Consider the following 43,442-nt stretch of genomic DNA (forward strand, 5'->3'; position numbering starts at 1 on the left):
CAGCAAAAAGCTGACAAAAAATGCCCGACCCTCCACACGGGGAGTGCAAGAGCCGGAACCAAAAAATATTTGGCACTGACATTCATCGACACACTATTGAGTTCTCAAAGAACACACGCACACACATTCACCCCGGTATTCACCGGAACTTCAGTGAGGCAACTTTTCCAGCATAGCTCATTCGTTGACCCGATCAAAATCGGGCTCCCTATCGAGCCAGTGTGATCGCCAGGCGCTCCTCGTCCTACCTCGTTTCCCGGTCCATCCGCTCAGCGTCTCCGCTTCGCTTCTCGGCTCCGGGTCGGTGTCCGTGTCGCTCTGACCTGGAATAAGTTACGCGGCGTCGAACGCTTCGTCAAATCGCCTGCGCAACGCACGATTTCGCAGGTCAGAGGCGTGCACTCACCCCGGTTCGACACCGAATGACACAAATGTGATTCAAGCCACCCGAGATCGACTTCGGAAGCTCACCGGGCTGCGCGACCACTCCATGAATCGAGTTCTCCCGTTGCCCACCAGGCGGGCGTGTCGGGCGATCCAGCGATGACGTCATGCGCCGCACCGTAGCGCCGCTTCCGACGGGGGTCTGGCGAATATCGGCTGAGGTGGTCAGCCCGTATTCCTGGCCGCACGGAGTAATTTCGCGCCGAGATCACCGAGCAGAGCTTTCATTTCGGTGGGTTCGACGACCTCGAACTCCAGGTCCAGGTGGGCGATGCGGAGGGCGGTCCACTCCAAGGAATCCGCCGAGGTGCGCAGAAGACAGGTCCGCGCGTCCACCGGTTCGATCTCCTCCGCGCGAACCCGGAACGCTTCGACGAGAGTGTCGGCGCGGGCGTGGACCCGCAGGATCACCTCTCGGACCGGCCTGGTCCGGGCCAACTGGCTGGTCACGAAACTCGCCGCGTCCTCGGCGGGCAGCGCTCGGGGTGCGCAGCGTATTCCGGTGGGCTGCGGCGCGGTCACGCGGTCCACGCGCAAAGTGCGCCAGTCACCGCGACCGACATCCCAGGCCACCAGATACCAGCGACGGCCCGCGGAAACGAGGCTGTGGGGTTCGGCGAGGCGGCTGGTCTCCGCGTCGGCCTTGTCCCGGTAGCGGAAGCGGATTCTTTCGTTGTCGCGTGCGGCGGCGGCCAAGGCGACGAGAACTTCCGGATCGATCCTCGGACCGGCGGCGGGTCCGCCGAGCGACACGGTGGTTGTGTCTATGGCGTCGACCCGGCGGCGCAACCGCGACGGCAGCACTTGCTGCAGTTTCACCAGGGCGCGGGCGGCCGATTCCTCGATACCGACGACCGCGCCTTGTGCCGCGCCGCGCAGTCCGAGGGTGATCGCGACCGCCTCCTCGTCGTCGAGCAGCAGAGGCGGCAGCGCCGCGCCCGCCTCCAGCCGGTATCCACCGATCGCGCCGAGGCTCGCGACCACCGGATATTCCAGCTCACGCAGGCGCTCCACGTCCCGGCGCACCGTCCGCACCGTGACCCCGAGACGCGCCGCCAATTCCGGGCCGCTCCATTCCCGGCGGGTCTGCAGCAGCGACAGCAGCTGGAGCAGTCGCGCGGCGGTCTGGGTCACGCGCTCCAGTATGGCCGCGAATAAGGACAGAAACCGACCTCATCGGCTCCTAGCGTGGCCTTCGTGCATGCTCATCGAGACACCATCGAGATCGTCGGGGCCCGCGAGAACAACCTGCGCGACGTCTCGCTGACGATCCCCAAGGGCAAGATCGTGGTCTTCACCGGCGTCTCCGGTTCGGGTAAGTCGTCGATCGTCTTCGGCACCGTCGCGGTCGAATCGCAGCGACAGCTCAACGAGACGTTCACCTGGTTCATCCGCAACCGGCTGCCGAAATACGAGCGGCCGGAGGCGGACGCTATCGACAACCTGGCCCCCGCCGTGGTTGTCGACCAGAAGCCGATCGGCGGCAATTCCCGTTCCACGGTGGGGACCATGACCGACATCCAGTCGATCATCCGTGTGCTGTTCTCCCGGCACAGCGTGCCGAGCGCCGGCGAGGCCACCCGCTATTCGTTCAACGACCCGCTGGGTATGTGTCCTGCGTGTGGCGGGCTGGGCCAGGTGGTGCGCCCGGATTTGGACAAGCTCATCGATACGGGCAAGTCGCTCAACGAGGGCGCCATCACCTTCGGGCCCTTCGCGGTGGGAACGTTTCAGTGGCAGCTCTATGCCGAGTCGGGACTCTTCGACGCGGACAAGCCACTGCGGGAGTTCACCCCGGAAGAATGGGAATTGTTCCTCCACGGCAAAGGCTTCCGGGTGCCGCGCAAGAATCGGAACGGCTCGGCGGGTAACAACGCCTACGAAGGCCTGCTGGAGCGGTTCGACCGTCTCTATGTCAAGCGTGATCTCACCGCGCTTTCGGACAAGAATCGCGCGGCCGCCCGAGCGGTGGTCACCGAGGAGGTCTGCCCGGAGTGCGGTGGCGCCCGGCTCAACGCCGCCGCGCTGGCGAGCCGCATCGATGGGCTCGGCATCGCCGACTACGGCAGGCTGGAGATCACCGAACTCATCGAGGTGCTCGAAGGCCTGGACGATCCGGTCGCCGCACCGATCGCGCGGGCCGCCGTCGCCCGGTTGCGCCGGATCGAGGAGGTCGGGCTCGGCTATCTGTCGCTCGATCGGGAAACCGCGACCCTGTCCGGCGGGGAGGCGCAGCGCCTGAAAGTCGTCCGGCATCTGGGCTCCAGCCTCACCGGCATGACCTACATCTTCGACGAGCCGAGTGTCGGCATGCATCCCCGAGACGTGGGCCGGCTGAACAACCTGCTGATCCAGCTGCGCGACAAGGGCAACACTGTCCTGGTCGTCGAGCACTCCCCCGACGTCATCGCCGTCGCCGACCATGTAGTCGACATGGGGCCGGGCGCTGGAGGACGCGGCGGACAGGTCGTCTTCCAGGGGACGGTCGATCAACTGCGGGCCGCACGGACGCCGACCGGGGAACGACTGCGCCGGGCGCGGCGGGTCAAGGAAGACGTCCGCGAGCCGGACGGATGGCTCACCGTCACCGGCGCCGACACCTACAACCTGAAGAATCTCACCGCGCGCTTTCCGACGGGCGTGCTCACGGCGGTGACCGGAGTGGCGGGCTCCGGGAAGAGCACACTGGTGTCCGGCGCGTTCGTCGCGGCACATCCGCAGGTCATCGTGGTCGACCAGTCCGCAATCGCCGCCTCCCGCCGCTCGAGCCCCGCCACATATCTCGGCATCATGGATCCGCTGCGTCAGCTTTTCGCCAAGCAGCACGGGGTCCGGCCAGGCCTGTTCAGCTTCAACTCGGATGGCGCCTGCGGCGAATGCGATGGCGCCGGGGTGATCTTCACCGACCTGGCCTACATGGATCCGGTCACCACGGTTTGCCGGTCCTGCCACGGACGCAGATTCCGGCCGGAGGCGCTGGCCTACGAGATTCGCGGCGCGTCCATCGCCGACGTGCTGGAGATGCCCGCCGAACAGGCGCTGGACTTCTGGGCCGAGGAGGGCGACCGGAGGATTCGCACGCCGTTGCGGGCACTGCTCGACGTCGGGCTCGGCTACCTCGCCCTCGGCCGCTCGCTCACGTCGCTGTCCGGCGGGGAGCGCCAGCGCGTCAAGCTGGCCGACCATCTCCAGCGTCGCGACGGAGCCGGCGTCTACGTGCTGGACGAGCCCACCACCGGGCTGCACATGGCCGACGTCGACACCCTGGTGGCGCTGCTGGACCGGCTGGTCGACGCGGGCAACACGGTGATCGTCATCGAACACGACCTGGACGTGGTCGCGCGCGCCGACTGGGTGATCGATCTCGGACCCGACGGCGGAAAGCACGGCGGCGACATAGTTTTCGCCGGGACGCCGGCGGCCTTGCTGCGGGACGATCGGTCCCTCACCGCGGAGTACCTGCGGCGCAGCGTCGCCGCCTGAGCATTTCCGCATGCCGAGGACGCGGACCCGAGAGCTCAGGACGGCACGCGACGACTGCCGCGGCGGCATCATGAACCTATGACGACGCGGCAGGTGGTTCGAGCGGGGGCATTCGCGCGGATCTACGATCCGAGCGTCGGCGAGCCGGAAGCCTGGTACATCAACGACCACACGATGGTTCGCGACGACGCCGGGCGGTGGCATCTGTTCGGAATCACCCACCCGGAGCCCGCGGATCCGTTCGACGAGGTCGAGTTCGCCCATGCCAGCGCCGACCGGCTGCTCGGGCCGTGGACCAAGCACGACGCCGCGCTGCGGATGAATCGGGACTACGGCGAAACGCATCTCTGGGCGCCCTATGTGATCGGCGTCCACGGGCAGTACCACATGTTCTACGCGGCGGGCGGCGCGGACCGCACCCGCGCCGCGATGAACTCGGCGACCTCGCCGGACCTGTTCCGCTGGACCAGGTCGCCGGCGGGTCCGCTGTTCCGCGACGGATACGACGCTCGTGACCCGATGGTGGCACGTGTCGGCGACCAATGGGTGATGTACTACTGCGCGACCAGCGCCCCGGCCGGTGGTCATCACGTCGTCGCCTACCGAACCAGCACCGACCTCGTGCACTGGGGCGAGCGGCATGTCGCTTATACGGACCCGACCAAAGGCACGGAAGCGGGCAATACCGAATCTCCTTACGTCCTGCGGCACGACGGATGGTGGTATCTGTTCATCGGTCCGCGTCCGCATTACGTCGGCACCGACGTGTTCCGCAGTGACAGTCCATTCCGGTTCCGCATCGGGGACAAGGTCGGTCACATTCCGGCGCACGCTGCCGAAGCGGTCCACGACGACGGTCGATGGTGGATCACCAGCGCGGGCTGGGGCCAGGGCGGCGTGCATCTGGCGCCGCTCACCTTCCCGCACTCGCGCGTCGTCAAAACGGTTCCGAGATAAGCGGTCCGAAGCGCCGAGCCGGGCTCGATTTCGGCGAAACGCCAACGGGCTCGGTCGTGACTGGTATCTGTTGATCGAGTCGAACTCTCCGATCACCCACCTACGGGAGGGACCGGCATGGCCCGTATCGGCGTTATCAGCATTTCCGATGGCCGCGACTACGTGCATGCGGGCATCGCCGACTTCATCGCCTCCGCCGAGGATCGGCTGGTGGGCGCGCTCGCCGCGGCGGGACACGACGTCGTCCGCGGCTCGGCCCCGGTCAGCGACAACGCGCTGGCGAGTTCGGTGGCGCGCGCGGTCGCGGGCGCGGGCGTGGACCTGACCGTTCTGCACTATGCGGTCTGGGCGTTCCCGCACTTCACCATGCTCGCGGCGGGCGCAATCCCCGGGCCGCTGCTGTTGCTGTCGAACGTCGACCCGGTGCAACCCGGCATGGTGGGCATGCTCGCCGCAGGCGGCGCACTGGACCAGGTCGGACGCGAGCACAGCAGGCTGTGGGGCGATCCGTCCGATCCCGAACTCATCGAAGCCATCGGTGTGCGCGCGCGTGCCGCCGCGGCCGTCTCCGGCCTGCGGGGTACGACATTCGGGCGCTTCGGCGGGCGACCGATGGGGATGAACACCGCGGTCGCCAACACCGATCAGTGGCAGCGGCAATTCGGCATCGACGTCGAGGAGATCGACCAGTGGGAGATCGTGCGGCGCGCCGAACTCGCCGACGCGGGCGAGGCCAGGGCCGCGCGCGAGTGGCTGGAGCGGCACACCGCGGGCGTGCACTACGACGGCGCCAAACTCACCCCCGAGCTGCTGGAACGCCAGATCCGCTCCTATCTGGCGGTGCGCGAGCTGATCGCTGAATGGCGCTTGGATTTCTCGGGGATCAAGGGACAGCCCGAACTCACCCAGTACTTCGCCACCATGGACGTCACCGAGGCGTTCCTCAACGATCCCTACGACTGGAACGGCCCCAAAGAGCCGCACGTCTGCGCCACCGAGGCGGACATGGACGGCGCGCTGACCATGCAGCTGCTCAAGCGGATCGCCGGCACCCCGGTGCTGTTCGCCGACGTCCGCCACTATCACGCCGACCGCGACATCTGGGATCTCTGCAATTCCGGCCAGCACGCCACCTGGTTCGCCGCGCGCAGCGCCGACCCCGCGGAGAATCTGGCGAAGGTGCACCTGTACCCGGAGGTGTTCTTCTTCCCCGCGGGCGGCGCCTCGGTGCACCACTTGGCCGCGCCGGGCCGGATGACGCTCGCGCGGCTGACCCGCCTCGACGGCCGCTACCGCATGCAACTGATGCTCGGCGAGTTCGAGAACTACGACCAGCGGACCAACGAGGCGCTGATGAAGCAATCGACCTGGGAGTGGCCGCACGCGTTCGCCCGGCTGGACGCGCGCGCCGAGGACTTCTTGAACCGCTTCGGCGCCAACCACATCCACGCGGTGCCCGGTGATCACCGGGCCTCGATCCGCGCGACGTGCGAACTGCTCGACGTCACGCTGGACGAGTTCACGCGGTGACGATGTTCCTCGGCATCGACATCGGAACCTCGAGCTCCAAAGGCGTCCTCACCGATGCCCGCGGCACGATCGTCGCCAGAGCCGAACGAGCGCACGACGTTTCCATGCCGCACCCGGGCTGGGTCGAGCACGACGCGGAAGCGGTGTGGTGGGGCGATTTCGTGGCGCTCGCCCGCGACCTCGTCGACGCGGCGGGCGGCGCCCCGCTCGACGGTCTGGCGGTATCCGGCATCGGCCCGTGCCTCCTGCCCGCCGATGCGCAGGGCACGCCGCTGCGTCCGGCCATCCTCTACGGCGTCGACACCAGGGCGAGCGCCGAGATCACGGAATTGAACGACGAATTCGGCGCGCGGGCCGTGCTCGACCGCGCCGGATCGACGCTGACCAGCCAGGCCGTCGGTCCGAAGGCCCGGTGGCTGGTCCGGCACGAACCGGAGGTCGCCGCACGCACCGAAATGCTGCTGATGGCGAGTTCTTTCCTGGTGTACCGGCTCACCGGCCGGTACGTTCTCGACCACCAATCGGCCAGTCAGTGCGTACCCCTGTACGACTTGCGTGCCCGCGCGTGGGCGACGGATTGGGCCGAGCGGATCGTGCCGGGATGGTCGCTGCCCGAACTGGCCTGGCCCACGCAGATCGTGGGCCGGGTGACCGCGGACGCGGCGGCCGCCACGGGTCTTCCGGCGGGCCTGCCGGTCACCACCGGCACCATCGATGCGTGGGCCGAGGCGGCCAGCGTCGGCGTCCGCGCGCCGGGCGACGCGATGATCATGTACGGCACCACGATGTTCCTGGTGCAGGTGCTCACCGACCCCCGCCCGCATCCCGGCCTGTGGGGCACCTGCGGCACCTGGCCGGACACGTACACGCTCGCCGCGGGCATGGCCACCTCCGGCGCGGTCACCGACTGGCTGCGCAAGCTCGTCGGCGGCGAGTTCGCCGACCTGGTCGCCGCGGCCGCGGACGTGCCGCCCGGCAGCAGAGGGCTGCTCGCGCTGCCCTATTTCGCCGGGGAGCGCACTCCCCTGTTCGACCCGGACGCCCGCGGCATCGTCGCGGGACTGACCCTCGGGCACGGAAAAGCCGAGCTCTACCGCGCGGTCCTGGAAGGCATCGCCTACGGGGTGCGGCACAATCTCGAGGCCATGACCGAAGCCGGTGGGCGGGCCGGGCGTCTGGTCGCGGTGGGCGGTGGCACCAAAGGCGGCCTGTGGACCCGGATCGTCTCCGATGTCACCGGCCTGCCACAGCAGTTGCCCGCCGACACCGTCGGCGCGAGTCTCGGCGACGCGCTGCTCGCGGCCGAAGCCGCCGGCGTCGATACCTCCGCGTGGAATCCCGTCGTAGACACGGTGCGGTCTCATCCCGCGCGCACCGCGAAATACGAAGAGTATTACCGTCATTACCGCGATCTGTACGACCACACGACGAATATCGCGCATTTCCTGGCGGCCGAACAGCATCGTGCCGGTGCGCCTTCATGATCGCGGATATCCATGCGACGATGCAGAGTTGCTTCGCAGAACGATACGAGGATTCCATGCCCACGATCACCTTGACCCAGCACGATTTCGAGTCCGTCGTCGCGTCCCACGCCATCGTGCTCGTGGATTGGTGGGCGGGCTGGTGTGGGCCGTGCCAGCGATTCGCTCCCGTGTACGAGGCGTCGGCGGATCGGCATCCGGAGATCGTGCGCGGCAAGGTCGACACCGAAGCAGAGGTCGCGTTGAGCGCGCGTGCCCAGGTCACCCAGTATCCGACGCTGATGGCGTTCCGGGAGGGTGTGCTGGTCTACTGCGAGGCGGGGGCGTTGGCGGCGGACGCGCTGGAGGACCTCGTGCAGCAGATCCTCTGGCTCGACATGGACCAGGTCCGGCGGGAGCAGGCCGAAGCCCGGCAGCTCGCCACGACCGGCGGGTCCGGCGCCTCCCGCAGAGCCGGACTCGCGCCGACCGCACCCCGATACGGCTGGCCGGGACTGTGACCGCGCCGGGCGGTGACCTGTGGCGGCTGGACGGCACGCGCACGCGGTCGGTCAGCGCCGAGAATCCGACCGGAGCGCCCGGCGCGGGCGCCCGAGCGACCGACGGCACCGGAGCGCGCGCGGCCAGGCTGCTGGGGGCGGGGTGGAAGGTTTCCCCGTCCATCGCGCTCGCCGATGGGGAAAACGCCACGTTGGCCGATGTTTCCGGGCCCGGCGTGTTCCGGCATTTCTGGTTGACCACCGAACGTTCCGTCTTGCGCGGGCTGACGTTGCGGATGTCCTGGGACGACGCGGCGCGGCCCGCGATCGAGCTGCCACTCGGTGACTTCTTCTGCAACGGCTGGGGCGAGCTGGCCTTGCTGAGTTCGGAGATGGTGGTCGTGGCGCCCGCCGGAGGACTCAACAGCTACTGGCCCATGCCGTTCCGGCATCGAGCGCGCATCACGCTCGAGAACGGCTGCGGCCGTGAGGTTCCGGTGTACTACCAAGCGACCTATACCGAAGAGGACGTGCCGGACGGCGCCGGGTATCTGCACACTCGGTGGACGCACACCACCGGAGTGGGCAATCCGGCCGTACACACGATTCTCGACACGACACCGGGACCGGGCCGCTACGTCGGCACCTATCTAGCCATTCGCCCGGGTGCGCCGGGATGGTGGGGCGAAGGTGAAGTCAAGTTCTTCCTCGACGGAGACACCGATCATCCCACTATTTGCGGGACAGGCACCGAGGACTATTTCGGCGGCGCCTGGAATTTCGATCTCGACGGGACCTACCGGACATATTGCACGCCCTATCTCGGGCTGCACCAAGTGCTGCCGCCGGAAGAAATCTATCGACCGGATCAGCGATTCGGGATGTACCGCTGGCATGTGCGCGACCCGATCTGTTTCGAGCGCGAATTGCGCGTCACCGTGCAGGCCCTCGGATGGCGGGACGTGGAGACCTATCTTCCGCTGGAGGACGCCGACGTCGCGACCACCGCATGGTGGTATCAGGCCTGATCAGGGTCGTCCGCGTCCGATGCCGCGAAGTCCGGTGCCAGCAGTTCGTCAGCGCGTGCCAGCGCCGCGTCCAGGTCCGCGGTGACACCGTCCAGGACGGTCAGCCCGTCCAGCAGTCCGGCGAGTTCGTCCTGCACGGCTCGCAGTTCCGCGAACGCCGGGTCGACGGGGAACCACGCGACCGAGTCGTGCCACCACGGATCACCGGAGAGCCAAGCCCACAGCACGTCGCGCACGAGCACCGGGTCGGAGGTGTACATCTGGAAGGTTTCCGTCGCCGACCCGGCCCGGTGCTCCAGTTCGTAGACGCCGTCGGGCAGCAACCTGGCACGGATGTCGTGCAGGTCGGCCCGGCTGAGCTCCAGAATGGCGTGTTCCGGACCTGCGGATTCGTCGAGCAGGTCGCCGAGCGCGTCCTCGGTCAGTTCCGGCAGCGGCGTCCCGTCTCCCGTGCGGATGCGCACGTCGGTGGGGTCGATGCTCATCGCGCCAGTCTGCCCGATACGGCGGTCGGACACGTGAAAGGGGCCGGTGCGGGGCGGTCGGGGTGCAAGGTGGTCGGTATGCGTGTGCTCGAGACGATCGAAAGGTTGGTGGTGCGGCAGGCGCGTGACGCGTCGTACCGTTCCAGCGGCCGCGCTACGCCCGGGTTCGGTCAGCGGTGGGCAGCAGGGGGTCCGGGCAAGGCCGTCCGCCTCGGATCACGCGGCGGATTCGTCCTCGGGATTCGACCGGATTCGTCCGGGGTCGTGCCGATCGCCCCGCGCCGGGGATGCCGCGTCGGCGGCGCGAACGGAATTCGATGGGGGTGGGCAGGATGACGACGGTCGCGGGAATCGACAGCTCTACCCAGTCGTGCAAAGTCGTCGTCTGTGACGCCGACAGCGGTGAAATCCTCGGTCGAGGTCAGGCGCCCCACCCCGAGGGGACGGAGGTCGCACCGGCCGCGTGGTGGGACGCACTGTGTACGGCGGGCGCGGGATTGCTCGAGCACGTCGACGCGATCGCCGTCGCGGGACAGCAGCACGGCCTGGTCGCTCTGGACGCGGCAGGTCGTCCGGTGCGGGACGCGCTGTTGTGGAACGACCTGCGCTCCGCGGACGCGGCCGAGGAATTGATCGCCGACCTCGGCGGAGCGCGGGCGTGGGCCGATGCGGTGGGCAGCGTGCCGGTGGCGGCCTTCACCGTCGCCAAGTTGCGCTGGTTGGCCGACCACGAGCCCGAACTCGCCGACCGCACCGCGCACGTCCTGCTGCCCCACGACTACGTGACCTGGCGACTCCGGGACGGTGGCGCCGGCCATATGCCCGAGCCGACCACCGACCGGGGCGACGCGTCCGGCACCGGTTACTGGTCGCCCGCCGATGGCGGCTATCGCGAAGACCTGCTGGCCATGGCCTTTCGCGGACGTAGGCCATTCCTGCCTCGCGTCCTTCGCCCGGACGAGCCCGCAGGCCGGACGCCGTCGGGTGTACTCGTCGCCGCGGGAACGGGCGACAACGCCGGGGCCGCGCTCGGTTTGGGCATCACGGAAGGCGACGTGGTGGTCTCCCTGGGCACCAGCGGGACGGTCTTCGCTCGTTCCGGTCGCCCCGGCGCCGACCCGAGCGGCGCGGTGGCCGGATTCGCCGACGCCACCGGCGCGTTCCTGCCGCTGGTCTGCACGCTCAACGCCGCGCGCGTCCTGACCTCGACCGCCGACCTGCTCGGCGTGGATCTGCCCACGCTGGAATCGCTGGCCGCGCCGGAACCGCCGGGCGCCGATGGCGTGGTCCTGTTGCCCTACCTCGCCGGTGAACGCACACCCAACCTTCCGCACGCGACGGGCAGTCTGCACGGTCTGCGGCCGGGCGCCATGCGTCCCGGCACCGTGGCCCGTGCCGCCTTCGAAGGCTTGCTGTGCCATCTCGCCGACGCGCTCGACCACCTCACCGGTTCCGGGGTGACGCCCCGGCGCGTCCTGCTCATCGGCGGCGCGGCACGCTCGCGGCTGGTCGCGGAGGTGGCCGCGCAGATCTTCGGCGTCACGGTGACGGTGCCGGAACCCGCCGAGTACGTCGCGCTCGGCGCCGCTCGCCAGGCAGCCTGGGCACTGAGCGGTGCGTCCCGGCCGCCGGCCTGGCCCGCGCGCACGGTCGCGGAGATTCCCGCGCCTACCGATGCCGCTGCCGGGCGACGGATCCGCGCCGAGTACGAGCGGGCACGCCGGGCGCTGCACGGCTGACCACGACCTTCGCGTGCCCTGCCAGGCCGGGTCCGCCGGTGCCGGGACCCGAAGCCGCGCGTGCACCGCTGTTCCGGTCGCCGATTTCCATCGCTGGGGTGGCGTCTCGACGGCCGGAGGGGTTTGATCACCCTCGTCGAAGAGAGGTGGACGAATGACCGATACCCAGGTGCGAAGGGCGGTGACGGCGGAACGGACGGAACTCGCCGAACTGTTGGCCGGGCTGGATGCCGCGAGCTGGGACGCGCCGACGCTGTGCGCGGGCTGGCGGGTACGCGAAGTGGTCGCGCACATCACCATGCCGTATCGGCTGTCGAGTGCCCGCTTCGCGCTGGGGATGCTGGCGGCGTTCGGCAACTTCAATCGCATGGCCGACCGCACCGCCCGGGTGGACGCCGCCACGCTCAGCGCGTCGGATCTGCTGAAATCGCTGTGGGACAACGTCGATCACCCCTGGCGGCCACCGGGCGGCGGACTGTCCAACGCGTTGAGTCACGACGTGATCCACGGCCTGGACATCACCGTCGCGCTCGGCCTGGACCGCCGGGTGCCGGATGATCGGATGCGCTTGGTCCTGGACACGATCGATCCGAAGACCGTCAAGCTGTTCGGAGCTGAACTCGGCGGTGTCGAACTGCGCGCCGACGACCTGGACTTCAGCTACGGCTCCGGCACGGTGCTGTCGGGTTCGGCTCAGGATCTGCTGCTCGTACTCTGCGGCCGCAAGCTGCCCGCCGGACATCTGCGCGGCTCGACCGCGCCGCGATTCACCGCGCCGGGATGACCCGACTGTGCGCTACCGGGCGGCGTCGGCAAGCCCGCGCAGATAGGCGGCTGTTTCGTCGTCGGCAGGGAAGTACGCTTCGACCGCGACCTCGTCGAGCGTGATGTCGAAAGCCGCGCCGAAGGTGGTGATCGTGCTGAAGAACGAGAGTTCGGCGTCGCGGTGGCGCAGCCGGATCGGCAACATGATGTCCGCGGGGTCGCTGTCGGCACTCCCCGGGGCGCCGTAGCCCCACAGTTCCTCCTGCAGAGCCGCGAGTTCGGCATCTCCGGTCGCCGTGACCTGGCGCGCCAGGCGGGGCAGCAGGAAGGCCCGGACCTGTTCGAGATTGCGCAGCCGGGAGGCGAATCCCCGTGGGTGCAGACCGAGCCGCATCATGTTGACCGGAGGTTCGAGCAGATCCGGATCGACGTCGCCGAAGAAGACACCGACGCAGTCGTTGGCCTGTACGAGATTCCAGCGCTGGTCCACGGCCAGCGCTGGAAAGGGTTCGTGCAGATGCAGGACTCGCTGTACGGCGGAACGGGCGCGCCGTAGCGCGGGATCGGTCCAATCGCGGCGCTGGAACTCGGGAGCGTGTCCGGCGGCGAGCAGCACTCGGTTGCGTTCGCGCAGCGGGATGTCGAGCTGTTCGGCCAGGTGCAGCACCATGGATCGGCTGGGAATCGTGCGGCCGGTCTCGACGAAACTGACGTGCCGGGCGGACACGTCCGCCTGAATGGCCAGATCGAGCTGACTCAACTTCCGCCGGTGCCGCCACTCGCGCAGCAGCTCGCCTACCGGTCGGTCACCGTTCATCGGCCCAGTATCGCGACGGCGGGGTCGTACCGCCATTACATGGCAGGTAATCGACACTTCTGTCGGCCCGCTGCCAGTCTCGGCGGCATGACGAACGACAACAACGTGGCACTACGCAACAAGGAACTGGTCCTGCGATGCTTCAGGGAATTCGCGGCGGGCAACATCGACGTGCTGCGAACGCTGCTGCACGAAGACTTCCTCGAGCACAGCCCCGGAAACCCCTCCGGGAAGGACGCCTTCATCGAGTTCATCGCGCAGGCGCCCGTGGCCGCGTCCCGGCTCGAGCTGGCGCGGGTGATCGCCGACGACGAGTACGTGGTCACGCACTACCGCATGATCCCGCCGGATGAGCCCGCCGAAGCGGTCGTCGACATCTGGCGGTTCGTCGACGGGAAGATCGTGGAGCATTGGGATGTCGTCCAACCGGTGCCCGAACCCGATCGAATACCGCACGGCATGTTCTGAGGCGGAAATTCGTGTGCTCGATGGATCCGGGCGAGGCTATGGTCGAGCGCGTGAGGTGGATCGCGCCCGACATCGAACGCACCGAAGCGCCACTGGTCGCCGACGAGCGCACCATGCTGCGGGCATGGCTCGACCGGCACCGCGACACACTGCTGTGGAAGTGCGCCGGGCTCGACGGCGACCAGCTTCGCGCGCGCTCCGTCGAGCCGTCGACCATGTCGCTGCTCGGCCTCGTCCGGCACCTGACCGAGGTCGAGCGCGGCTGGTTCCGGCGTGCCGCGGCGGGCCGGGAACTCGGATACGTCTATTGCTCCGAGGACAATCCGGACGGCGACTTCGTCGACATCGCCGACGCCGACCCGGAGGCGGCCTTCGCTGCCTTCCGGGCCGAGATCGCTGAAGCGGACGCGGCCGTCGCGGCCTTGCCGCTGGACCACACCTTCCGCCATCGCTGGAGCGACGACGTCTACACCTTGCGCTGGGTATACCTGCACATGATCGAGGAATACGCCCGGCACAACGGTCACGCGGACCTGTTGCGGCAGCGGATCGACGGTCTCACCGGCGACTGACGGGCCACCGGCCGCTTCCACCCGTATTCATCGGATCCGGTTTCGATCGCGAACCGGACCCGGCCCGATCGAGGTGCCGGCCCGCCCGAGCACCCCGATCGGGTCCACCGGCCGCTGAACGCCGCTGGACCGGTCGCGTCAGACGATCATCGTCGCGCCGAGCGCCCAGCGGCACGCACCACGGCGGCCAATGATGCCGCCAGTACGGAATCGCTCCGGCCGCAGGACCATCCGGTGTGTTCGCCGCTGCGATATTCCAGATAGGTGATCGCGGCGCTGTCGTTGCCTCGCTCGATCGACTGCTGGGTCAGGCCGAGCACTTCGATGGGGTATCCGGCTGCGGCCAGCGCTTCGGTCAGCACCGCGACAGGACCGCCGCCGCCGCGGCGTATATGGTGGGCGACCCCGTCGACGGTCAGCGTCATCTCGGTGAGCGCCTCCGCACCATCGCCGCTGGTGCGCCACTCCTTCAAGTCCAGCCACGACTGGTCCTCGCAGTAGATCGCCTCGAACAGCTCGAGCAGTTCGGCGGCGGTGATCTCGACCCCCGTGTCGTCGGCGAGCCCCTGGACGTGTCCGGCGAAATCGATCTGCAAGCGCCGCGGCAGGTCCATGCCGTACTCGGTGTGCAGCAGATAGGCGATGCCGCCCTTGCCGGATTGGGAGTTGACCCGGATCACCCCGTCGTAGCCGCGGCCGAGGTCGGTGGGGTCGATCGGCAGATACGGCACGTGCCAGTCGAGTTCCCGCTCCTCGATGCCCGTCGCGGCGGCGCGGGCGCGATGCTCTGCCATTCCCTTCTTGATGGCGTCTTGATGGGTGCCGGAGAACGCGGTGTGCACCAGGTCGCCGACGTACGGGTGACGTTCGTGAATCGGCATGCGCGTGCAGTATTCGACGGTGCGGCGGATCTCGTCGATGTCGGAGAAGTCGATCATCGGGTCCACACCTTGGGCATGCAGGTTCAGCGCCAGCGTGGCGATGTCGACGTTGCCGGTGCGTTCACCGTTGCCGAAGACGCAGCCCTCGACGCGTTGCGCGCCCGCGAGCACCGCCAGCTCGGCGCACGCGATGCCGGTGCCGCGATCGTTGTGCGGGTGCACCGACAGGATCACGCTGTCGCGGCGGGCCAGATTGCGGTGCATGTATTCGATCTGATCGGCATAGACGTTCGGGGTGGCGACCTCGACGGTGGCAGGCAGGTTCAAGATGACCGGCCGCCGCACGGTGGCGTCCCACAACGTGGTCATCCGGTCGCAGATGTCGAGCACGTAATCGGGCTCGGTCAGATTGAACACCTCGGGTGAGAACTCGAATCGCACGTTCGGCAGGTCCCCGGCGCCGGCCAGCACGGCACGGCCGCCGTCGAGGATCAGCTCGCGCAGCGCCGCGCGGTCCTTGCCGAGCACGATGTCGCGCCAAGCGGGAGCCGTGGCGGTGTACATGTGGATCACGACGTCGTTGGGTATGCCCCGGATGGAGGCCACGGTGCTCGCGATGAGATCGCGACGCGCCGGGGTGAAGACGACGATCGTCACGTCCTCGGGTGCGAGATCGTCCTCGGCGATGAGCCGGACGAAGTCGAAGTCGGTTTGGGAGGCCGAGGGATAGCCCACCTCGATCTCCTTGTAACCCATGGCGATCATGAGTTCGAAGAAGCGCCGCTTGCGCGCCGGGTCCATCGGCTCGGCGAGGGCTTGGTTGCCGTCGCGCAAGTCGACCGGCACCCACAGGGGCGCCCGGGTGATCCTGGCGTCGGGCCAATGCCTCTGCGTGAGCGGCACTTCCACGCGCTGGTAGATGTCACGGTAGCGATGCGAGGGCATTTGGGAATGCCGCTGACGATTCCACGCCGGAGCCTGATCCGGTACGTCGCCCACGGGTGTGTCGATGCTGGGGAATGCGGTGGTCATGGGTCTGCTTCCTGGCCGTTGCGGCCGTCACGACGAAGTGACCGGCCACGACGAAGCCCCACGGCGGGGGGCCGGTCGTTCAGGCCCCGCCGTGGCGGCTAAGCAGGAGCATGGTGCGCATGATGGCAGACTGTAACACGACTCCTCAGACAAGTAGAGAGGTCCTGGTCCTGATGATCTCGCAGGTACGGCGCCATCCCCTGGCCGCCCAGGCGGCCGAGTTGCTGCTCACCCGGATCCGGGCGGGCGAATGGCCGCTTGGTCACCGCCTGCCGGGCGAGACGACACTGGCCGCGCAGCTGGGGGTCGGACGCTCGACGCTGCGCGAGGCGATCCGCGAGCTGGCGGGCAAGGGCGTGCTGGACAGCCGCCAAGGCGCGGGCGTCTTCGTGACCGCACTGGACGTGCCCGAGGAGTGGGACGCCGTGCTGCGCCGCGCCACCATCGCCTCGGTGATCGAGGCGCGCATCGCCATCGAGGCCGAGGCCGCCGCACTGGCCGCGCGGCGGCGGACTCCCGCCGACCTGCGGGCGATCCGCCGGGCACTGGCCGCGCGTGCGGCGCACGGGGAGTCGGCGCCCGAGCACGTCGACGCCGATATGGCATTTCACCGGGCCGTCATCGTCGCCGCTCACAACGACGTGCTCACCCAGCTGTTCGACAGCTTTCTGCCCCGGCTGCGGCTGGCGATGATCGACATGCTGAAGATCCGCCCGGTGCCGTCGGAGTCCGCGGACCACGCCGCGCACGAGCGGCTGGCCGACGCGATCGCCGCCCGCGACCCCGCCGCCGCGGCCGAGCACAGCCGCGCGCACCTGACCACCCTGAGAGAGGCTTTCGCGTGACCACTCCGGTGCTCGAACTGTCCGACGTGACCTTCCGCCGCGACGGCAAGAAGATCATCAATGGGATCTCGCTGACGGTGCGCGCCGGCGAACGCTGGGCGCTGCTGGGTCCCAACGGCGCGGGAAAGAGCACGTTGCTCGGCTTCTGCGGTGCGGTGACCTTCCCGACCTCGGGGTCGGTCCGCGTGCTCGGGGCGGAACTCGGCCGCGTCGAATTGCAGCGGCTGCGCCGCGACATCGGCCAGGTCGACCCCCGCCATCCGCTGCGCTCTCCGCTGACCATTCGCGAGGTGGTGCTGACCGGCCTGACCGCGACGATCGACACCCCGATGCGCTGGGCGCCGACGGCCGACCAGCTCGACCGAGCCGACGCGATCATCGACACCGTCGGTTTGACGGGAAAGGCGGACGAGGTCTGGCCCACGCTGAGCCAAGGTGAACGCGGCCGCACGCTCATCGCTCGCGCGCTGATCGCGCAACCCCGGCTGCTGCTGTTCGACGAGCCGTCCACCGGTTTGGACGTGGCCGCGCGCGAGCAACTGCTGGACACCCTCGACACACTGGACCGCACCCATCCCGACGTCGCCTCCATCCTGGTCACCCACCATTTGGAGGAACTTCCCAGCACGACTACCCACGCGCTGCTCATCGCCGACGGCCACACCGTCGCGGCAGGCCCGGCGCCGGAGACGATCACCACCGAGAACGTCAGCGCCGCGTTCGCGCACCCGGTCGAGGTCCGCTACGACGAGGGCCGCTGGACCGCACGCGCGGCGCGCAGAACCACCGCGTGGCCCTCGCATGTCGATTCGGACGGTGCTCGTTCGATGCAGTGATGTGAGGATCGACCGATCCTGACGACACATCGACCGAGGATGCCCAGATGCGATACATGATGCTCATCCACGTGGACCCCGCCACCGCGCCGCAGCCGGACGAGGCACTGTTCGAGCAGGTTGGAAAGGTGATCGAGGAGATGACCAAGGCGGGTGTGCTGCTGGACACCAACGGCCTGCGCCCGATCACCGAGGCCACCAAGGTCAGGCAGTCCGGTGGCAGGCAGACCGTGCTGGACGGCCCCTTCACCGAATCCAAGGAGGTAGTCGGCGGATACTCCCTTCTGCAGGTCAAGTCGAAGGAGGAGGCGGTGGAATGGACCTCGCGTTTCCTCGGTGCGCACGGCCCGCAATGGGACATCGAGGTCGAGTTGCGGCGCATCGACGAGCCCGCCTGATCGAGTCCGGCGGATGAGCGGGCAGCGGTCAGCGGAGTCGGCGCGACGCGCCGTCGAGGCGGCGACCCGGATGGAGTGGCCCCGATTGGTCGCCGGGCTCACTCGAATGGTCGGCGACCTGGGCGCTGCCGAAGAGCTGGCGCAGGATGCCTTGGTCGCGGCACTGGAGCAGTGGCCGAGCGCGGGCGTGCCGCCGAATCCGGGCGGCTGGCTCATGCTCACCGCCAAGCACCGGGCGATCGATCTGGTGCGCCGCAACCGGACCCTCGCCCGCAAGCTGGAGCTGCTCGGTCGCGATATCGTGACCGAGCAGCCGCCGCCATCCGGCGCGGACCATCACCCGGTGGAGGACGACCTGCTGCGGATGATGTTCACCGCCTGCCATCCGGCGCTACCCGAGCCGGCCCGGGTGGCGCTGACGCTGCGGCTGCTCGGTGGGCTGACCACCGGAGAGATCGCCAGGGCGTTCCTCGTGCCGGAATCGACGGTGGCGCAACGAATCGTGCGCGCGAAACGCACCATCGCCGACAAGCGGATTCCCTACGAGGTCCCGGGCGAGCCGGAGCTGGGTGAACGGTTGGCCTCGGTGCTGGCGGTGGTCTATCTCGTCTTCAACGAGGGGTATGCCGCGACGGCGGGCGAGGACTGGATGCGGGTGGAGCTGTGCCAGGACGCGTTGCGTCTGGCCCGCATGCTCGCCGAGTTGTTGCCCGCCGAGCCGGAAACGCCCGGTCTGGCAGCGCTATTGGAGCTGCAGGCTTCCCGCCTGCACGCGCGCACCGGCCCCACCGAGGTCATCGTCCTGCTCGACGAGCAGGACCGCTCCCGCTGGGATCGTCTGCTGATCCGGCGCGGACTGGCCGCCCTCGGACGGGCGAACAGTTCGGCGCGCGAGCGCAGGCGGCCGCCGGGCCGGTACGCCCTGCAAGCCGCGATCGCCGCGGTGCATGCGATGGCCGCGACGCCGGAAGAGACCGATTGGCGGCGCATCGCCGGATTGTATGCCGTTCTCGCACAACGCTTTCCCTCTCCTGTCATCGAGCTCAACCGCGCCGTGGCGGTGAGCCGGATACACGGCCCCGCAGCGGGGTTGGAGCTGGTGGACGCACTCACCGCTACGGGCGCCCTGGACAACTATCACCTTCGCTACGCCGTGCGCGGTGATCTGCTCGCCCGGCTGGGCCGGTACGCCCAGGCACGCACCGAATTCGCTCGCGCGGCCGAACTCACCGGCAACGCCTCCGAGCGAGCCCTTCTGCTCCACCGTGCTTCGGCGTGCGCGGAGGCCGACTAGCCGCACCACGGTGGTAACGCCGTTGTAATCGCCACACCGCAAACGCGTGTGAGCATGCAACGAAATCGACTACCACCGAAGGGAATACGGTTACGTGTGGCAGCTGTATCGAGCAGTACTCCGCACCGGCGACCACCGCCTGCTCGGCTATGTGGACGTCGGCGCCAGGCTGATGGAACACGCCAGGATCGGCAACCACCTCGTTCAAGGGATCGAACGACTGCTCTGGCAGCCCACCAGGGTCGTTTGGGCGGGACGGGAAGCGCCACGGCGCGGGCAGGACAACGAAAACACTTACCGGACAGCAAGTTCCGTTGCGGCGCTGGTGCCACCGGAACACGGCGCGGTCGGCCGCTACCTGCTCAATCACGACCTTCGGATCTTCATGGACAAAGCCACGGTGCTGGAGAACCAGGCCCGCCACCGCATCCACCCGCTTCCCTTGCTCACCGCCGAACCCGCGCCGGAGCAATGCCACACCTCCGGCGACCACACCCTCCTCGGCGCTTGGGCGGACGCTCTGATCTCGGTGCGCGACACCGTGCCGGAAGGTTTCGAGCAGCGGAAGTTCGACCTGGTGGAACGTCGCCGCTGAGCGCGAGGTTCTGTCGTCGGATCATCCCTCGCGCTCGAATCGACATCGGCGCGGCTGCGCACCGAGTCACAGCTGGACGCGGGCGCCGGCTGCCAGTGTGTCGCCGGGCATCGCGATGACTCGATGCCGACGTGGCGCGTCAACGTTGCGGTGGCTCGGGGGAGGCCGCCGAACCGGTGCGGTGTTCGGCTTCGGCGAGTTCCTTCAGCGTCAGCAGTTGCTTGCGCATCATGAGCACGTCACCGAGGGCCAGCGCCGCCGCGAGCAGTTTCGGCCCGCCGAAGCGTATCCGCACCACGAGCCGGGTTCCCCCACCTTCGGGACGCACCGCGTAGGTGACGCATATCTTGTCCGCGACCAGGGTGATGTGTCTGCCCAGGACGAAGGAGACCAGCTCGAACTGGGACATGAACCGTTGGCCCACTTCCAGTTCGGTGAGCATCGGGTCGCGCAGGCGCGGACTGCGTCTGCCGAAGTTGTCCAGCAGGTCGTAGCTGTACGGACCGACGCGCAACTGGCACAGCCAGGCGTAGACGAGGGTGGGAGGCGCGTCGATGCTGATCGCCCGGTCGGCCTGAACCCCGCCGGGCTGCCGGTCGTCGCACGGCAGGGGTGCTTCGCGCTCGGCCTCGGTGGCGCCCCACACCGTTGCCGGGATCATGCCGCCGCCGCGATTCGGCGCAGCATCTGCCGCACCACCACCCGGTGGCATCCGGTCCCGATGACCAGCGCGCGGTAGATCCGGCCATGCAGGCCGGGGAAGTCCCCGTAGCTGCGGGCGCGAACGCGGGTGCGGCTGGGTCCTTCCTCGTCCAGTTCGAAGATCAGCGCGTATTTCGAGAACCAGTGTTGCCCGCGCAGCGCCAACCGGCGCGGTTCCTCGGCGGAATCCAGCACGAAGCCGGTCGGCGCCGCGGCGGGATCGTGCGGGTCTTTACACACCACTTTCACCACCGCCTTCCACGCCCGATCACGATTCGCCTCGACCGATCTGGCATGCTCATCTATATAGGACAAACGCTCCATATAGAAGGAACGTACTAGTACATGGCCCCACCCCGCAAGCACGACACCGACGTGATCCTCGACGCAGCGCGCACCCTGGCGCTGGCCGAGGGACCGCGCGCGACCAGCGTGTCGGCCATCGCCGAGGCCAGCGGCGCGCCGGTCGGCACCCTGTATCACCGGTTCGGCAACCGCAACGGCGTGCTCACCGCGGCGTGGTTGCGCGCGCTGCGCCGCTTTCAGGACGGCACCCTCGCCGTGGCGGACGAACCGGACCCGGTCGAGGCCGGTGTCGCGATGGCGCGGGCGGCCTTGCGGTTCGGGCGCGAACTACCCGAGGACGCCAAGCTCCTGCTCGAGCTGCGTCCCAGCGATCTCCTCGACGGCGGACCGGACGCCGAGTTCCGCGCCACGCTGGCCACGATGAACGCCCCGTTGATCGAGCATCTGCGCCGCATCGCCGCCGCGCTGTTCGGCCGCGACGGTGACCGCGAGCTCGACGCGATCTCCCGGGCGGTCGTCGATCTCCCCTATGCGGCGCTGCGCCGCCACGCCCACGCTCCGTCACTGCCCGGCTGGCTGGAGGACGACCTGACCGCCGCCGTCCGGACCCTGCTGATCTCCTACCGTCCTTGACCTGCGCGGGTGCCCGGTCCGCGGATCAGCCGGTGATCAGCGCAGGGGTGAGTTCGTCGAGCGAGGAGATGACTCGGGAGGCCAGTCCCAGCGCGTCGGAAGCGGGCGGATACTCCGGGCGCGGCGCGGCGATGACTCGCATGCCCGCCGCATGGGCCGAGCGCAGGCCGTTGCTGGAATCCTCCACTGCCACACAGTCGGTCGGCCGTTGACGCAGGAACGTCGCGACCGTCGAGTAGACGTCCGGAGCGGGCTTGCCGCGGTCGACCTCCTCGGTGGAGAAGGTGACGGTGAAATACTCGATCAGGCCGGTCCGGCCGAGCACGGTGTCGATCAGGGCGCGCGGCGACGAACTGGCCAGCCCGAGCGGCCAGTGCTCGCTGATCCGCTGTACGGCCTCGACGGCCCCGGCCAGCAACGGCACGCCGTCGTCATAGCGCTCGGCCATCCGCTCGATCACTTCCCGCGCCACGATCTCCGGCGGCTCGCCGACGCCGAGGTCGCCGCTCAGATAGGCCGACCACTCACCGGTGCTCATCCCCATCAGCCGCTGCTGGGTGTCGGGCAGCCACCGGCCGCCCTTCTCCGCGACATAGCCGCGCCGCACCAGTTCCCAGACCGGCTCGGAGTCGATCAGTACGCCGTCCATGTCGAAGACGACCGCGGTGATACCCATGCACACAGAGCCTTTCGCCAGCCGGAGCGGTCAGAGGTCGATCGCGGCCGAGTCGCACTGCCCACCCGCCCGAATCGTGCCGGTACCACCCGCGAAAACGCGATACCCGGCCGCGCATCAGCCTATGCGGTGCGCGCGTGCGGCGACGCACGCGGCACCCGCCCGGCGAGCATTCCCCGGGCAACCGATAACTTGTTCTTATGAACGAACCGCAGGCCGGCGACTCGCTGCCGAGCAAGGAACACCACGAGGGCGGGTTCCGGCCGATGACCGAGCTGATCGCCGCGCACGAAGCCGCCAAGGACGACATCTCCCGCGGCGGGCCGCACTACGGACAGTTCATCGAGCAGGTGCGCGGCCTGATGGACCGGGTCCGGCTGACCTCCCCCTCCGACGAACTGGCGGTGGAGGCCATCGGCATCCTCAAAGAGCTCAACGACAAGCTCGACGCGGCCGTGGTGGACGAGTGGTCGACGCCCAACTGGACCCGCTTCGACCTGCCCGCCCGCGGCAACATCACGCTGCCGCCGTTCGTCATCGACCACGTCGACCGGCAGGGCGTCGACGCGCGCCTCACCTTCCGCACCTTCCACCTCGGCGGCAACAGCGCCGCCCACGGCGGCCAGATCGCCATCGCCTTCGACGACCTGCTCGGCATGGCGGCCGCGGTGCACTCCGGCTCGGTCACCAGAACCGCCTCGCTCACCGTCGACTACCGCTCGATCACCCCGTTGAACACCGAGCTGAAGGTGCGCGCGTGGGCCGAGCGGCAGGAGGGTCGCAAAGTCTACGTGCGGGCCACCCTGCACAACGGCGACCGGCTGTGCGCGGAGGCGAACGGCTTGTTCATCGTGCTCGAGCCCGGACAGCCCTGACGCGCCACGGCACGACGCGCGGTCGCGGACCGGGATCGTCGGCTTCCTGGCCGCCCATGTTCCGTCCGTGTCACTCACGCATGGTGAAGCGACCCGGTTACCGGTCGACACGCGCAGACCTACGCGCTGACGCGACTACCCGCCCGCAGCGGCCGGACCATCGCCGAGAGTAATTGCGGCCCAGGTCTTCCCCCGAGCGTTGGCGATGGACTCCCGCCCCACGAGTGCGGTCGCGAATGGCGCACCGTGCACCAATGCATGAATTGCCCTGTCCCAGCCGGAAATCCGGATCGATCGAAAGAGTGCAGGTAGAGGCAAGGCGCACGACCCCGGAGTCGCCGCGCGTGCATTCATTGCAAATACGCGTGAAATGCGTGCGCCGCAAGCACGTTCAGCGCGCGCCGGTCGTGCCGGACGACCGGCGGGCGCCGAGTGATCACCGCCCGGGGAAATGCGCTTCCCGGTACGCGGCGAACCGCGCGTCCACCTGCTCGGCGGTCAGCCCGAAGTCGCCGAGGGTGTAGCGGTGCGCCGGACGCGCCGCGCCCGTGGTGCTCTGCGCGTGCAGCGCGGTCATCGCGGCGCTCGCCTCCTCGGTCAGCGGTAGCTCGAAGCGCCGGTAGATCGACTCGACGGTGCCGATCGGGTCGGCGACGAACTCGTCGTAGTCGACGTCGCAGAACTGCCCCGCGGCGAAGCGCTCGCGGTCGGCGAGGAATCGCTCCGCGCCCCGCGCCCACAGATCCAGTTGTGCCGCGCCCACCACCGGACCACGGAATTTCTCCGACCAGCCCGCCGACGCCTGCTCGTTCAAGCTGCACACCGACGCGATGATGGTGCGCGGATCGCGGTGCATCTGGATGACCAGCGCGTCCGGATAGACCTCGAAGATGGCGTCCAGCGCGAACAGGTGGCTCGGGTTCTTCAGCACCCACCGTTTGCCCGCGTCCGGCAAGCCGATCAGCTGGAGGTTGCGCCGGTGCCTGCGGTAGGCGGGCGTCCAATCCCGGTCGCGCAACCACTCGGAGTAGGTGGGCAGGTAGGCCAGGCACTCGTAGGACACCGACATGGCCGATTGCCGCAACAGCTGCCAGCACTCCTCGACCTGGTCGGCCGAAATGTGATGGACGCCCATGAATTCCGGGTGTTCGACGTGGTGCTTGTCGTAGGCGGCCGCCAGGCGCTGGTACACCGGGTCACTCGCCCACGTCTCCCGCGGCGGGCGCGGTTGCGGCATCTCGGTCAGCCACATCTCCAGCCCTTGGTGCGCGGGGTCGGCGTTGAGCAGACGGTGCACCGCCGTCGTGCCCGAGCGCGGCAGACCGGTCACGAAGATCGGCCGTTCGATCGCCACGTCGGCGTGCTGCGGGTGCTGCCGCCAGGCCGCCTCGCTGAGCAGGCGGGCGATCAGGGCGCCGCGCAGGAAGGCGCGGTTGACCTTGTTGCCGAACGGGGTGAGTGCGGCGTCCTTCGCATACGACTCGAGCAGCACCTCGAGCCCCTCGCGATAGTCATCGGTCCCGAAGTCGTCCAGCCCGACCACCTTGGTCGCGGAAGCATGCAGGTCATCGACGGTGCCGACATCGTCCCTACCGATCACGGTCATCTCCTAGTGGTGGTATTCGCCGGCGTTGACGTCCAGGCACGCGCCGGTGATCGCGCGGGCCATGTCGGACGCGAAGAACACGACAGCGTCGGCGATCTCGTCGGGTTCGGGGAGCTTGCGCAGGTCGGTGGTCTTCGCGGTCTCGTCGTAGACCTCCTCTGGGGTGATCCCCCGCTGCTGCGCCAGGTAGTTGAAGTACCACTTCAGGTTGTCGGCCCAGATATAGCCGGGCGCGACGGAATTCACCCGGATACCTTTCGGCCCGAGTTCGGTGGCCAGGCTCTGCGCCAGCGCGAGCAGGCTGGCCTTCGCCATCTTGTACGGCCCGAAGGTCCGCCGCGAGTGGCGCAGCACAGCCGAGTTGATCATCACGACCGAACCCTTGGTCTCGGTGAGGGCGGGCACGAACAGCCTGGTCAGGCGCAATGCGGCCAGCACGTTCGTCTCGAAGCCCGCCCGCACCTGGTCCAAGTCGACATCGGCGAGATCGACGATGGGCGGGATGGCGAACGCGTTGTTCACCAGCGTGTCCACCTTGCCGAACGCGCTGCGCGCGGTCTCCACCAGATCGGCCGCGGCGGCCTCGTCGTTGATGTCGGTGGGCGCGACCACCGCGCGCCTGCCCAGTGCGGTGATCTCCGCGGCCACCTCGGTCAGCCGCGACTCGGTCCGGGAGGCCAGCACCACGTCCGCGCCCGCTTTCGCGCTCTGCACGGCGATCGCGCGCCCCAATCCCGGCCCTACGCCGGAGACGACGACCACTTTGTCCCGCAACAGCATCAGCCGAGCATCCTTTCCGCGACGGCGACTTGCCGCGCCGCGATCCGCGTACGCCACTGCTCCGGCGTGACCCGGGCCTGCTCGTAGAAGGGCAGGCGATTCGGCAGATCGGCGACCGAGACCAGCTCCACGGTGGGCCCGTCGTCCGGTTTCATCTCCCTCGACAGCCGCTGCCAGCGGAATTGCAGATAACCCCTGGCGTGCCCGGTGCGCTCGATCCAGTTGGCCAGACCGGGATCGCGCTCGCTGACCACCAGCCGGATCATCCCGTCCGGGTCCACGTGCGCCTGGTCGGCGGTGAGGCTGGTCTGGTGGTTGATGTAGTCCAGCGACAGGTACCACATGCTGCCGAGCTGGAAGCCCTGGTAGGGCGCGTCGGACTTCGGCACCGTGATGATCATGGCCTGGTCGTCGTCCAGGTCGTAGTGACCCACCGAGGAGAACTGTGTGCTGAGCCCGCCCGGCGTCGGCCTCGGCTCGGTCAGCGTGTTCACCGGCAGGTTCAGGTAGAACCACTCCGGGAAGGCGAGGAAGGTCTTCAGCCGCGACACCAGCATCTTGCCCGCGACGCCGTACCGCTTGGTCAGCACGTCCTTGGTCAGCGGCGGCGGCGCGTCACCGATGCGGTCGACCCGCTGGATGCGGATCGTGCCCGCCTTCTCGGTGGCCCAATCGCTGTGGACCTCGCGCACCACCAGCATCGCCGCGTCGGCGCCGAGATGAACGTATCCCGGGCCCGCTTCGCCCGGTCCGAAGCGGAGCTCGTAGCTGCCGTCAGGGCGGATGTCGAGCTCGCGGTCGTCGAAGGCGGTGAGGCTGTCGGGCACGTCCACCGGCGAGTAGTTGCCGTTGAGCACCTGGAAGCTCAGGTCGCGGGTGGTGCCGCGGGTTCCGGTCACCACGTAATCCGCGTCCGGCCGCAGATAGGCGTGGAAATAGAGGGTGTCGGGGTTGTCCAATCCCATCTTGGTGTAGGGCCCGGTGGACATCACGAAGAACGGGAAGTCCAGCTCGTATGCCCAGGCCATCTGCAACGACGCGCGGATGCTGCCCGCCAGGTAGTCGTAGCCCTCGACGAGGTCCTGTTCGGTGCGGATGTGCGCGGCTCCGGTGATGATCTGCTCGGCGGCGGCGATGGCGTCCGCGAACGGCTGTGTCAGCAAGAGGCTCTCTCCGGTATTCCATATATGTACCGCTCTGGTACATTTCGATCAAGGCAAGATTAGAACGTGTTCTAGGAGTGGTCAATGGTCGGCCGTCGGTCCGCACCCACCGCGCGGGTGGTTCAGGTCCTCGATTTCTTCGTCGAGCAGCGCGGGAAACGCTTCGGGCTCTCCGAGCTCGCCCGCGAACTCGACTTGGCCAAACCGACCTGCCTGGGCATCCTGACCGAACTCACCGCGGGCGGCTACCTGACGCGCGACGCCGATACCCGCACCTACGGGCTCGGACCGGCGCTGATCGCGGCCGGACGGGCGGCGCAGGACAGCTTCGCCATCTCCGCGCTCGCGCGCGTCGAGCTGGAGAAACTGTCCGCGCGGTACCACACGACCTGCACGGCGTCGGCGGTGGTCGGCGAGCAGATCATGGTGCTGGAGAGCACCGGTCCCGGCCTGGTGAAGGTGGGCGCGGCCTACCATTTCGCGCCACCGGTCGGCCTGATGTACGTGCTCTGGGACATCGACGCGGCCTTCGACGCCTGGCTGGCCAAGCCGTCGGCGGTGCCGTTGCGACAGGACGAGGCGCGCCTGCGCCAGGTCGTCGCCGAGTGCCGCGAGCGCGGGTTCCTCGTGGAGAGCATGACCACGGCCGGACGGCGGCTGTACTCGCTGCTGGCCGGGGTCGCCGACCGCGATCTGCCGCCCGAGCTGCGCGAACTGGTCGGCGAGCTGGTGACGAGCCTCGGCGAGCGGGTGTATCTGGGCGCGGATCTGCGCCCCCGCAAGGAGCACGCGGTGAGCCTGCTCGCGGCCCCGACCTACGACGGCGACGGCAGGCAGAACATGGTGCTCACGATGTACGTCGGCCGGTCGGTCACCGGGGCCGAGATCGCCAGGCGAGGCGCCGCGCTGGTGGCCGCCGCCGACGCGGTGACGGCGAACTCCGGCGGGCACAAGCCGGGCTCAAGCCATTGACCAAAGACCGAAACGTGTTCTAGTTTTGCGGTGTGAGCCAGTATGCGAAGTCGACGGCGAGCACCTACGAGCTGCCCCATCTGGACGCGCTCGAGGCCGAGTCGGCGCACATATTCCGTGAAGTGGCAGCGACATTCGAACGCCCGGTGTTGCTGTTCTCCGGCGGCAAGGACTCGGTGGTGATGCTGCATCTGGCGGCCAAGGCCTTCTGGCCCGCGCCGCTGCCGTTCCCGGTGCTGCACATCGACACCGGGCACAACTTCGACGAGGTGATCGCCTACCGTGACGCGACAGTGGCCCGCTTGGGGCTGCGTCTGGTCGTAGGACGAGTGCAGGACGACATCGACGCGGGACGGGTGGTCGAGGAGACCGGGCCGCGCGCCTCTCGCAACCGGCTACAGACCACGACGCTGCTGCGCTCGATCCAGGAAGGATCGTTCGACGCGGTCTTCGGCGGCGCGCGCCGCGACGAGGAGAAGGCCCGCGCCAAGGAGCGGGTGTTCAGCTTCCGCGACGAGTACGGCCAGTGGGATCCGCGCAGGCAGCGCCCCGAACTGTGGAACCTCTACAACGGCAGGCACCGCGCGGGCGAGCACATCCGGGTGTTCCCGCTGTCGAACTGGACCGAACTCGACATCTGGAGCTACATCGCCGCCGAGGATATCGAGCTGCCCCCGCTGTACTACGCCCACCGCAGGCCGGTGGTGCAGCGCGACGGAATGCTGCTGGCGCACACCCGTTTCCTCGAACTGCTCGACGGCGAGCAGCCCTACGAGGCCACCGTGCGCTTCCGCACCGTCGGCGACGCGACCTGCACCGGCTGCGTCGAATCCACCGCGGCCACCCCCGCGGAGGTGGTCGCCGAGGTCGCCGCGGCACGGGTCACCGAGCGCGGCGCCACCCGCGCCGACGACCGCATCTCCGAGGCAGGCATGGAAGACCGCAAACGCGAAGGCTACTTCTGATGACGACCACACTGTTGCGCCTCGCCACTGCGGGCAGCGTCGACGACGGCAAATCGACCCTGATCGGCCGGCTGCTGTTCGACTCCAAGACCCTCTTCACCGACCAGCTCGCCGCGGTGGAGCGCACCAGCCGCGACCGCGGCGACGACTATCCGAACCTCGCCCTGCTCACCGACGGCCTGCGCGCCGAACGCGAACAGGGCATCACCATCGACGTGGCACACCGCTACTTCGCCACGCCCAGAAGAAAATTCATCATCGCCGACACCCCCGGCCACGTCCAGTACACCCGCAACATGGTGACCGGCGCCTCCACCGCCGACCTGGCGCTGATCCTGGTGGACGCCCGCAAAGGCGTGGTGGAGCAGACCCGTCGGCACGCGTTCCTGGCCGGCCTGCTCGGCATCCCGCACCTGGTGCTGTGCGTGAACAAGATGGACCTGGTGGACTGGTCGCAGGAGCGATTCGAGGAGATCCGCGAGGAGTTCGCGCGGTGGGCCTCCAAACTCGACGTCTCCGATCTGACCTTCGTGCCGGTGTCGGCGCTGCACGGCGACAACATCGTGCATCGCGGCGCGAGCATGCCGTGGTATGAGGGCACTCCCCTGCTGCACCATCTCGAAGAGGTGCACATCGCCTCCGACCGCAACCTGATCGACGCGCGCTTCCCGGTGCAGTACGTCACCCGCAGGCACGCGCAGGACTTCCGTGGCTACGCGGGCACCGTGTCGGGCGGCGTCTTCAAGCCGGGCGACGAAGTGGCCGTGCTGCCTTCGGGTTTCACCACCACCGTGGAGGCGATCTGGGGACCGGGCGGCGCACCGGTCGCGGAAGCCTTCCCGCCGCAGGCGGTCACCATCCAGCTCGCCGACGAGCTGGACATCTCCCGCGGCGATCTGATCTGCCGCCCGAACAACCGCCCGAACACCGACCGCGATATCGACGCGATGGTGTGCTGGTTCGCCGAGGACGCCCAGCTCACCCCGGGCGCGACCTACACCATCCGGCACACCACCCGTGCCGTCACAGCCGAGGTCCGCTCCCTGGACTACCGGCTGGACGTCAACACGCTGCATCGCGACGAGCGCGCGGAGTCGTTGACGCTCAACGAGATCGGCCGTGTCCAGTTGCGCACTCGCCAGCCTCTGCTGTTCGACCCGTACCGGCGCAACCGCGCCACCGGCAGCTTCATCCTCGTCGACGACACCACCAACAACACCGTCGCCGCGGGCATGATCACCGGCCCGAGCCTGCCTTCCTCCCGCGTGGTCTGGCATTCCACCGCCGTCGAGCGCGACGAGCGCGCCACCCGTGGCCTGACGGTCTGGTTGACCGGCCTGTCCGGCTCCGGGAAATCGACCGTCGCGGTGGAACTGGAGCGCCGATTGGTCGCCGCGGGGCGTCCGGCGTTCCTCCTCGACGGCGACAACCTGCGGCACGGGCTCAACTCGGATCTCGGGTTCAGCGCGGCGGACCGGGAAGAGAACGTCCGGCGCGTCGGCGAAGTGGCGAAACTGTTCGCCGAAGCCGGTGTGGTCGCGGTGGTGTCGCTGATCAGCCCCTACCGCGCCGACCGAGACCGGGTGCGCGCCGCGCACGAGGCAGCGGGAATCCCGTTCCTGGAGGTGTTCGTCGACACCCCGCTGGCGGTCTGCGAAGCCCGCGACCCCAAGGGAATGTACGCCAAGGCCCGCGCGGGCGAGATCCGCGGCTTCACCGGCATCGATGACCCGTACGAAGCACCCACCGAAGCCGATATCGTTCTCCGCCCCGACCATGGGGACCCGGCATCGATGGCCGCCACGATCATCGCGAGGTTGACGCGATTGGACTGACAACGTGTGTGGGCAACCGCCGGATTTCTCCGCGCGATCGGTCGGATCCCGCGAACTCACCTTGGGGGTGCCGAGCCGTTGATCGAGCCCCACGGCCGCGACCGGCTGCCACGGGTCAGAGCCGCAGATCGGCCGCTGACACTTTGGGAGGCTGCCGCACCGATCCCGGCCGATAGGTCGCTTGCGCTATCGGGCGACGCGTCCGGGTGTAGGACTCCAGCGCCATGGCAATGGAGTTCGCACCACGCAAGGTCTTCGCCAAGACGATGGCGTCCTCGATCGCCGAGGTCGCTCCTCGCCCCGCCGCCGGCGAAACGACGTGTGCCGCATCACCTATCAGCACGGTGTCAGCGCTGTGCCAGAGGCCATCGGGGTCGAGTTCGTACAGGGCGATCGGCGCACTCACCTCCGAGTGCTCCAGTACCTGCGCCACTTGCGTCGCCCGCAGCATTTCGAGAAACACGTCGGCGTCGATAGCCACGGCCGGAGACTCCGCTTTTCGCCTGCTGAACCAGAAGGAACCATCGCGCTCGTCCCCCACGTACCCCGCGACCCCCTCCGAGTGCGCCCAGAAGTGCAGGACGTTCGTCGGTAGCCCTCGCACCGGAACCGGGCAATGTCCGTACCGGATCACTTGCCCGGTGTATGCGGGCTCCTGGGAACTGCCGAGCATGCGCCGGGTTTCCGAACGAGCGCCATCGGCGCCGACGAGCAGGTCACCTGTGCGCTTGCCGGGATCGGCCCGAGTTCCGTAGGCGCAGGGAATATTCGCCCCGTCCAAGCCTTTACGCAGTACGGCCAACAGATCCCTGCGCCACACATGGATACTCGACCAGCGATGACCGGGCTCGGTCCGGGCGAAGGACTTCGTGCGCCCCGTCAGCGTGTCGGCCGAACTGACACCGACAACCGGGAACCCGGCCGCCCTGACCTTCTCACCCAGACCGATCTGATCGAGCGCGGTCGATGCCGCAGGACCGAGCGTGACCCAACCGCCGACATCGGCCGCGCGCTCCGACCTCTCGTAGACCGTGACGGCGGCACCGACTTTCGCCAGCGCCAGCGCCGCGCACGCCCCTCCGATACCGCAACCGATGACCTCCGCTCGAAACACCAGGGCACCCCTTCGCTGTAGGCCGAGCCGATCGATGACACGCCCGGATCATGCTCTCCCCCGGACCGGCCACCATGTGCACGTGCGGTTTTACAGTCCGCATCGAACGTATCAGCCTGTTGCGCAATGCCTATCGGTCCTGTCGGTCGTCAAGGCCGATTCGATCGGCGCGGGTACTTGCTCGGTCGCATGCGCCCGGTGATCCGCAGGGTCTCGACGGCGGCGCTTTTCCACGAGCACTCGTCCGCGTCGCATTCCCGATGCACCTGCATGAGCGCGTGGGCATCGCCGGTGCTGAGCTCTGGGCCGTCCACCGGGTCTACCGCAGGCCAGCCCAGCGGCGGCCAGCCCAGCAGGCACAACTGCTCATGGCCCACACGTTCGGCGATGTGATAGACACTCGGCCCGCGCAAGGGCCTTCGCCACCATCTGCCGGCCGCGAAGAAGACCCCCAGCAGCACCATCACCATCGCCGACGCCACAGCGAAAGCTATGCCGTACTCGTGCCAGCCGGACATCAATACCGCACCGCGCCGTCAGGTGAACCGAACGGCGTCCACCGATGGCCACGCTCCCATATCGCCTCGGGCGCAACGACGATCAGAGTCACTTCCTCGGTGAGACCGCGTCTGCTGGTCCAGACGTGCTCCCGGGTCGGTGCGATGACAACCGAAGCGCCGACCCTGCGGATGGCCTGCATCAGCAGGAGCGTCGGCATCAGTGCGTCGCGATCGACCACCAGCACTTCCGGGTCGGGGTAACCCCTCCGCTCGGCTAGAGCCCGGATCGCGCGCTCCTCACCTGCGTAATCACTGCCGGACCGATCCAGCCGGATGTAGCCGAGCGCGATTTCTGCCATGTCCACCCCTTGTTCGGTTGATGTGGTGTGGCACCCGGCGCCGGAGATCTCGAGTCTCCAGCGGCGTCATCGACGGTGGTGGGCTTCATCCGACGCCGGGGCCACATCGAGGGTGGCTGACCTGGTGATTCGTTCCTAGGCACAAGACCGCACAGACCCGATACGCTTCCGATACACCAGATTGCAGGCGTGGGAGGGGCCGCGATGATCGTGACCGATTGGACCGGTGTCGAAGTCAAGGCACTGCGCTGTGCTGCCCTCCGGTTGACCCAGGAAGAGTTCGCAGAGCAGGTGGGCTATCAGCCGGTGACTGTGCGGAAATGGCAGCGTGCAACGGCTTCGCGGCCCATTCGAGGGAAGTCCGCCCTCGATTTGGACACGCAACTGGCACGGCTTGACAAGCAACAAGCCGAACGATTCTGGGCCGCTGTCGCTCGAGCACGAAATTCGGGGCATCCTGGCAGATATGAGTCCGCTATCCCGGCAGAGTCGTGTGGCAGCGCATCCGATATCTACGCGTCGGAAGCCGACGCTGAAGTGAAACGACGTGAGTTCGGCCGCTTGGCTGCGACAGCGGGGGCCGCCGCGTTTCTCGAGTCGTGGGACGTCACCGGCGTGCGCATCGGCATGGCCGACGCACAGCGGCTGATGGAGACCGTTGCCGCTTTGGAGTTCGAGGATCAGCGGGCAGGTGGCGCGCCCCTGGTCAGCACGGCGTTGGCACAGTTGGCTCGTGCCAAGAACTTGCTGGAGACCGGCACTTTCGACACCGCGACTGGTGACGCGTTCACCAGCGCCACCGGAGAACTTGCGGTCTTGGCCGGATGGTTGGCGTTCGACGCCGACCTGCATACACTCGCACGCCGCTGCTATTTCGATGCCATGGCACTGGCGGTCCAAGCAAACGATGCCGAGCTCACAGCTCATAGCTGCCTGTACGCCGCGAACCAGTCCATAGCGCTCAGCCGCACGGGTCAGGCGAGCCCGCACCACGCCCTGCGCCTCATCGACCGCGCTCGTGATCTGATGCGTGGCCGACCACCGGGTCGAATTCACGCCCTGATCGCAATCCGCCAAGCGCAAGCCACGGGATTGCTCGGTGACCGCCAAGGCTTCGGGCGCGCGATTGCGACAGCGTGGCGGGAGGTCGACCAGGCGGTGGCGTACGAACCGCTTGCCGAGTGCCCGGTTTGGCTTCGAACCGTGAACCACAACGAAGTCCGTGGTCACGAGGCGCGCGGCTATGGACGCACCGGCGATCTGACGAAGGCCGTGAGCCTGTTCGAATCCGCCGCCAGCGAGGGATCGACCAGCCGGAACGCCGTGAATACGCGGGCGTGGCTGGCGTCGACCCGGGCAGCAGCAGGGGATCTCGACGGGGCGCTTGCCGATGGACTGTCAGTGCTGGAGCACCTGGACAACGGCGTATCATCACCCCGCACCGTAAAAGTCCTCGAACCTATTCGCCGCGCTACCGTGAACGTCTCTGCTGGCGCGGAATTCCGAGACCGCTTCGATGAGCTCGCCCAGACAGGGATCACGGCATGAATCTTCCGGGTGTCGAATTCCGACATCTTGATGCCGGACAAGCCCGCGAACTCCGAGGGACGGTGGAACGAATCTACCGTGGGTCCTACGTCGACGCGATCGCATCCGGTGACCCGTTCGACGCGCCCGAGCAGTTCATGCACCGATTCGACAGTTACACCGACCCTGCGGGCGGCGATGTCTTCGCAATGGTCGTTGCGTATGTCGACGGAAAACCTGCCGGGCAAACCTGGGGGTGGACGCTCCGTGCAGGTGCTGCCTGGTGGAGAAACTTTCAGCCGGACGACACCCATGCCGACCGTGTCACGTTCACCGCCGAGGACGGCACCCGTACTTTCGCGCTGTCGGAAATCATGGTGTGCGCCGAGTACACCGGCCGCGGCTTGGCGCGGCGACTGCACGACACGCTGTTGGGCAGCCGACCCGAAAGGCGGGCGACGCTACTGGTGGAGCCGGAGAACGAACGTGCCTATAGGGCATACCTGAGCTGGGGATGGTCGCGCGTCGGTGTCACGAAACCGAGCTGGCCGAACGCACCCACACTCGATGTCTTGATCCGTGAGAAATCCCCCAGTCGTTGACTGCCGCATTTGCAGTTGATGCATCGGCAGCCGAAAGGGCAGAACAGAAACCGGCCTGCCCTTCGGCTGCGTCGATCAACCGAGCGTGCGGAAGAACTCGCGGATATCGCCGACCAGCAGCTCCGGCACCTCCAGTGCCGGGAAATGCCCGCCGGAGTAGAACTCCGACCAGTGGGTGATGTGGTGGGCGCGCTCGGCGAAGCGGCGGATGGCGTAGTCGCCGTCCTTGAATACCGCGACGCCGGTCGGCACGGTGCCCTTCGGCTTCGGGGCGAACAGGGTCGCGTCGTGGAAGCGTTCGTAGTAGAGGTCGGCGACGCTGCGGGCGGTGTCGGTGAACCAGTAGATGCTCACCGTGGTCAGCAGGCGATCGAGGTCGACGGCCTGTTCGGGCAGGTCGTGGGACTGGTCGGTCCACTCGCGGTACTTCTCCACGATCCAGCCGAGCTGGCCGGTCGGGGAATCGGCGAGCAATTGCGCGATGGTGTTCGGGCGTGAGCCCTTCAGGTTCATGTAGGCCGAGCCGTCGTCCTGGAACTTCTTCATCCCGCCGAGGCGCGCCTTCTCCGCGTCGGTGAGCGCGGCCATGTCGGCGGGATCGCCGGTCGGGAAGGTGACCAGCGCGTTGACGTGCACGCCGACGACATGGTCCGTGTCGATCCGCCCCAGTGCGGGGGCGATGAAAGCGCCGTGGTCACCGCCCTGCACGCCGTAGCGGTGGTAGTCCAGCCGGGCCATGAGTTCGGCGAGGGCCGCCGCGATCCGGCCGTCGTTCCACCCCGCCTCGGTGATCGGGCCGGAGAACCCGTGGCCGGGCAGCGACGGGACGACGAGGTGGAAGGCGTGAGCCTCGGGTGCGCCGTGGGCGGCGGGGTCGTTGAGCGGGCCGATCATGTCGAGGAAGTCGGCCACCGAACTGGGCCAACCGTGCAGGAGCAGCAAGGGGGTGGCGTCCTCCCGGGCCGAACGAATGTGGAGGAAGTGCACGTTCTGACCGGCGATCGTGGTGGTGAACTGCGGGTGGGCGTTCAGCTCGGTCTCGGCGGCGCGCCAGTCGAACTTCTCGGCCCAGTAGCCGGCCAGGTTCTTCAGGTAGGCGGTCGGCACGCCACGTTCCCATTCGGTACCGGGCAGGTCGTCGATCCAGCGGGTGCGGGCCAGGCGCAGGCGCAGGTCGTCCAGGTCGGCCTGGGGGACGTCGATGCGGAAGGGGCGGATCTCGGTGTTCGTCATGCCATTGATGCTTCGGGTAACGAGGGGGTGAGCGAATCACGAGAATCCGTTATTTCGCGCGTTCGGTGTGCGGGCTCATCTCTCACCCCGGGTGCGGCGCGGGCCCTCGCCCGACCTCCGCAGTTGTCGCCGAGGCGCGGTACGGGCATGATCGCGCCGTGGTCAGCCTTCCCGTAAGCGACGCCTTCGTGGGGCGGGCCGCCGAGCTCGCGGCATTGCAGGACGCCTACGGTGATCCGGCGGTGCACACCGTACTGATCGGCGGCGAAGCGGGCATCGGCAAGTCGCGGCTGGTAGCGGAGTTCACGACGCGGCTCGGCGGACGCACGGCGGTGTTGTCCGGACGGTGTTTGGAGTTCGGCGCGACGGGCGTGCCGTTCACGCCTTTCGTCGCGGTCATGCGCGCGGTCCTGCGTGAATTGGGGGTGGAGGGCCTAGCGGCGCTGCTTCCGGTGCCCGAGCCGGCGGTGGCGCGCTGGCTTCCCGAGCTGGCCGCGCGGTCCGGCACGGCGGGCGCCGAGACCGATCGAACCCGGTTGTTCGGCGAGATCCTGACCGTGCTGGAACAGTTCGCGCTGACCAGGCCCCTGGTGGTGGTGCTGGAGGACCTGCACTGGGCCGACGACGCCAGCTTGGCATTGCTCGCTTTCCTGGTGGCCAACCTGGCCGAGGGCGATCTGGTGCTGGTCGGCACCTACCGGCCCGCCGACTCCGAACCGCTGCGCAAGCTGGTCACGGGCCTGCGCCGCGACCCGCGTGTGCGACTGCTGACTCCGCCGCCGCTGACCAAGCACGAAGTGGGCAGGCAGCTGGCCGCACTGCACGCCAGAGAACCGGAGCCAGGGACGATCGCGAGGGTCTTCGAGCGCAGCAGGGGAATTCCGCTGTTCGTGGAAGCGCTCGGCCCCGCGCCCGAGGACACGCCCGCCGAGCTGTCGGAGCTGTTGCTCGCCTATCTGTCCGACCTGCCCGAGCAGACCGCTTCGGTGCTGAGCCTCGCGGCGGCGGCCGGGTCTCCGGTCCCGCACACGCTGCTGGAGGCCGCCACCGCCCTCACACCGGCCGCGCTCACCACTGCCCTGCACCAACTGATCGATCGGCAACTGCTGGTCACCACCGACACCGGCTACGAGTTCCGGCACGTCCTCATCCGTGATGCGGTCTACGACGATCTCTTACCCGTCGAACGAAAGCAGTTGCACGCCAGAATTTCTCAGGCACTCCTCGAGCACAGGAAACAGGACCCGCACCAGTTCCCCTCCGCCGAGCTGGCCTACCACGCGTATGCCGCCGGAGAGCTGCCGCCCGCCCTCGAGGCCGCATGGGAATCGGCGTCGGAAGCCGAGAGCATCGGCGCGCATCGTGATCAGGTGCGCCATCTGGACCGGGTGCTCGAACTGTGGGATCGCGTGCCGGACGCGGCGAGCAGGGTGGACGTCGAGCGGCTCGATGTCGTGGAAGCGGTCGTGGCGGCGTGTCATCGCGGCGGTGTCGTCGAGCGCGGGATCGCCGCAGCCGACGCGGCGCTGGCCGCCATCGATGCGGCGACCGAACCGGAGCGCGCCGCCCGGCTGCACCACTATCGCGCCGGACTGCGGAATCAGAGCAGCAGCGGCGGCGAGGACGACCTGCTCGCGGCCCTGGCACTGCTTCCCGCGCACCCGCCGACCCGGCTGCGCGGCGAGGTGCTCGCCGAACTCGCCGCGGCGCGCGTGTTCAGCGGTGCGGCGGCTGCCGCCGAGAACGACGCGCGCTCCGCCGCCGAGATGGCCGAACAGCTCGACGACCTACCGCTGGCCGCGCGCGCCCACGCCTATCTCGGACTGGCCACCGCGGATCGCTCGGAGGTCGCCACGACGCATTTCGACCGTGCGCATGCCGCGGCGAAGGCAGCGGGAGATCCGGGAACCCTGCTGACGGTGGTGCTGTGGGAGTCAGCGCTGCTGGTGTCGGCAGGCGCCAACGAGAAGGCCATCGCCGCCATCCAACAGGGTCTGCGAGCCGCGCACGAGACCTACCGGTTCGCCGAAGCCGCGCCGATTCTGCTGGTCAAATGGGCTCAGGCACTCACAGCCCTGGGTCGATGGAACGAGGCGCTCGATCTGGTCGACGAATCGCTCACCGAGCGGTTGCCGCCGTTGAGCACCGCCGCGCTGCTGCTGTGTCACGCCAGGATCATGCTGGCGCGCGGCGACGCGAACGCCGCGGCGACGAGCGCGAGAACCGCGCAGCCGTTGCTCGGCGACAGTCGATGGGCCAGGCAATACCGAATTCAGCTGTACACGGTGCAATCCGAGATCGCGCACGCGGCGGGCGACCCGCAGCGCGCCGCTGAGATCGGCGCGGCGACGCTGATCGCGGACGATCTGGCCGCACATCATCACGAGGCGTGGGCGCTGGCCGATACGGTCGCCCGGACGCGCTGCGCTCCCATGGTTCTGCATTCGGTCACGGAAAAGCTGCCCGTGACCAGCGCGGTCGACGCCGCGTACCGGAATTCCTGCCACGCCGTGCGCAGTGGCCGTCCCGCCGACTGGGACGCGGTGGTCGCCTCCTGGCGGGCCCTTCGTCAGCCGTACGAGCTGGCGCGCAGCCTGCTGGACTCCGGGGCGGCCGAACTGGCCGCGGGCGATCGCCCGGCAGCGCGCGACGCGCTGCGGTCGGTGCTCGAGCTGGCCGACGAACTGGCGGCGCCTCCCCTCGCCGAGCAAGCCAGACAGTTGGCCGAGCGCGCCGGAATCGTTCTCGCCGAATCCTCCGACCGGCCCTCCCCAGCGCGGCGGCCGAGCACCGCGGGCCTGACGCCCCGGGAACTCGACGTGCTGCGGCTGGTAGCCACGGGCGCGAGCAACCGCCGGATCGCGGCCGAACTGTTCATCAGCGCCAACACCGCCGGTGTGCACGTCTCGCGCATCCTCGCCAAACTCGGCGCGGCCACCCGCACCGAGGCCGCGGCGATGGCGCACGCCCGCGGCCTGCTCAGCCCCTCGACCGACGGGTGAGCGGCGCATGGCGGGGCCGTTCGGCACTGGTGAGTGGCGCGGCGATTCCGACGCCGACTTTCCGTCGGGGCGGGACCCGGTCCCATCCCGGTCCGTAAGATACAGTGAGTCGAACATGTCTCGAAAGGACGGGCTGATGCGGTCGACCTTGCTGTCCCGGCGCGATCTCGATTTCCTGCTCTACGAGTGGCTGGACGTCGAGAACCTCACCAAACGCGAGCGGTACGCCGAGCACTCGCGGGAGACCTTCGACGCCGTGCTGGAACTCAGCGAGCAACTGGCCGCCAAGTACTTCGCACCGCACAACAAGCTCAACGACGCCAACGAACCCACCTTCGACGGCGAACGCGTGACCATCATCCCCGAAGTCGGCCAGGCGCTGGCCGCCTTCGCCAAAGCCGGGCTGCCCTCGGCCGCGATGGACTACGAACTCGGCGGCGCACAGCTGCCCGCGACCGTCGCGCAGGCGAGCTACGCCTGGTTCCAGGCGGCCAATCCGGGCACCGCGGGTTACCCGTTCCTCACTGTGGCCAACGCGAATCTGCTTGTCGCCCAGGGTGGTCCGGAGCACGTGGAGAAGTTCGTCAAGCCGATGCTCGCGGGCCGTTTCTTCGGCACCATGTGCCTGTCGGAGCCCCAAGCCGGTTCGTCGCTGGCCGACATCGTCACCCGCGCCGAACCACAGGACGACGGCACGTATCGCCTGTTCGGCACCAAGATGTGGATTTCCGGCGGCGATCACGAACTCGGCGAGAACATCGTGCACCTGGTGCTGGCCAAGATCCCCGGCGGACCGGCGGGCACCAAGGGCATCTCACTGTTCGTGGTGCCGCGATTCCTGGTCGGCGACGACGGCGCGATCGGCGAACGCAACGACGTCGCCCTGGCCGGGCTCAACCACAAGATGGGCTTCCGCGGCACGGTCAACACCGTACTCAACTTCGGCGAGGGCCGCTGGACGCCCGGCGGCGCGCCCGGTGCGATCGGCTACCTGGTCGGCGAACCGCATCGCGGGCTGACCTACATGTTCCACATGATGAACGAGGCCCGCATCGGCGTCGGCCTGGTCGCCACCGCGCTCGGCTACACCGGATACCTCGAGTCGCTCGACTACGCCCGCACCCGCGCGCAGGGCCGGGCCAAGCTGCCCGCCGACCCGTCCGCGCCGCAGCGTCCGATCATCGAGCACGCCGACGTCAAGCGGATGCTGCTGGCACAGAAGGCCTATGCCGAGGGCGCGCTGGCGCTGGTGCTGTACTGCGCGCGGCTGGTCGACGAGCAGCGCACCGCCGAATCCGACGAGGAGCGCCGCGCGGTCACCCTGCTACTGGATATCCTGACCCCGATCGCCAAGAGCTGGCCCTCGCAGTGGTGCCTGGAGGCCAACAGCCTCGCCATCCAGGTGCTCGGCGGCTACGGCTACACCCGCGAATACAACGTCGAGCAGCACTACCGGGACAACCGGCTCAACCCCATCCACGAGGGCACGCACGGCATCCAAGGGCTGGATCTGCTCGGGCGCAAGGTGACTCAGCAGGGCGGCGCCAGCCTGCTCGCACTCGGCTCCCGCGTCGACGCGACCATCACCGCCGCGCGGGCGGCGGGCGGCGAGGCGGCGGAGCTTGCCGCACACCTGGATTCGGCGTGGCGGCGGCTGGTCGAGGTGACGGCGGGACTGTTCGCCTCCGGTGACATAGAGGCCGCGCTGGCCAACAGCTCGGTGTACCTGGAGGCATTCGGGCACACCGTCCTGGCCTGGATCTGGCTCGAACAGTTCCTCGCCGCCGCGGACCGGTCCGGCGACTTCTACGATGGCAAGCGGCATGCCGCCCGGTTCTTCTACCGTTTCGAATTGCCCAAGACCGCACCGGCACTGGACCTGCTCGCCAGGTTGGACACGACTACCCTGCAGATGCGGGACGCCTGGTTCTGAGCTCAGCCCATTTCGATACACGTCTTAGACGATGTATCATTCCGCGGTGATCGATTCCAGTCAGCGGACCACCCGCCCTCCCGGCCGCCCGGCCTCCGCGACCAGGGAACAGGTCATAGAACTCGCTCGCCGCGCGTTCCTGTCCGGGGAGCGCGTGGACATCCAGGCGATCGCCGGGCAACTCGGGCTCAGCCGCGCCTCGGTGTACCGCTGGTTCGGCTCCCGCGACGGAGTGCTCGGCGCGGTCCTGGCCGGGGAGTTCGAGGCGCTGCTCAGGCATGCGGACGCCCGCCGCCGCTCCAGCGGCGCGCGCCGCATCCTGGACGTGCTGTATCGGGTCAACCGCTGGATGCGTGACAACGAACCGTTCCGGCGCTACTTCGAGAACGAGCCACTGTCCGGGTTGCGCATCCTCACCGCGAGCGACGGACCGGTACAGCCACTGGTCGTCGGCACCGTCCAGGAACTGATCGTCCGCGCCACCGAAGAGGACGGATACCGTCCTCCGCTGGAACCGGCGTTGCTGGCCTACGCGCTGGTCCGGCTCGGCGAGGCGTTCCTGTACAACGACAACGTCGCGGGCATCCGCGGCGACGTCGACCGCCTGCACGAGGTCCAGGCGGCGCTGCTGGGCATCCCCGAGGCGATCACCCCCTGACCGCCGCACGACCACGGTCCCGCAATCACCGGCACGTTGCCGTTCGTGCGGCTCGGCACCGCCCTGACGCCCGCACCCTCGCCGCCGCCTCCGAGCTGTGGTGCGAGGACGACGGCGTCTACGGCGACGGCCACCACCGCTCGGCCCCGGATACGCCCGCACCACCGGCCCCGGCTGCCCGACACCGAAAACGCCGGACTGCGGCTGAAGATCGTTTACACCGCCGAAGCGCTCGCCGCACTGCTCGACCTAGACAGTGCGGCGACTTCGGAGATTCGCCGGTCGATTCCTAGGTACCTACGGTGCGCGACAGTAAACAAGGGCCGCTCAGCCCCCGCGTTCCCCTTTTCGAATCGCCGTGATCGGAATTCGAGGCACGGCGCACTACGTGGCGTATTCCCCGAACAGCGGCGCATATCGCCAGGTCGGACCGGGCGGAGCCCGGCGCAATAACATCCCCTGAATTCCGCGGGCGCGAACACCGGCACGGCCCCGCCCGCAACCCCCGTTATCGTCGCTATTCGTGCAGGTCAGCGACGGAAAGGCGGAGAAAGTGGCGGCGGAACCCACGCCGGTGCGGCAGTTGCGCGCCGATCAAGCGCGGCGGGTGGCCGACATCTTGCGCCATCAACTGCACGCGGGCGCGTTCGACGGCGCGCTGCCGAGCGAACAGCAGCTCGCCGCCGAATACGGCGCTTCCCGCAATACCGTCCGCGACGCCCTGACGCTGCTGAAGGACGAGGGCTTGATCGACCGGGCGCCCAAAGTGGGCACCCGGGTGGCCACCCGCAAGTACGACCACGGGCTCGACGCGCTGCTGGGGTTGCAGGAGACCTTCAAAGGCCACGGCACCGTGCGCAACGAGGTGCGCGCGGCGATGCACGTCGCCGCGCCGCCCGCCGTCGCGCGCAGGCTCGGTCTGGCGCCGGGCGAGCGCGTGGTCTACCTCGAGCGGCTGCGCTACCTGGCGGATCTGCCGCTGAGCCTCGACCTCACCTATCTGACGCCCGACATCGGCACCGAGGTGCTCGGCCACGACCTCGAGCACACCGATGTCTTCGTGCTGCTGGAACGCATCAGCGGCCACTCCCTCGGCTCCGCCGATCTCGCTGTGGAGGCCGTTCCCGCCGACCCGCACACCGCCTCCACCCTCGACGTCCCCGGCGGTGCGCCGCTGCTGATGCTGGAGCGACTGACGCGCCTGGACGACGGCCGCCCGGTCGACCTGGAATACATCCGGATGCGCGGCGACCGAATCACCATGCGCGGCAGCCTGACCCGCAGCACCCCCGAATGGAAGGTCCTTTAGATGGCACTCGTGAACCAGCGCGCCGACATCCCCGTCACCATCGACGAATCCCTCTGCATCCAGGGATGCACCCTCTGTGTGGAGATCTGCCCGCTCGACTCGCTGGCCATCAACCCCGACAACGGCAAGGCCTTCATGCACGTGGACGAGTGCTGGTACTGCGGCCCCTGCGCGGCCCGCTGCCCCACCGGAGCCGTGACCGTCAACATGCCCTACCTGCTCCGCTGATCTGGAAGACCGATGAAAGTGAAACTCGTCCCCGTCCTGCTCGCCGCCGCGCTCGCGCTGACCGGGTGCTCGCTCGAGCAGTCCGACGACACCCCGGCCGGCACCGTCAAGGTGGTCGTCGGCTACCAGTCCAAAACAATCAACACCGTCACCGCGGGCACGTTGCTGCGCGCGCAGGGCTACCTCGAGCAGCGGCTACAGAAGATCACCGATATTCAAACTCGGTGACGGGCTCGAAGCCCTCGCCCGGCACGGCCGGCCGGGGTGAGAATTCGGGTCTCCGGCGCCTGCATGCCACCACTGGTTCACCGATCGGGGTTGTGCCCCTTGCC

Annotated in this window: 42 protein-coding genes and 1 pseudogene; 29 read left to right on the forward strand and 14 right to left on the reverse strand. The window is 68.5% G+C overall.

Annotated features, from left to right (window positions below; genetic code table 11):
• Positions 1-225, forward strand: a 225-nt coding sequence (locus tag GVY39_RS34815) for a hypothetical protein (RefSeq protein ID WP_236565766.1), incomplete at its 5' end; no start/stop codon positions are given.
• Positions 226-609: 384 nt separating this feature from the next.
• Here GVY39_RS34815 and GVY39_RS30420 read toward each other — a convergent pair.
• On the reverse strand, positions 610-1,578 hold the full coding sequence (locus GVY39_RS30420) for a YafY family protein (protein ID WP_159930443.1): 969 nt from the start codon (positions 1,576-1,578) through the stop codon (positions 610-612).
• 63 nt (positions 1,579-1,641) lie between these two features.
• Here GVY39_RS30420 and GVY39_RS30425 point away from each other — a divergent pair, with 63 nt between their 5' ends.
• The 6 genes from GVY39_RS30425 (at position 1,642) to GVY39_RS30450 (ending at position 9,405) form a co-directional block, all read left to right on the forward strand.
• The gene (locus tag GVY39_RS30425) at positions 1,642-3,927 is read left to right on the forward strand and encodes an excinuclease ABC subunit UvrA (protein WP_159930442.1); all 2,286 of its coding nucleotides are present in this window, start codon (positions 1,642-1,644) and stop codon (positions 3,925-3,927) included.
• Positions 3,928-4,005: 78 nt separating this feature from the next.
• Positions 4,006-4,884, forward strand: a complete 879-nt coding sequence (locus GVY39_RS30430; protein ID WP_159930441.1) for a glycosyl hydrolase family 32 — start codon at positions 4,006-4,008, stop codon at positions 4,882-4,884.
• Positions 4,885-5,001: 117 nt separating this feature from the next.
• Positions 5,002-6,414: an L-fucose/L-arabinose isomerase family protein gene (locus GVY39_RS30435; protein WP_159930440.1), complete on the forward strand. Its 1,413-nt coding sequence runs from the start codon at positions 5,002-5,004 to the stop codon at positions 6,412-6,414.
• A 2-nt stretch (positions 6,415-6,416) separates the two neighbouring features.
• Complete coding sequence (locus GVY39_RS30440) at positions 6,417-7,898, forward strand: FGGY-family carbohydrate kinase (protein WP_159930445.1); 1,482 nt, start codon at positions 6,417-6,419, stop codon at positions 7,896-7,898.
• Positions 7,899-7,954: 56 nt separating this feature from the next.
• On the forward strand, positions 7,955-8,398 hold the full coding sequence (locus GVY39_RS30445) for a thioredoxin domain-containing protein (RefSeq protein ID WP_159930439.1): 444 nt from the start codon (positions 7,955-7,957) through the stop codon (positions 8,396-8,398).
• Positions 8,395-9,405, forward strand: a complete 1,011-nt coding sequence (locus GVY39_RS30450) for a glycoside hydrolase family 172 protein (protein ID WP_159930438.1) — start codon at positions 8,395-8,397, stop codon at positions 9,403-9,405. The genes GVY39_RS30445 and GVY39_RS30450 overlap by 4 nt, the downstream gene beginning before the upstream one ends.
• On the opposite strand, the gene GVY39_RS30455 is transcribed toward GVY39_RS30450, so the two are convergent.
• Entirely contained in the window at positions 9,396-9,890 is a 495-nt protein-coding gene (locus GVY39_RS30455; RefSeq protein ID WP_159930437.1) for a hypothetical protein, read from the reverse strand. The genes GVY39_RS30450 and GVY39_RS30455 overlap by 10 nt on opposite strands.
• A gap of 332 nt (positions 9,891-10,222) precedes the next feature.
• Between GVY39_RS30455 and xylB the strand changes: the two genes are divergently transcribed.
• Positions 10,223-11,629, forward strand: coding sequence for a xylulokinase (gene xylB, locus GVY39_RS30460; RefSeq protein ID WP_159930436.1), 1,407 nt, complete (start codon positions 10,223-10,225; stop codon positions 11,627-11,629).
• Between the two features lie 154 nt (positions 11,630-11,783).
• A complete protein-coding gene (locus GVY39_RS30465; RefSeq protein WP_159930435.1) occupies positions 11,784-12,413 on the forward strand; it encodes a maleylpyruvate isomerase family mycothiol-dependent enzyme in 630 nt (209 codons plus the stop codon).
• Positions 12,414-12,425: 12 nt separating this feature from the next.
• On the opposite strand, the gene GVY39_RS30470 is transcribed toward GVY39_RS30465, so the two are convergent.
• Positions 12,426-13,211, reverse strand: a complete 786-nt coding sequence (locus GVY39_RS30470) for a helix-turn-helix domain-containing protein (RefSeq protein WP_159930434.1) — start codon at positions 13,209-13,211, stop codon at positions 12,426-12,428.
• Positions 13,212-13,298: 87 nt separating this feature from the next.
• On the opposite strand from GVY39_RS30470, the gene GVY39_RS30475 reads away from it, so the two are divergent.
• Positions 13,299-13,679 (forward strand): nuclear transport factor 2 family protein, encoded by a 381-nt coding sequence (locus tag GVY39_RS30475; protein WP_159930433.1) that lies wholly within the window; start codon positions 13,299-13,301, stop codon positions 13,677-13,679.
• A gap of 50 nt (positions 13,680-13,729) precedes the next feature.
• A complete protein-coding gene (locus GVY39_RS30480; RefSeq protein ID WP_159930432.1) occupies positions 13,730-14,251 on the forward strand; it encodes a DinB family protein in 522 nt (173 codons plus the stop codon).
• 146 nt (positions 14,252-14,397) lie between these two features.
• On the opposite strand, the gene GVY39_RS30485 is transcribed toward GVY39_RS30480, so the two are convergent.
• On the reverse strand, positions 14,398-16,077 hold the full coding sequence (locus GVY39_RS30485) for a 2-isopropylmalate synthase (RefSeq protein WP_195070741.1): 1,680 nt from the start codon (positions 16,075-16,077) through the stop codon (positions 14,398-14,400).
• A gap of 260 nt (positions 16,078-16,337) precedes the next feature.
• On the opposite strand from GVY39_RS30485, the gene GVY39_RS30490 reads away from it, so the two are divergent.
• The 5 genes from GVY39_RS30490 to GVY39_RS30510 all read left to right on the forward strand — a co-directional run bounded on the left by GVY39_RS30490 (position 16,338) and on the right by GVY39_RS30510 (position 20,132).
• The gene (locus GVY39_RS30490) at positions 16,338-17,009 is read left to right on the forward strand and encodes a FadR/GntR family transcriptional regulator (protein WP_159930430.1); all 672 of its coding nucleotides are present in this window, start codon (positions 16,338-16,340) and stop codon (positions 17,007-17,009) included.
• Positions 17,006-17,845 (forward strand): ABC transporter ATP-binding protein, encoded by an 840-nt coding sequence (locus GVY39_RS30495; protein WP_159930429.1) that lies wholly within the window; start codon positions 17,006-17,008, stop codon positions 17,843-17,845. Before GVY39_RS30490 ends, GVY39_RS30495 begins: the two co-directional genes overlap by 4 nt.
• Positions 17,846-17,892: 47 nt before the next feature.
• On the forward strand, positions 17,893-18,243 hold the full coding sequence (locus GVY39_RS30500) for a YciI family protein (protein WP_159930428.1): 351 nt from the start codon (positions 17,893-17,895) through the stop codon (positions 18,241-18,243).
• A 13-nt stretch (positions 18,244-18,256) separates the two neighbouring features.
• The gene (locus GVY39_RS30505) at positions 18,257-19,537 is read left to right on the forward strand and encodes an RNA polymerase sigma factor (RefSeq protein ID WP_159930427.1); all 1,281 of its coding nucleotides are present in this window, start codon (positions 18,257-18,259) and stop codon (positions 19,535-19,537) included.
• A 94-nt stretch (positions 19,538-19,631) separates the two neighbouring features.
• Entirely contained in the window at positions 19,632-20,132 is a 501-nt protein-coding gene (locus tag GVY39_RS30510; RefSeq protein WP_159930426.1) for a hypothetical protein, read from the forward strand.
• Between the two features lie 139 nt (positions 20,133-20,271).
• Here the strand turns inward: GVY39_RS30510 and GVY39_RS30515 are convergent, their stop codons facing one another.
• Positions 20,272-20,793, reverse strand: a complete 522-nt coding sequence (locus GVY39_RS30515) for a hypothetical protein (RefSeq protein WP_159930425.1) — start codon at positions 20,791-20,793, stop codon at positions 20,272-20,274.
• Positions 20,790-21,158, reverse strand: coding sequence for a hypothetical protein (locus tag GVY39_RS30520; RefSeq protein WP_159930424.1), 369 nt, complete (start codon positions 21,156-21,158; stop codon positions 20,790-20,792). Before GVY39_RS30520 ends, GVY39_RS30515 begins: the two co-directional genes overlap by 4 nt.
• A 21-nt stretch (positions 21,159-21,179) precedes the next feature.
• Here GVY39_RS30520 and GVY39_RS30525 point away from each other — a divergent pair, with 21 nt between their 5' ends.
• Positions 21,180-21,773 (forward strand): TetR/AcrR family transcriptional regulator, encoded by a 594-nt coding sequence (locus GVY39_RS30525; protein WP_159930423.1) that lies wholly within the window; start codon positions 21,180-21,182, stop codon positions 21,771-21,773.
• Positions 21,774-21,798: 25 nt separating this feature from the next.
• On the opposite strand, the gene GVY39_RS30530 is transcribed toward GVY39_RS30525, so the two are convergent.
• Entirely contained in the window at positions 21,799-22,449 is a 651-nt protein-coding gene (locus tag GVY39_RS30530) for an HAD family phosphatase (RefSeq protein WP_159930422.1), read from the reverse strand.
• 200 nt (positions 22,450-22,649) lie between these two features.
• Between GVY39_RS30530 and GVY39_RS30535 the strand changes: the two genes are divergently transcribed.
• The gene (locus GVY39_RS30535; protein ID WP_159930421.1) at positions 22,650-23,324 is read left to right on the forward strand and encodes a PaaI family thioesterase; all 675 of its coding nucleotides are present in this window, start codon (positions 22,650-22,652) and stop codon (positions 23,322-23,324) included.
• Between the two features lie 436 nt (positions 23,325-23,760).
• On the opposite strand, the gene GVY39_RS30540 is transcribed toward GVY39_RS30535, so the two are convergent.
• The 3 genes from GVY39_RS30540 to GVY39_RS30550 are packed head-to-tail and all read right to left on the reverse strand — an operon-like array spanning position 23,761 to position 26,873.
• Entirely contained in the window at positions 23,761-24,924 is a 1,164-nt protein-coding gene (locus GVY39_RS30540; RefSeq protein WP_240679484.1) for a sulfotransferase, read from the reverse strand.
• Positions 24,925-24,933: 9 nt separating this feature from the next.
• The gene (locus GVY39_RS30545; RefSeq protein WP_159930419.1) at positions 24,934-25,710 is read right to left on the reverse strand and encodes an SDR family oxidoreductase; all 777 of its coding nucleotides are present in this window, start codon (positions 25,708-25,710) and stop codon (positions 24,934-24,936) included.
• Positions 25,710-26,873 carry a hypothetical protein gene (locus GVY39_RS30550; protein WP_159930418.1) on the reverse strand — a complete coding sequence of 388 codons (1,164 nt, stop codon included), beginning with the start codon at positions 26,871-26,873 and terminating at the stop codon, positions 25,710-25,712. The genes GVY39_RS30545 and GVY39_RS30550 overlap by 1 nt, the downstream gene beginning before the upstream one ends.
• Positions 26,874-26,957: 84 nt before the next feature.
• Between GVY39_RS30550 and GVY39_RS30555 the strand changes: the two genes are divergently transcribed.
• The 3 genes from GVY39_RS30555 to cysC are packed head-to-tail and all read left to right on the forward strand — an operon-like array spanning position 26,958 to position 30,645.
• Positions 26,958-27,845, forward strand: coding sequence for a helix-turn-helix domain-containing protein (locus tag GVY39_RS30555; RefSeq protein WP_159930417.1), 888 nt, complete (start codon positions 26,958-26,960; stop codon positions 27,843-27,845).
• Positions 27,846-27,877: 32 nt separating this feature from the next.
• Positions 27,878-28,810 carry a sulfate adenylyltransferase subunit CysD gene (gene cysD, locus GVY39_RS30560; protein WP_159930416.1) on the forward strand — a complete coding sequence of 311 codons (933 nt, stop codon included), beginning with the start codon at positions 27,878-27,880 and terminating at the stop codon, positions 28,808-28,810.
• Entirely contained in the window at positions 28,810-30,645 is a 1,836-nt protein-coding gene (gene cysC / locus GVY39_RS30565) for an adenylyl-sulfate kinase (RefSeq protein WP_159930415.1), read from the forward strand. The genes cysD and cysC overlap by 1 nt, the downstream gene beginning before the upstream one ends.
• Positions 30,646-30,760: 115 nt before the next feature.
• Here cysC and GVY39_RS30570 read toward each other — a convergent pair whose 3' ends face one another.
• The 3 genes from GVY39_RS30570 to GVY39_RS30580 form a co-directional block, all read right to left on the reverse strand.
• Positions 30,761-31,759, reverse strand: coding sequence for an NAD(P)/FAD-dependent oxidoreductase (locus tag GVY39_RS30570; protein ID WP_159930414.1), 999 nt, complete (start codon positions 31,757-31,759; stop codon positions 30,761-30,763).
• A 149-nt stretch (positions 31,760-31,908) separates the two neighbouring features.
• Positions 31,909-32,277, reverse strand: a complete 369-nt coding sequence (locus GVY39_RS30575) for a hypothetical protein (RefSeq protein WP_159930413.1) — start codon at positions 32,275-32,277, stop codon at positions 31,909-31,911.
• Positions 32,277-32,618: a hypothetical protein gene (locus GVY39_RS30580; RefSeq protein WP_159930412.1), complete on the reverse strand. Its 342-nt coding sequence runs from the start codon at positions 32,616-32,618 to the stop codon at positions 32,277-32,279. The genes GVY39_RS30575 and GVY39_RS30580 overlap by 1 nt, the downstream gene beginning before the upstream one ends.
• Positions 32,619-32,822: 204 nt before the next feature.
• On the opposite strand from GVY39_RS30580, the gene GVY39_RS30585 reads away from it, so the two are divergent.
• Together GVY39_RS30585 and GVY39_RS30590 are read left to right on the forward strand one after the other, a co-directional pair.
• The gene (locus GVY39_RS30585; RefSeq protein ID WP_159930411.1) at positions 32,823-34,166 is read left to right on the forward strand and encodes a DNA-binding transcriptional regulator; all 1,344 of its coding nucleotides are present in this window, start codon (positions 32,823-32,825) and stop codon (positions 34,164-34,166) included.
• Positions 34,163-34,747, forward strand: coding sequence for a GNAT family N-acetyltransferase (locus GVY39_RS30590; protein WP_159930410.1), 585 nt, complete (start codon positions 34,163-34,165; stop codon positions 34,745-34,747). The genes GVY39_RS30585 and GVY39_RS30590 overlap by 4 nt, the downstream gene beginning before the upstream one ends.
• A gap of 75 nt (positions 34,748-34,822) precedes the next feature.
• Here GVY39_RS30590 and GVY39_RS30595 read toward each other — a convergent pair whose 3' ends face one another.
• Positions 34,823-35,980 carry an epoxide hydrolase family protein gene (locus GVY39_RS30595; RefSeq protein WP_159930409.1) on the reverse strand — a complete coding sequence of 386 codons (1,158 nt, stop codon included), beginning with the start codon at positions 35,978-35,980 and terminating at the stop codon, positions 34,823-34,825.
• A 158-nt stretch (positions 35,981-36,138) separates the two neighbouring features.
• Between GVY39_RS30595 and GVY39_RS30600 the strand changes: the two genes are divergently transcribed.
• The 6 genes and pseudogenes from GVY39_RS30600 to GVY39_RS30625 all read left to right on the forward strand — a co-directional run.
• Positions 36,139-38,982 (forward strand): AAA family ATPase, encoded by a 2,844-nt coding sequence (locus GVY39_RS30600; protein WP_159930408.1) that lies wholly within the window; start codon positions 36,139-36,141, stop codon positions 38,980-38,982.
• 136 nt (positions 38,983-39,118) lie between these two features.
• Positions 39,119-40,915: an acyl-CoA dehydrogenase gene (locus GVY39_RS30605; RefSeq protein WP_159930407.1), complete on the forward strand. Its 1,797-nt coding sequence runs from the start codon at positions 39,119-39,121 to the stop codon at positions 40,913-40,915.
• 46 nt (positions 40,916-40,961) lie between these two features.
• Positions 40,962-41,573, forward strand: a complete 612-nt coding sequence (locus GVY39_RS30610; protein WP_223516404.1) for a QsdR family transcriptional regulator — start codon at positions 40,962-40,964, stop codon at positions 41,571-41,573.
• Between the two features lie 523 nt (positions 41,574-42,096).
• Positions 42,097-42,882 (forward strand): GntR family transcriptional regulator, encoded by a 786-nt coding sequence (locus GVY39_RS30615; protein WP_195070603.1) that lies wholly within the window; start codon positions 42,097-42,099, stop codon positions 42,880-42,882.
• Positions 42,883-43,110 carry a ferredoxin family protein gene (locus GVY39_RS30620; protein WP_043690033.1) on the forward strand — a complete coding sequence of 76 codons (228 nt, stop codon included), beginning with the start codon at positions 42,883-42,885 and terminating at the stop codon, positions 43,108-43,110.
• Between the two features lie 12 nt (positions 43,111-43,122).
• Positions 43,123-43,320, forward strand: a pseudogene (locus GVY39_RS30625) (ABC transporter substrate-binding protein); the annotation flags it as partial.
• Between the last annotated feature and the right edge of the window lie 122 nt (positions 43,321-43,442).

Source organism: Nocardia sp. CY15, assembly GCF_009829295.1.
Lineage (GTDB): Bacteria > Actinomycetota > Actinomycetes > Mycobacteriales > Mycobacteriaceae > Nocardia > Nocardia sputi.

Bases quoted from the DNA above. Each gene is read 5' to 3' on its own strand.
- GVY39_RS30455 (WP_159930437.1), bottom strand. From the start codon at position 9,890: ATGAGCATCGACCCCACCGACGTGCGCATCCGCACGGGAGACGGGACG.
- GVY39_RS30485 (WP_195070741.1), bottom strand. From the start codon at position 16,077: ATGCCCTCGCATCGCTACCGTGACATCTACCAGCGCGTGGAAGTGCCG.
- GVY39_RS30475 (WP_159930433.1), top strand. From the start codon at position 13,299: ATGACGAACGACAACAACGTGGCACTACGCAACAAGGAACTGGTCCTG.
- GVY39_RS30430 (WP_159930441.1), top strand. From the start codon at position 4,006: ATGACGACGCGGCAGGTGGTTCGAGCGGGGGCATTCGCGCGGATCTAC.
- GVY39_RS30505 (WP_159930427.1), top strand. From the start codon at position 18,257: ATGAGCGGGCAGCGGTCAGCGGAGTCGGCGCGACGCGCCGTCGAGGCG.
- GVY39_RS30470 (WP_159930434.1), bottom strand. From the start codon at position 13,211: ATGAACGGTGACCGACCGGTAGGCGAGCTGCTGCGCGAGTGGCGGCAC.
- GVY39_RS30490 (WP_159930430.1), top strand. From the start codon at position 16,338: ATGATCTCGCAGGTACGGCGCCATCCCCTGGCCGCCCAGGCGGCCGAG.
- GVY39_RS30580 (WP_159930412.1), bottom strand. From the start codon at position 32,618: ATGGCAGAAATCGCGCTCGGCTACATCCGGCTGGATCGGTCCGGCAGT.
- cysC (WP_159930415.1), top strand. From the start codon at position 28,810: ATGACGACCACACTGTTGCGCCTCGCCACTGCGGGCAGCGTCGACGAC.
- GVY39_RS30535 (WP_159930421.1), top strand. From the start codon at position 22,650: ATGAACGAACCGCAGGCCGGCGACTCGCTGCCGAGCAAGGAACACCAC.
- GVY39_RS30585 (WP_159930411.1), top strand. From the start codon at position 32,823: ATGATCGTGACCGATTGGACCGGTGTCGAAGTCAAGGCACTGCGCTGT.
- GVY39_RS30605 (WP_159930407.1), top strand. From the start codon at position 39,119: ATGCGGTCGACCTTGCTGTCCCGGCGCGATCTCGATTTCCTGCTCTAC.
- GVY39_RS30530 (WP_159930422.1), bottom strand. From the start codon at position 22,449: ATGGGTATCACCGCGGTCGTCTTCGACATGGACGGCGTACTGATCGAC.
- GVY39_RS30435 (WP_159930440.1), top strand. From the start codon at position 5,002: ATGGCCCGTATCGGCGTTATCAGCATTTCCGATGGCCGCGACTACGTG.
- GVY39_RS30520 (WP_159930424.1), bottom strand. From the start codon at position 21,158: ATGGAGCGTTTGTCCTATATAGATGAGCATGCCAGATCGGTCGAGGCG.
- GVY39_RS30555 (WP_159930417.1), top strand. From the start codon at position 26,958: ATGGTCGGCCGTCGGTCCGCACCCACCGCGCGGGTGGTTCAGGTCCTC.
- GVY39_RS30525 (WP_159930423.1), top strand. From the start codon at position 21,180: ATGGCCCCACCCCGCAAGCACGACACCGACGTGATCCTCGACGCAGCG.
- xylB (WP_159930436.1), top strand. From the start codon at position 10,223: ATGACGACGGTCGCGGGAATCGACAGCTCTACCCAGTCGTGCAAAGTC.
- GVY39_RS30575 (WP_159930413.1), bottom strand. From the start codon at position 32,277: ATGTCCGGCTGGCACGAGTACGGCATAGCTTTCGCTGTGGCGTCGGCG.
- GVY39_RS30545 (WP_159930419.1), bottom strand. From the start codon at position 25,710: ATGCTGTTGCGGGACAAAGTGGTCGTCGTCTCCGGCGTAGGGCCGGGA.
- GVY39_RS30595 (WP_159930409.1), bottom strand. From the start codon at position 35,980: ATGACGAACACCGAGATCCGCCCCTTCCGCATCGACGTCCCCCAGGCC.
- GVY39_RS30445 (WP_159930439.1), top strand. From the start codon at position 7,955: ATGCCCACGATCACCTTGACCCAGCACGATTTCGAGTCCGTCGTCGCG.
- GVY39_RS30500 (WP_159930428.1), top strand. From the start codon at position 17,893: ATGCGATACATGATGCTCATCCACGTGGACCCCGCCACCGCGCCGCAG.
- GVY39_RS30465 (WP_159930435.1), top strand. From the start codon at position 11,784: ATGACCGATACCCAGGTGCGAAGGGCGGTGACGGCGGAACGGACGGAA.
- GVY39_RS30620 (WP_043690033.1), top strand. From the start codon at position 42,883: ATGGCACTCGTGAACCAGCGCGCCGACATCCCCGTCACCATCGACGAA.
- GVY39_RS30515 (WP_159930425.1), bottom strand. From the start codon at position 20,793: ATGATCCCGGCAACGGTGTGGGGCGCCACCGAGGCCGAGCGCGAAGCA.
- GVY39_RS30440 (WP_159930445.1), top strand. From the start codon at position 6,417: ATGTTCCTCGGCATCGACATCGGAACCTCGAGCTCCAAAGGCGTCCTC.
- GVY39_RS30590 (WP_159930410.1), top strand. From the start codon at position 34,163: ATGAATCTTCCGGGTGTCGAATTCCGACATCTTGATGCCGGACAAGCC.